Raw genomic sequence first — 56,501 nt, 5'->3', positions numbered from 1 at the left:
GCCGTACTCGCGATAACCGAGCGAACGGAAGTCGTCGCGGCCGACCCACACGGTGGTGGCATAGGGGCCGCCGAAGCCGGAGAACCAGGCGTCGCGGTGATCGTTGGTGGAGCCGGTCTTGCCGCCCACGTCCTCGCGGCCCAGCACCTTGGCCGCGGTACCGGTGCCGCGCTGGACCACGTCACGCATCATCGAGACCAACTGGTAGGCGGTGCGCTCGTCGATGGCGCGCGGGGCGATCCTGGTCTCCGCCGTCGCCACCGGCGCAGTTTCCGCCGCTGCCGGTGCAGCGTTGGCGGCCGGGGCGGGCGGCGTGGCCGGCGCCTGTGCACCGAAGTTGAAGCCATCCACCACCTGGCTCACCGGTGCCGCGGTGCCGCCCTGTGTGGCGCAGGTGCGGCAGGCGACGGCCGGCACTTCCTTGAAGATGACCGTGCCGTCGCGGTCCTTGACCTCATCCACGATCCAGGTGTCCACGCGCGAGCCGCCATTGGCGAATACCGCATAGCCACGCGCCACCGACAGCGGCGTCAGCGACGCGGTGCCCAGCGACATCGACAGGTTGGGCGGCAGCTCGGCCTCCTGGAACCCGAACTGGCTGATGTACTTGCGTGCAAAATCCACGCCGATGGCATCCAGCAGGCGCACCGACACCAGATTGCGCGACTGCACCAGCGCCTCGCGCAGCCGCATCGGACCACGGAAGCCGCCCCCGTCGTTCTGCGGCGACCAGGTCTTGCCGCGGCGGTCGCGGAACACCACTGGCGCATCCAGCACGATCGAGGCCGGGTTGAAGCCTTTCTCGAAGGCGGCGGCATACACGAACGGCTTGAAGCTGGAGCCCGGCTGGCGGCGTGCCTGGGTGGCGCGGTTGAACTTGTTGCCGGCAAAGCTGAAACCGCCGACCAGCGCGCGCAGTGCGCCGCTGTTGGCATCCAGCGACACCAGTGCCGCCTGGCCACGCGGCAGCTGGTCGACGATCCACTCGCCGTCCTTTTCACCGGCGCGGATGCGGGTCAGGTCGCCGCGGGTCAGCAGCTTGGCCGCGGTCTTGCCGGTCCAGCGGCTGGCCGAGGCGGGCAGGGTGAGTTCGGTCTTGTCGTGCTGCACGACGGTGATGCCGCCATCGGGATTGGTGCGCGCCACGATCACCGGGCGTAGCCCGCCCTGGGTGAACACCCCGGACAGGTGCTTGGCCAGCGCAGCGGCATCCGCATCGGCTGCGACATCGAAATGCTGCTCCACGCCGTGCCAGCCATGGCGGTGGTCGTACAGCCGCAGGCCTTCGGCAACCGCCGCATCGGCGCCGGTCTGCAGGGTGGAATCGATGGTGGTGGTGACGTGGTAGCCCTTGTTGAGCACGTCGCCGCCGTACTTGGCGATCATCTCCTGCCGCACCAGCTCGGCCACGTACGGGGCGTAGACCTCCACCGGCGGCTCATGCGGCTTGGCATGCATCGGCACCGCCTTGGCGGCATCGGCTTCGGCCTGGCTGACGAAGCCCAGGTCGGCCATGCGCTGCAGCACATAATAGTCGCGGCGTTCGCGCGCGCGTTCGGGGTTGCTGATCGGGTTGCCGCTGGACGGGAACTTGGGGATGCCGGCCAGCGAGGCCATCTCGTCCAGGCTCAGCTCCCCCAGCTTCTTGCCGTAGTAGTACTCGGCTGCGGCACCGACGCCATAGGCGCGATTGCCGAAGAAGCTCTTGTTGAGATACAGCTCGAAGATCTCGTCCTTGCTCAGCTCGCTTTCGATCTTGCGCGCCAGCAGGATCTCGGCCAGCTTGCGGGTGTAGCTGTACTCGGAGCTCAGGAAGAATTGCCGCGCTACCTGTTGGGTGATAGTGGAGCCGCCGGGCACCCGCTTGGCATCGGTGGTGGCCAGCAGCCACACCGCGCGGCCGATGCCCTTGTAGTCCACGCCCCCATGCTCATAGAAACGCGCGTCCTCGGTCGCCAGGAAGGCCTGCTTCAGGCGCAGCGGCACCTCCTTCATCTGGATCGGGTAGCGCCGGGTCTCGCCATAGACGGCCATCAGGCGGCCCTCGCTGGAATAGATGTACATCGGCTCCTGAAGTTCGACCTGCTTGAGCGACTGTACGTCCGGCAACTTCGAGGAAATGGCGTAATACAGGCCGCCAGCGGCAATGGCGCCGAGCAGTGCGAGCACAACGAGCGTGGCCAGGATCCAGCCCAGCCAACGGCGAATACGGGGCATGTAAGAGAGATTCCGATTGCAGATTTCTTGGTCACAGAGTATAGATGACGCCGAGTTTGGCTGGGGCCGAACTCTGGGGATCGCAGAAGACAGCACTGGGGTCACGGTCGCGGGGTCATTGCCTTGCGCGTGAAGGGCTTGTCAACTGTTAAAATTTGATTATTAATACGAGGGCGCAGAGTGCGTCCAAGTGCCCATCGGCAGGGGAGTTACCGTGGGGCTTCTACCCAAGAGTCAGTCGCCACTGATTGGTGTCGACATTAGTTCCACTGCGGTCAAGCTCTTGCAGCTGTCGCGCAGCGGGAATCGTTTTCGCGTGGAACACTACGCGGTGGAACCGTTGCCGCCGAACGCGGTGGTGGAAAAGAACATCGTCGAAGTGGAGGCGGTGGGCGAAGCCATTCGTCGCGCCATCAACCGTTCCGGCAGCAAGGCCAAGAACGCGGCGGCTGCGGTGGCCGGGTCGGCGGTGATCACCAAGCTGATCCCGATGCCGGCCGACCTGGACGACAGCGATCTGGAGGCCCAGGTCGAACTGGAAGCCACCAACTACATTCCGTACCCGATCGAGGAAGTGAATCTCGATTTCGAGGTGCTCGGCCCGATGCCCAACAGCCCGGACATGGTCCAGGTGCTGCTGGCCGCCTCGCGCTCGGAGAACGTGGAGCTGCGCCAGTCGGCGCTGGAGCTGGGCGGTCTGACCGCCAAGGTGATGGACGTGGAGGCCTTCGCGGTCGAAAACGCCTTTGCCCTGGTGGCCAGCGAACTGCCGGTGGCCGCCGATGCGGTGGTCGCGCTGGTGGACATCGGCGCCACCATGACCACGCTGAGCGTGCTGCGCTCCGGCCGTAGCCTGTATAGCCGCGAGCAAGTGTTCGGCGGCAAGCAGCTCACCGACGAAGTGATGCGCCGCTACGGCCTGACCTACGAAGAGGCCGGCCTGGCCAAGCGCCAGGGTGGGTTGCCGGAAAGCTACGAGGTGGAAGTGCTGGAGCCGTTCAAGGAGGCGACGGTGCAGCAGATCAGCCGCCTGTTGCAGTTCTTCTACGCCGGCAGCGAATTCAATCGCGTGGACTGCATCGTGCTGGCCGGCGGTTGCGCCGCGTTGGCGCGGTTGCCGGAAATGGTCGAGGAACAGCTGGGCGTGACCACCGTGGTGGCCAACCCGCTCGCACAGATGACGCTGGGTCCGAAGGTCCAGGCCCACGCGCTGGCGCTGGATGCGCCTGCCCTGATGATCGCCACCGGCCTGGCCCTGAGGAGCTTCGACTGATGGCAAGAATCAACCTACTGCCCTGGCGCGCCGAGCGCCGGAAGGCGCGCGAGCGTGAGTTCTATTCGATGCTGGGCTTCGCCGCGTTGGGCGGCGTGCTGTTGTCGGCCTTGATCTGGTTCTACTACGACGCGCAGATCAGCGGCCAGACCGAGCGCAATGCGTTCCTGACCACCGAGATCGAAAAGGTCAAGGCGCAGAACGAAGAGATCAAGGAACTCGACAAGAAGAAGGACCGCCTGCTAGCCCGCAAGAAGGTCATCGAAGAACTGCAGGCCAATCGCTCGCAGATGGTGCACCTGTTCGATTCGTTGGTGCGCACCATTCCCGATGGCGTGGCGCTGACCAACATCAAGCAGGACGGCGACATCCTGACCCTGGAAGGCCGTTCGCAATCCAATGCGCGCGTCAGTGCGTACATGCGCAACCTGGAAAGCTCGGGCTGGATGACCAATCCGGACCTGTCGATCATCGAGGCCAAGAGCCAGGACAAGGCCGCGGGTCAGCCCGTCGCCTCGTCGATGGATACCAAGACGCTGCCGTATGTCTTCACGTTGAAGGTCAAACTCGCCAACCCGAACGAAACCGATAAGAACGGGACGGCTCCGGTCGACGGCCAGGCACCGGGTGCGACGCCGGCGGGCACGGCGCCGGCTGGCGCACCGGCACCGGCCACGCCGGCACCCGCGCAAGCGACTCGGCCGCAGGAGGGGGCGGCGTCATGAGTAAGAAATCATTCAAGCTCAGCGATCTGGATTTCAACAACATCGGCGGCTGGCCGCAGCAGGCACGCATCGTGTTCTGCGTGGTCGTGGGCCTGTTCATCATGGTGCTGGCCTGGTTCCTGCTGATCAGCGGCAAGCGCGACGAACTGGAAGGGCTGGAAGGCACCGAATCCCAGCTGCGTACCGAGTTCGAGACCCAGCAGGGCCGTGCGGTCAATCTGGAGCCGCTCAAGCAGCAGCTCGCGCAGATGGAGCAGGTGTTGCAGCAGATGCTGCGCCAGCTGCCCAGCAAGACCGAAATGCCCGACCTGATCATCGACATCTCGCAGACCGCGTTGTCCAGCGGCCTGTCCAACGAGTTGTTCCAGCCGGGTCCGGAATCGCCGAAGGAGTTCTACGCCGAGAAGCCGATCGCCCTGCGCATGGTGGGTAGTTATCACCAGTTCGGCGCCTTCGTCAGCGGTGTGGCCTCGCTGCCGCGCGTGGTGATCCTGACCATGCACGACATCAACCTCAAGCCCAAGGACGCCAAGGCCGGCATCACGCCACGCGGCGCGCTGGAACTGTCCGGCACGGTCAAGACCTATCGTTATCTGGACGATGAGGAAATGGCCGAGCAGGAGAAGGCGGCCGCCGACGCTGCGAAGAAGGGCGGCCAATGACCATGAAATTGCTCAAGATCCTGTCCTGCGTGGCGCTAATTGCTGTATTGCCGGCCTGTAGCCGCGGCATTACCAGTACCCCGGGCGACGCACCGAATCTGGAAGCCTGGGTGGCCGAAGTGCGTGCGCGTCCTGCGCCGCCGCTGGAGCCGTTGCCGGTGATGCAGCAGTTCGAGACGTTCGAATACGCAGCGCAGACGATGCGCGACCCGTTCAGCGATGCCTGGGTCAGCGCGGAAGGCGGCAATGGCACCCGACCGGATCCGAACCGGCGCAAGGAGCCGTTGGAGGCCTTCCCGCTCGACGCCCTCGACATGGTGGGGACCATCGGGGGTGGGTCGGGTCTGATCGCACTGGTCATGGCGCCCGACAAGGTGACCTACCGGGTGCGAGCGGGTGTGTATCTGGGACAGAGCGATGGCCGGGTGACCGGGGTCTACGAAGACCGCATCGAGCTGATTGAACTTGTGCCGGACGGTGCGGGTGGATGGCTTGAACGGCCGGCCGCACTCGCATTGGATGATCAATAAAGTGATAGGGGATAGCACGATGACGTTTTCCAATGCCCAGCGTCTGCGTCCGGTTCGACGCCACGCGATGCTCCAGGCCTGCGCGTTGGGGTTCGCGCTGGCGCTGGCCAGTGGCAGCTCGTTCGCGGCTGCCGCGCTGACTTCGCCTGCGCAGGATCCGGCCAAGACCGCTCCGGCGAGCCTGGCGGTGTCCAAGATCGATTTCAAACGCGGCGACGACGGCGCAGGCCGGTTGATCCTGAAGTTCGACGGCCAGGGCGCCAGCCCCGACCTGCGGACCCAGGGCGACAACGTGCTGGTGGACATCAGCAACGCCAAGTTGCCGCCGGAGTTGCAGCGCCCGCTCAACGTCACCGACTTCGCCACGCCGGTGCAGCGTGTGGAGGTCAAACCGTCCGGCTCCGGCTCGCAGCTGGTGCTGTCGACCAAGGGGGCCTTCGACTCGCTGGCCTACCAGACCGGCAACGAATACGTGGTCGAGATCACCCCGCGCAAGGGCCAGCCGGCCGTGGGCGGTGTGAGCCCGGCGGCGGTGACCCAGGCCGCCGCGCAGATCGCGGCGCGTGGCTACAGCGGCCGCCCGGTGACGTTCAACTTCCAGGACGTGCCGGTGCGCACCGTGCTGCAGCTGATCGCCGAAGAGTCCAACCTCAACATCGTCGCCTCCGACACCGTGCAGGGCAATGTCACGCTGCGCCTGATGAACGTGCCGTGGGATCAGGCGCTGGACATCGTGCTGCGTGCCAAGGGCCTGGACAAGCGTCGCGACGGCGGCGTGGTGTGGGTCGCTCCGCAGCCGGAGCTGGCCAAGTTCGAACAGGATAAAGAAGACGCCCGTATCGCGATCGAGAATCGCGAGGACCTGATCACCGATTACGTGCAGATCAATTACCACAATGCGGCGGTGATCTTCAAAGCGCTGACCGAGGCCAAGGGGATTGGTGGCGGTGGTGGCGGCGGGCAAGGCGGTGGCGGTGGCGGTGGCGGCGGTGCGGGCCAGCAGGACAATGGTTTCCTGTCTCCGCGTGGCCGTCTGGTGGCCGACGAGCGCACTAACACCCTGATGATCAGTGATATCCCGAAGAAGGTCGCGCAGATGCGCGAGCTGATCTCGCACATCGACCGTCCGGTGGACCAGGTGTTGATCGAAAGCCGAATTGTCATTGCGACCGATACATTTGCGCGTGATTTGGGTGCGCGTTTCGGCATCACTGGCGCAACCGGACGTGGGATTTTGAGCGGGGCGCTGGAGAGTAACGTCAACTTCCAGAACACTTCAGCGCAACGAGCTAACGAAATCGCTAATACCGGTACCAGTACAACGCTGGCTTCGCATTTGTTCCCTTCGGGGTTGAATGTCGATTTGGGGGCTAGTGGCTTTACCAATAGCAGAGCGGCCGGCTTGGCGTATACCTTGCTTGGATCCAATTTCAACCTCGACATTGAGCTATCGGCAATGCAAGAGGAGGGGCGAGGTGAGGTCGTCTCAAATCCGCGGATCGTGACGGCCAATCAGCGTGAGGGTGTCATCAAGCAAGGTCGGGAGATTGGGTATGTGACAATCAGTGGTGGTGGTGCGGCAGGTTCCGCCGCGCAGGCGAATGTGCAGTTCAAGGAAGTTCTGCTTGAATTGAAGGTCACGCCCACTATTACAAATGACAGTCGTGTTTTCTTGAACATGAATGTAAAGAAGGACGAGGTTGCACGATTTATTAATTTGCCACTGTATGGAACTGTGCCTGAAATTAATCGCCGCGAAGTCAATACCGCTGTGCTTGTCGGTGATGGCGAGACGGTGGTGATCGGCGGTGTCTACGAATTCAATGATCGCGAAAGCGTGGCCAAGGTTCCGTTCTTGGGCGACATTCCCTTCCTCGGCAATCTGTTCAAAAAGCGTGGGCGCAGCAAGGAGAAGGCTGAATTGCTGGTCTTCGTGACGCCGAAGGTGTTGCGTGTTGCTGGTGCTGCTAAATAAATAGTCCTGAATGTTATGGGCAGTAATTTGATTCATATTTCATAAAAGAGGTGTTTTTTTGTGAAAACATTCTTTAGTGTAAAAAATTATTTAGTTGCAGTAATAGTTTTAAGTGCATTTTCTACATTTGGCGTTTTTGCACAAACTGTTGTTTGCAGTAATGACGCTATACCTGCCGGATACGTAAAGACGGCTTTGACTAATCGGCCTGCTTGTAATAGCGGGCAAGGTTGGCAGATTGAGTTGCCGTATGAAAGCCAACTTGTATGTAGAAGCTCTCCCGTGCCATCTCCGTATGTCGTGGTCCCTTTTGGTGATAACAACACAACCGCCTGTGGCGAGGTAAGGTTGCGGATCGGCAAAGCTCGCGAAAATCTTCAAATATGTGCTGGATCGCCTATCCCCAGCGGCTATGTCATTACTAATATAGATTCAACTCCCCGGGGGTGCCTGGCTGGGCAGTACTACATAAGGCAAGCAACTAACGGCATATTGGCGTGCGGTAATAGCCCTGTGCCCCCGGGTTATGTCTTTACATGGAACGGCCAATCTTCCGTGTGCGGAAATACTTATGGGCAACGCCGTTTCGAAATCGCTCGCAATGGTATGTTAGTTTGTGCCGATTCATCTATTCCTGACGGATATGTAGTAACGCAAGCCTATGATAACAATGGGCAGACGTGTACTTTTGGTCAGCGTTACATTCAACTCCCCACTCAGGGAATCGCTGTTTGCCCAATTTCTCCAATTCCAGCAGGATGGCGTAGTAGTGGTTCGGTAAGCACGAATTCTTGCGGAAGCAATTTTCCACAGGCATTGATCCTTACTCGCAACTAACTTTTTGCGACCGAGGCCTATGTTGGCCTCGGTCTTTTGTACGTGAAGCATGAAATTCATCTCAGACGTATTGCATTTGAGATTTTGCATCTCGGACTGAACGCCAGCCGCCGGCGAATGAACCAAACACGTTCGGAACGGTCACACTGGACCTATGAACGCACCGCCACTGCTCCCCACCGAAGCCGTTGCCGCGCCCGCCGAGGACCGGCTGCATCGTCAATTCACCTCCCTGCGCGAGTCGCTGGCGCAGCGTATCGTCGGCCAGTCGGCGCTGGTCGAGCGATTGCTGATCGCCTTGCTGGCTGACGGCCATCTGCTGGTCGAGGGCGCGCCCGGGTTGGCCAAGACCACGGCGATTCGTGCGCTGGCCTCGCGGCTGGAAGCGGACTTCGCGCGGGTGCAGTTCACCCCGGATCTGCTGCCGGCCGATCTGACCGGCACCGAGATCTGGCGGCCGCAGGATAGCCGCTTCGAGTTCATGCCCGGGCCGATCTTCCACCCGATTCTGCTGGCCGACGAAATCAACCGCGCCCCCGCCAAGGTGCAGTCTGCGTTGCTGGAGGCCATGGGTGAGCGCCAAGTCACGGTCGGCCGGCACACCTATGCGTTGCCGCAGCTGTTCCTGGTGATGGCGACGCAGAACCCGATCGAGCAGGAAGGTACGTTCCCGTTGCCCGAGGCGCAACTGGATCGCTTCCTGATGCATGTGCGCATTGGTTATCCGCAGGCCGATGCCGAAGCGGAGATCCTGCGCCTGGCCCGTGAGGCGGCCCGCGATACGCTAGAAAAGCACGAGACCGTGCCCGACAAGATTCCGTTGGAGGATGTCTTCGCCGCGCGCCGTGTGGTGCTGGATGTGCATCTGGCGCCGCAACTGGAACGGTATCTGATCGAGATCGTGCTCGCCTCGCGCGATGCGCAGCGCTACGACCCTGCATTGGGGCGGCGGATCGCGTGGGGCGCCAGTCCGCGTGGCTCGATCGCGCTGGAGCGCTGCGCGCGCGCGCGCGCATGGCTGGCCGGGCGCGACTACGTCACGCCTGACGATATCCGCGCCATCGCTCCGGATGTGCTGCGCCATCGCGTGTTGCCCAGTTACGAGGCGACTGCCGAAGGCTGGGATGGCGAGCGTCTGGTGGCCGCCTTGCTGGAAAAGATCCCGCTGCCCTGATCGGCTAGCGCGTTGCCGAGGTATGCCGTCCTCCCGCCCGACTCCGATGTCTTCGATGCCGTCTCCGCCCCCCGTACATCCCGCCTCGTCCGTTGCCGGCGACGGCCTGCGCCCGAGTCTTGCGGAGCTGATCGCATTGCGGGGCACCGCGCTGCATCGCGGGCAACCCGGACGCGGCCGGCATGGCCTGGTGGGTCCGGTGCCGGCCGCCACCCGTGGGCGCGGAATGGAGTACGCCGAGTCGCGTGACTATGTGGCCGGCGATGACGCACGGCATATCGACTGGCGTGTCACCGCCCGCACCGGGCGCGCGCATACCAAGTTGTTCCAGGCCGAGCGCGAGCGCTTGAGCCTGATCGTGGCCGACACCTCGCCTGCGCTCTTCTTCGGTACGCGGGTGCGCTACAAGTCGGTACAGGCAGCGCGCGCCGGAGCAGTGGCGGCGTGGCTGGCACAGCGACAGGGCGACCGCATCGCCGCCTTGCGCGGTACCTCCAGCGAAGCGCTGATCGCGCCGCGGTCGGGGCAGCGTGGCGTGTTGCCGGTGCTGGATGCCCTGGCGCGCTGGTACGCCCAGCCACCGTCCGGCGATGCCGGGCTGGAGGTCGCGCTGGACCATGCCGCTCGCCTGCTGCGTCCCGGTGCACGGCTGACCGTACTGGCCGATGCGCGCAGTGCCAGCGCGATTTCCGCGACCCGGTGGTCCGGCCTGGCGCTGCATCACGAGGTGGTGGTGATCGTGCCGGTCGATCCGCTGGAGCTGTCGCCACCGGCGCGCGCGCTGAGTTTCGATGTGCGCGGCGAACGCGTTGCGGTGGACCTGGCCAGCCAGTCCGCGCGCGCGCGCTGGCAGGCCGAATTCGTGGCGCCACTGGAACACCTGGCCGCGATGCTGCAGGCACGCGGCGTGCGCCTGCATCGCCTGTCCACCGACGATGCCAGCGATGCCTGGCTCGGTGGCGGCGCACCCGTGCGGGACGCATGACGATGGCACCGCAAGCGCTCCCGTTGCGCGATGTGCACCTGCCGCCGTCGCCGGGCTGGTGGCCGCTGGCGCCGGGCTGGTGGTTGGTCGTCGCGGGTGTCGCGCTGGTGGTGGCCGGTGCATGGTTCTGGTGGTGGCGCCGTCGCCGCCAGCAACGCCGCTGGTTGGCGGCGTTCGATACCGAGCTGCAACGCGCGGCGACGCCGGCGCAGCGCCTGGCAACGCTGTCGGCGTTGTTGCGACGTGCGGCACGCACGGTGGATGCGACCGCCGACCGCCTGCAGGGCGAGGCATGGCTGCAGTTCCTGGACGGCCGCAAGAGCAAGGCGCAAGCGTTCTCGCAGGGGCCAGGGCGCGCGGTGCTCGAAGGTGGATTTCAGCGCACCCCGGCAGTGGCGGATATCGATGCCGTACAGGCGCTGGCGCGGCAGCGGTTCCTGGCGCTGATGCGGGGCCGGCGATGAGCTGGTTGCAATGGTCGCAATGGCAGGACGCGTTGGCGCATTGCGCATGGCCATGGGCGTGGTGGCTGATGCCGCTGCCGCTGCTGATGTGGTTCTGGCCGCGCCGCGCCGCCGATGCGGCGGCATTGCGCGTGCCGTATGCCGATCAACTGCACGCGGTCGCGCAGGCGCAGCGTGTGCCCGCGCTACGGATGCCGCGCTGGCTGGCCTGGCTGGGCTGGTTCCTGCTATGCGCGGCACTGGCGCGCCCGCAGCAATTGGGCGAGGTCATCCAGCCGCCGCGTGAGGCGCGCCAGATGATGCTGGCGGTGGACCTGTCCGGCAGCATGAGCGAACCGGACATGGTGCTGGGCGGCAATGTGGTGGACCGCCTGACCGCGGCCAAGGCGGTGTTGTCGGATTTCCTGGATCGCCGCGACGGTGATCGGGTCGGCCTGCTGGTGTTCGGACAGCGCGCCTATGCGCTCACCCCGCTGACCGCGGACCTGACGTCCGTGCGCGATCAACTGGCCGACAGCGTGGTGGGGCTGGCCGGGCGCGAGACCGCCATCGGCGATGCCATTGCACTGTCGGTCAAGCGGCTGCGCGAACAGGATCGGGGCCAGCGCGTGGTGGTGCTGCTTACCGATGGTGTCAACACTGCCGGCGTATTGAATCCCCTGAAGGCAGCCGAACTCGCCAAGGCCGAAGGGGTGCGCGTGCACACGATCGCCTTTGGCGGCAGCGGCGGCTATTCGTTGTTCGGGGTGCCGATCCCGGCCAGCGGCAACGACGATATCGATGAGGAGGGGCTGCGCAAGATCGCCGAGCAGACTGGCGGGCGCTTCTTCCGCGCACGCGATACCGCAGAGCTGGCCGGCATCTACGCCGAGCTCGATCGCCTGGAGCCGGTGAAGGCGCTGGGCCCGTCGGTGCAACCGCGCGTGGAGCGGTACTACTGGCCACTGGGTGCGGCCTTGATGGTGGCGTTGCTGGCGTTCGTGTTGCCGCGGAGATGGCAGTGACTGGGCTGACCGGGCTGCTCGCCGCGTTGCATCTCTTGCGTCCGGACTGGCTGTGGGCGCTGCTGGCGATCGTGCCGGCGGCGGTGCTGTGGCAACTGCGCCGCCGCAGCGCCAACGCCTGGCGGCAGAGCGTGGACGCGCATCTATTGCCGGGTTTGCTGGTCGCCGGTGGCCGACGCGGGTGGCTGGGCTTCGTGCTGGCCGCCGTGACCTACACGCTTGCGGTGGTGGCGATGGGCGGGCCCAGCTGGCGGCAGACCGAGCGCCCGACCTTTCACTCGAGCATGCCCCTGGTGGTGGTGCTGGATCTGTCCTCCAGCAGCAATGCAACCGATCTGCCGCCATCGCGCCTGCTGCAGGCGCGCGCGAAGCTGGCCACGCTGCTGCGCAAGCGCGTCGGCGGCGACGTTGCGCTGCTGGTGTATGCCGGCGAAAGCTTTACCGTCGCCCCGTTGACCGAAGACGCCAGCAATGTGGCCCTGTTTCTGGACGCGCTCTCGCCATCGGTGATGCCGGTGGATGGCAAACGCGCCGACCGCGCCATCGATGCGGCGACTCGCCTGCTGCAACAGGCTGGTTTCAAGCAGGGCGAGATCCTGCTGCTGAGCGATAGCGCGGACGGCTCGGCAGAAAGTGCGGCGCGCACGGCGCGTGCGCGAGGCTTCCGCGTGTCGGCCCTGGGCGTGGGCAGTACGCGCGGCGCTGCCTATCGCACTGCAAGTGGCGAGATCGCGCAGGCACGGCTGGACGAACCCGCCCTGCGCGATCTGGCCGGTCAGGGGGGCGGGCGCTATGCGCGTATCACGCCCGATGACGCGGATCTGCAGGCGCTGGGCGTGCTTGATCCCGCGCAACAGTCGTTGGCCGAAGAGGCCGCCGACGCCAACGGCGGCAAGACCTGGCTGGACGAAGGCTATTGGCTGGTACTGCCGGTGATGGTGCTGGCATTGCTGGCATTCCGTCGGCGTGCGGTGGTGGCATTGCTGGCGCTGGTGTGCGTCCTGCCGCTGGCCCAGCCCGCACGGGCAGCCGATGGCACGCTGTGGCAACGCGCCGACCAGGTACAGCAGCAACGCCTGGATGCTGGCGTGCAGGCCTACCGGCGCGGTGATTTCGCCGCTGCGCAAAAAGCCTTCGAACGCGTGCCGACCGACGAAGGTTTCTACAATCTCGGTAATGCACTGGCGCGGCAGGGCCGCTACGACGAGGCGATTGCAGCCTACGATCGCGCGCTCAAGCAGCATCCGAACCAGGCCGATGCCATCGCCAATCGCGCTGCGGTCGATGCGGCGCGCAAGCGGCAGCAGGGCAACAAGGACGGGCAGGGCAAGTCCAAGGATCAGAATCGCTCCGGGCAGGACAAGGCTGGCCGGAACCAGCAGAACACTCAGGGCGCGGGCCAGAACGGACAGCAGCCGCAGGACGGGCAAGGCAAGCAGGAGGGCAAGGATCCATCATCTGCCACGCCTGAGTCGCAGGATGGAAAGACGCAGGCCCCGCAGTCCAGCGATGGCAAGGGCGAGCCGAACAAGCAGGACGCACCACCGCAGTCGGCCGACGCCAAGGCGCAACAACAGGCCGACGAAGCGCAGCGCCGCAAGATGCAGCAGGCCATGGCGCAGGCCGGCGACAAGGGCGCCGATGCCAAGGGCAAGGCGGAAGCGGCAGTGGCGGACGAAACGCCGGAACAACGCGAACAGCGCCAGGCGGTGGATGCATGGTTGCGGCGGGTACCGGACGATCCGGGCAGCCTGCTGCGGACCAAATTCAGGCTGGAATACGAACGCAGGCAACGGGACGGACGATGATCGGCACATACCACTTGCGCCGCGTGGCGATCGGCATGCTGAGCAGCGCCGCGCTGGTGTTCTGCGCACCGGCGGGTGCGGTGACGCGCGCCTGGCTGGACCGCGACAGCGTCAATAGCGGTGATGCGGTGACGTTGAACATCGAAACCGATCAGCGCGGTGTCGATCCGGACTACTCGCCGTTGCGCAACGACTTCGCACTGGGTGCCAAGAGCGCCAACCAGCAGATGCAGGTGGCCAACGGCGGGGTGACGGTCCGCGCGTTGTTCGGCGTGGTGCTGACGCCGCGCAAGAGCGGTGAGGTGATCGTGCCGGCGATTCGCGTCGGCGGTGAGCGCACCGAGCCGCTGCGGCTGCAGGTGGTGGGCTCGGCAAACGATGCCGCAGACAGCGGCGCCGGTGCCGCGAACGGGCCCAGTGCGGCGCAGGGCAACGAAGAGGCCTTCGTCCAGACCCAGGTAGACGACCCGCAGCCCTTCGTGCAGCAAAGCGTGGGCGTGGTGGTGCGCCTGTATTTCGCCAACCAGCTGGCCTCCGGCGAGCTGGATCTGGAAGCGCCCGATGGTGCGTCGTTGCAACGCGTTGGCGATGACGTCAGTTCGGTCAAGCTGGTCAACGGGCGTCACTACAACGTGGTGGAGCGGCGCTATCTGCTGGTGCCCGAGCGCAGCGGGCGTCTGCTGCTGCCGTCGGCGCGCTTCACCGGCCGCTCCGTGGGCGGTTTCTTCGACGATTACTTCGGCCGCGGCACTGGCGAGCTGAGCGCGCGCAGCGCCAGCATTCCGTTGCAGGTGCGGGCGCAGCCGGCCAACGCACCGCAACCGTGGTTGCCGCTGCGCAGCCTGCAGTTGCGGTATACAGCCACCCCGCAGCGCGCCACTGCCGGCGAGGCCGCGCAGTTTGTGGTGGAAGCCAGTGCACGTGGCGCCACTCAGGCGCAGTTCCCCGAGCTGCCCACGCCGAGCGTGCCGGATGCGCAGGTGTTCGCCGAACCGCCGCAATACGAAGAACGGTTTGTGGACGGCTCGCCGCAGTTGCGACTGACCCGGCGCTATTCGATCGTGCCCAACCGCGCCGGCCCGCTGGTCGTGCCCGGCCTGCAGGTGGCGTGGTGGGATGTGGGTGCGGCTGCTGCAAAGACGGCAACCGTGCCGGACCTGACGCTGGACGTCGCGGCGGGCAGCGGTGCGTTCGCGGTGCCGGCGCCTGCACCTGAGCCGGCTACGGGTCCGGCCGCCGCTGGCCCTGCACCTGCAGCGGCCACCGGCGCACTGACGGTGCAGCCGCCGCCGCAGGGGCGGCCCTGGGGGTGGATCGCCGCAGCGGCAGGCTTCGCGCTGCTGTGGGTGCTCACGCTGGCATGGGTGCTGCTGCGCCGACGTGGCGCATCGCGCACGGCGTCCGGCACCCACGGCGCAGAGATCGTCATGCCGGGCCGGCGCGCCACGCACGGCGTAGCCGAGTTACGCCGCGCGCTGGATGCCGACGGGATGGACGAGGTGGCAACCGTGCTCTGCGGCATGGCCGGTGTGGCTGATATCGACAGCGTGCTGGCCGCCCTGGCCGATCCCGCCCAGCGCGCAGCCGTAGCGCGGATGCAACGTGCGCGCTGGGGCGGCGACGGCGATGTGGCCGGCGCCCGCGCTGCGTTGCGCGAGGCGTTCTCCAAGGGGCCGCGTTGGCGCAATGCCAGCGCGGCAGAGCCGGACGTGTTGGCGCCGTTGTATCCGCCAGCGCCCTGATCGGCGGCTGGACGATTGCCATCGCCGTCCAGCTTTCTGGATCTTGCGCAGGCACGAGGTCTTGAGGGACGCGCGCAATGACGGGGTGCCGATCCTGGCAGTTATTGAGGGGGAATAGGCGTTTCGAGTGACGCGACACCATCGACGATGACGATGTGTGCAATACAACATCCGTCTCGTCGCGCTTTTGCTTGTTGATACGCCTCGGAGTGGTAACACGCTTGCGCCGTGGTGAAATCTTCGAACTCGATGACGACGTGCCGCTGTGACTCCTGACCCTCCAGCGTGACCGATGGTCCGCCGCGCGCCAGGAATTTGGCTCCGTACTGGGCAAAGGCGGCCGGCGCCAAACTCATGTAGTTCTGGTAGTTGTGCGGATCCAGAATGGTGACGTGGGCAATCCAGTAGGCGGCCATCAGCGTGGTTCTCCCTCAAGAAGGGTGTATGCGATGGCTTGGGCTTCCCTGATGTGTTCGGCCACCCGGTCGCGCGCAGCGGCGTCATCGCGCTGTACACAAATTGCCTCGCAGATCGCGCGAATTCGCTCGAATCCGGTTTTCTCTCGTGCCTTGTGGGTCATCGTCATCGCACGCAGGCGACTGATACGGCCATTGAGGCGCTGGACAATCTCCCATGCGATAGGGTTGTTGCCTACCCGAAAGATGGTTTCGTACAAGGCAGACGACGCTTCGAGCACGTTTGCGATTTTGGGTGAATCGTACGACAGCCGGAGCCGTTCACACGCCTGCATGATCTCACTGGCCGATTCATCGGTGAGGTTTCGCACGCAGTCGGCTACGGCCGCCTGCTCCATCACCATGCGAATCCGGTAGACCTGGTTGGCCACATTCCAGTTGAGCACTGCGACGATCGGGCCTTTTTGAGGACGTACCTCGACCAGCCCTTCGGCCTGCAGGTAGCGGATCACCTCCCGCACCACGGAACGGCTGACACCCAGCTGTTCGCACAAGGTGCGTTCAACCAGCCGTGCACCCGACGGGAAATAGCCCGTGATGATCGCGTTGCGCAATTTCTCCTGGCATTTCTCCCGAAGTGTCACCGGGGTGTGGTCGATTCTCAGATTCATGATGGTTGGCGCTTCCCCTCAGCTGGCCGTCGCGCATGTCGGGCCGATCTCGTCGCATTCCAGCGTCTTCGCTATTCAAACACGAATGCTGAATAGCAGGCCTGGAAGACCCTGTCTATTCCGTACGCAGCAGATCGAAAATGAATACGAATAATGGTCTTGCAAGCCGTTTTCCGGGCATGCTACCGTCCTTGCCGTTGGTATACCAACATACGGTACTCCAAAAGATGTCGCTGCTCTGTACACCGGGAAGTCCTCTATGAGCCTGATACGAAAAACCGTTCTCCATATCGAAACCGTCCACGTCGACGGTGGTCGCGTGGCAGCCAAGCCGCTCACGCTGATTGCCGCCGCAGCGGTGATCCAGAATCCGTGGGCGGGCCGCGGCTACGTGGAAGATCTTTCGCCGGAGATCAGGGCGCTGGGGCCGCAGCTGAGTCACCACCTCACGGACCTGATCCTGGGCGAGCTCGGCTCCGGCGATGCGGTGGAGGCCTTCGGCAAGAGCGCGGTGGTCGGCTTGAGCGGTGAACTGGAACATGCCTCGGCGCTCATCCACACGCTGCATTTCGGCAACATCTATCGCAACGCGGTCAAGGCAAAGTCCTACCTGGCCTTCACCAACACGCGCGGCCCGGCCAACAGCCCGATCGTGTTGCCGATGATGGACAAGAACGATGAAGGTCGCCGTTCGCACTACCTCACGGTGCAGTTTGCGATTTCCGATGCGCCGGCCGCCGACGAACTGGTGATCGTGCTGGGTGCAGCAACCACCGGCCGTCCGCACCATCGCATCGGCGACCGTTATCAGGATCTCAAAGAGCTTGGCCATGACCTCTCGAATCCTGCCGCTGTCTGACGGCCGGCAGGTCCATTATCTGGAGCAGGGGAGAGGGGAGCCCCTGGTCCTGATCCACGGCGTGGGCATGCAGGCCGCCGCATGGGGGCCGCAGATCGCCCGCTTTGCCGGCACGTTCCGGGTCGTCGCGGTGGACATGCCCGGCCATGGCCAAAGCAGCCTGATGCCTGGCGAACCGGCACTGACCGACTACGTGTCCTGGATGTCGGCGTTCATCAGCGCACTGGACCTGGGCCCGGTGAATCTGGCCGGACATTCGATGGGTGCGCTGATCGCCGCAGGCGTGGCGATCGAGCGACCAGATCTGGTCAAGCGCCTGGCAGTCATCAACGGTGTCCACCTACGGACCGAGGCGGCCCGTGCGGCGGTGATCGCTCGCTCCAACGAGCTTGTCAGTGGCCGCCTGGACGTCGATACCCCGTTGCAACGCTGGTTCTGCGAAGAATCCACCGACGCTTCGCTGGTCGAGGATGTGCGCAGCTGGCTGGAAAACGTGGACATGCAAGGGTATGCCGCCGCTTACCGGGCATTCGCGCGTGGCGATGCCAGCTACGCAAACCGCTGGAATGAAGTGACCTGCCCTGCCTTGGTGCTGACCGGCGCCGACGATGGCAATTCCACACCCGCCATGGCCGAAACGATGGCCCGGCTGGCGCGCAATGCCAAGGCCGTGGTCATTCCCGAAGAACGCCACATGGTCAATCTGACCGCACCGACCAAAGTCAACGCTGCAATGGCCGAATGGCTGGAGACCACGACGCGCTGACCACCGGATACACCACTTGAGCCATCGGTTGGAGGGAACATATGGTCATCAATCCAAAAGAACTGAGGGATGCCTTCGGTTCGTTCATGACTGGCGTCACCATCGTGACGACAGTGACCGCCGACGGGGAGCCGATCGGCTTTACCGCCAATTCGTTCAGTTCGGTCTCGTTGGATCCGCCACTGTTGCTGGTCAGCATCGCCCGCACGTCAGGCAACTTCGACAACTTCAACGGCGCGCAGCGCTTTGCGGTGAACATCCTGGCCGAGGCGCAGACCGAGGCGTCAAACACGTTTGCGCGCCGTCACCCGGACCGCTTCGCTTCGGTTGCCTGGTCCAGCAGCGCCCGCGGCAACCCAGTGCTCAAGGATGTCAGCGCCTGGTTCGATTGCACCATGCACAAGGTGGTGGAGGCTGGCGACCACGCCATCCTGATTGGTCTGGTGGAAGATTTCCATGCCGCTGGCCTGCCAGGGCTGGGTTACTACCGCGGCGGCTATTTCACCCCGGCCAAGATCGCCAGCGAAGTCATCGCCGACGCCAAGATGCTGATCAGCGCAATCGTCGCGCACGAAAATCGCGTGTTGCTGGTGGCCGCGCCGTCGGGGGGCTACACGTTGCCGACCGTCGCAACCGGCAACGAAGGAGCCGATGCGGCGCTGGAGCGCATCTTTGCCCGCTACCAGCGCGGGGCCTCGGCCAACTTCGTCTACTCGGTCTACACCGATACCCGGACGCAGCAACAGTTCGTGGCGTTCTTGTGCAGTACCCCTCACGCAAGCGCCACCGACGGCATCTACGTCGAACTCAAGGACGTTCCGGGGCTGGACATTCCAGATGCAGCGATCAAAAGCATGCTGCAACGCTATTGCCGGGAACGCGAGCTGAAAACCTGCGGCACCTACTACGGCGACCATACCCACGGGGTGGTCAAAGAACTGATTGGAAAGGAGAGTTGAGATGCGGTTTTCCTTGTTCATCCATATGGAGCGGGTTTCGGACCAGCAAGCCCAGCAGCAGCTGTACGACGAGATGATTACGTTGTGCACGATCGCTGACGAGGGTGGCATGCATGCCATCTGGACCGGCGAGCACCACGGCATGAACTTCACCATCGCCCCGAACCCACTGCTCAACCTCGCCGATCTTTCCAACAAGACCAAGAACGTACGTCTGGGCACAGGCACTGTGGTGGCCCCGTTCTGGCATCCGATCAAACTGGCCGGCGAAGCGGCCATGACCGACATCATTTCCAATGGCCGGCTGGATCTGGGCATTGCGCGCGGCGCGTACTCGTTCGAGTACGAGCGTCTGATGCCGGGAATGGACGCCTGGGCTGCCGGCCAGCGCTTGCGCGAGCTGATTCCCGCCATCAAGGGGCTGTGGAAGGGCGATTACACCCACGACGGCGAGTTCTGGCAGTTTCCCAGGACGACCTCGGCTCCGTTACCCGTGCAACAGCCACATCCGCCGATCTGGGTAGCCGCGCGCGACCCCAACAGTCATGAATTCGCCGTTCAAAACGGCTGTAATGTGCAGGTCACTCCGCTCCACTTCGGTGACGAGGAAGTGGAAAAGCTGATCGGCCACTTCAATGCGGCCTGTGCCAAATTCGCTGAGGTGCCGCGCCCGAAGATCATGCTGCTGCGCCACACTTACGTGGCGGACTCAGAGGCCGATGCACAACTGGCCGCCGATGAGATCAACGTGTTCTACAACTACTTCGGCGCGTGGTTCATGAACAAGCGCGAGATCAGCCAGGGCTTGATCGCTCCGCTGAGCGAGGAAGAGATCGCCGCCCATCCGATGTACTCGGCCCAGGCCATGCGTCGCAACAACGTCATCGGCGAGCCTGCCGAGGTGATTGCTCGCCTCAAGGCGTATGAGGCGATGGGCTTTGACGAATACGCGTTCTGGATCGACACCGGCATGAGCTTTGAACGCAAGAAAGCCTCGCTGTTGCGAATGATCCATGACGTGATGCCTGCCTTCCAGGATTGACCATGACCCGTCCATTCGAACTCTACATCGATGGTCGCTTCGAGGCCGGGGCGGCCACGTTCGACAGTGTGGACCCGGCCACGGGCGAACCTTGGGCCAGTATGCCCGAGGCGCGTCGGGAGCAGGTGGAGCGTGCCGTCGAGGCCGCCGACCGCGCCCTGCATGCGCCAGCCTGGGCCGGCCTGACCGCCTCCCAGCGCGGCAAGCTGCTGTACCGGCTGGCAGACCTGCTGGAGAAGGAGGCATCGGAGCTGGCCGCGATCGAAACTCGCGACACCGGCAAAATCATCCGCGAAACCCGCGGCCAGATTGCCTACATCGCCGAGTACTACCGCTACTACGCCGGCATCGCCGACAAGATCGAAGGCAGCGTCGTGCCAGTGGACAAGCCGGACATGCAGGTCTGGCTGAATCGCGTGCCGATCGGCGTGGTGGCTGCCATCGTGCCATGGAACAGCCAGCTGTTCCTTTCGGCAGTGAAGCTGGGTCCGGCACTGGCCGCCGGCTGCACGGTGGTGCTGAAAGCCTCGGAAGACGCGCCGGCCCCGCTACTGGCCTTCGCGCGGTTGCTGCATGCCGCCGGTTTTCCACCGGGCGTGGTGAATGTGATCACCGGCTTCGGTCCGGAATGCGGCGCGGTACTCAGCGCGCATCCCAAGGTGGCCCAGATCGCTTTTACCGGCGGCCCGGCAACGGCACGGCATGTCGTGGGCAACAGCCAGAACAACCTGGCCCGTGTTTCGCTGGAGCTGGGTGGCAAGTCGCCGTTCGTGGTGTTCGAGGATGCCGATCTGGAAAGTGCGGTGAACGCGCAGTTGGCGGCGATTTTCGCGGCCAGCGGGCAGAGCTGCGTGGCCGGTTCCCGGCTGCTCGTCCATGCCGACATCAAGAACGCCTTCCTGGCCAAACTGCTGGAGAAAGTGGCGGCGATCACCATCGGCGCCCCCAGCGACGCCGACACCGAGTTCGGCCCGCTATGCACTGCGCGCCAGTTGCAGCACATCGAACAGGTGCTTGCCTCCTCCCTGCAGCAGGGGGCCAGGCTGCTATGCGGTGGCACCCGCCTCGAACGTCCGGGCCATTACTTCCCGCCCACCATTGTTGATTGTAGCCACACCCCACAGGCAGACAGCATCACCACCGAGCTGTTCGGCCCCGTGCTGTCGATCGATGTCTTCAGCAGCGAGGAGGAAGCAGTGTCCAAGGCCAACGGCACCTCGTTCGGATTGGCCGCTGGCATCTTCACCCGCGAGCTGAGCCGCGCCCACCGCCTGAGCCGTTCGATCCAAGCCGGCGTGGTCTGGATCAATACGTACCGCGCGATCTCTCCGCTGGCCCCATTCGGCGGCTTCGGGCTCTCCGGTCACGGCCGGGAGGGGGGCGCGGCGGCAGCCCTGGAATACACCACCACCAAGACGGTGTGGCTACGCACTTCCGAGACGCCCATGGATGACCCCTTCGTGATGCGCTAGGGCGCTGTGCTCTTCCGCATTGGCGACATTCCAACGCGTTACCCGCCGGCACTGCCCGCCTCCCCCTCGATGGGCGTTGCAGTGCTCCCAAACTGATGACTGAATCGGTCCACATCCGCGCAGAGTGCCTGCGGGTGGCGTGGTCGATCCTGCCCAAGGATCAACGAACATGAGCATCGCAGACAAGCAAGACGGCGTTTTCGCCATCGAGGGTCACTCCATCGGCTATATCCCGGACCAGCAGCGCCACGGGAATCCACGTGACCTGTTCACCCTCTGGTTCTGTACCAGCATCGCGCCGTTGGCGGTAATCACCGGAGCGATGTCCATCCTGACCTTCAAGTTGGACGTGGTCAGCGCGATCACCGCCATCGTGGCCGGGCACCTGTTCGGTGCCATCGTCCTGGCGCTGGCATCGGCACAAGGGCCGCTGGCTGGCATTCCGCAGATGATCCAGAGCCGCGCACAGTTCGGTCGCTTCGGTTCGTTGCTGGTGGTGGGCTTCACCACGCTCATCTACCTGGGCTACTTCATCTCCAACATCATCCTGTCCGGCAAGACGCTGCACACGGTGATCCCCGCCATACCCGTGCCGTTGGCGACCGTGCTAGGAGCGGCCCTGGCGACCGTCATCGGTATCATTGGCTACACCTTCATTCACAGCTTCAACCGGATCGGCATCTGGTTCATGGGCGGGGCGCTGCTCATCGGCCTGGCCATCATGGTGCCCAACCTCAGTGCCGATACGCTGAGTCAAGGCGGCTTCACGCCAGCCGGCTGGTTTTCCATGTTCGGCATCGGCTGCGTGTGGCAGATCAGTTTCTCTCCCTACACCTCGGATTATTCGCGCGCATTGCCGCGCAGTGTGGGCGTGTTCAAGCCCTTCATCTACACCTATCTTGGCGCATCGCTTGGCCCCATCCTGGCCTTCGCCTTCGGCATGTTGGCGGTCAGCGGCGGTGGTCAGACCGACGCCATGGAGGCCGTGCGCATCCATACCGGCGGGTTCGGCTACGCGCTGATGATCCTGTTCCTGGTCAACATCATCGGCCACAACGCAATGAACCTGTATGGCGCGGTGCTGTCCTGCGTGACTTCACTGCAGACCTTCTCGCCCATGTGGACGCCGGGGAGTCTGGCGCGGATCACGCTGTCGTGCGTGCTGCTGGCCGTGTCCACGATGGGTGCGTTGTGGGCATCGTCCAACTTCATCGAGATCTTCATCAACGCCGTGTTCGCGCTGCTGTTCATCCTCGCCCCGTGGGTGTCGATCAACTTGCTGGACTTCTACGTGGTCAACCGTGGCCAGTACGACATCGCCTCGATCTTTGCGCGTGACGGCGGTCGTTACGGCCTGTTCAACGGCAAGGCGATGACGGCCTATGTCATCGGTACGCTGGTGCAGGTTCCTTTCATCAGCAACACCTTCTTCCAGGGACCGTGGGCCAGCCTGTTCGGTGGGGTGGACGTTTCCTGGATCGTCGGCCTGATCGTCAGCGCGATCTGCTATGCGCTGCTCGTGGTGCGCAGTCCACGCCACGCCAACATTCCTGTCAACTGAGCGCTGCACGCGCACTGTCACGCACGCTGTGGCTTTGCCCATTCTACGAGGTCGCAATGGACGTTCAATCGTTCGCCCTGTTCCACCAGAAGGCCCTGATCGCCGGTACATGGTGCGCCGCCGACGATGGCCAGACCGACGACATTTTCAACCCCGCCACCCAATGCGTCATCGGCACGGTACCGCGCATGGCTGGTGAGGAGACCCGGCGTGCCATTGCACTGGCGCAAGCGCAGTGGCCGCAATGGCGCAGCCGCACGGCGCAGGAGCGTTCGGACATCCTCAAGCGTTGGTTACAGCTGATGATCGATCATGCCGACGAACTAGCGGCTATTCTCACACTGGAACAGGGCAAGCCGCGTGCCGAGGCGCGTGCCGAGGTCGTGTATGCGGCCAGTTTCGTGGAATGGTTTGCCGAAGAAGCCAAACGCGTCTACGGCGACATCATTCCCAGTCCGCATGGCGACGCACGCATCATGGTGACCAAGCAGCCCATCGGCGTAGTCGCAGCGGTCACGCCGTGGAATTTCCCCGCCGCGATGATTACCCGCAAGCTGGCTCCGGCACTCGCGGCTGGGTGCCCCTGCATCGTCAAGCCTGCGGCTGAAACACCGTACACCGCGCTGGCGCTGGCCGACCTGGCCCTGCAGGCGGGAGTGCCGCCGGCGATGCTCAGCGTGGTGACCGGCAACGCGCAAGCCATCGGCGAAGCGTTCTTTGAAAGCACCGAGGTGCGCAAGTTCACCTTCACCGGCTCCACTCCCATTGGGCGTCTGTTGTATGGCAAGGCCGCGAAGACCATCAAGAAGGTTTCGCTGGAGTTGGGTGGCAATGCGCCCTTCATCGTGTTCGACGATGCGGACATCCCGGCTGCCGTAGATGGCGCCATGCTGGCCAAGTTTCGCAATGCTGGCCAGACCTGCGTCTGCGTGAATCGCTTCCTGGTGCAGGATGCCGTCTACGACGTCTTTTTAAGCGCGCTCAAGGCGCGCATCACCATGCTCAAGGTTGGCTCCGGTGAGGATGCCGACACCGACGTGGGCCCACTGATCAATCCGGCAGCAGTGGCCAAGGTGCAGTCGCATGTGGATGACGCGCTGGCCAAGGGCGGGCGGCTACTTGCGGGCGGGCACATCTTGCCGGCCGGTGAATGTTTCTACGCGCCGACCCTGATTGCCGACGCGGTCTCGGACATGCAGGTAGCCCGTGATGAAACCTTCGGGCCGCTGGCGGCGGTCTTCCGCTTCCACACTGAAAGCGAGGCCGTGGCACTGGCCAACGATACCGATTCAGGTTTGGCCGCCTACTGCTATACCCGCGATCTGGCCCGGGCCTGGCGCATGAGTGAGCAACTGGACTACGGCATGGTTGGCATCAACCGTGCCGCCATCTCCAACGAGGTCGCGCCGTTCGGCGGCATCAAGCAGTCCGGCCTGGGCCGCGAAGGATCAAAGTACGGTATCGAAGACTTCCTGGACATCAAGTACACCATCTTCGGAGGCATGACACCATGAGCGACGCACGATTTGAGAAAGGCCTGCAGATTCGACGTGAAGTGCTTGGCGATGCTTATGTGGATCGCGCGTTGGCACAGGCCGATGCCTTCAGCCAGCCGCTGCAGGAATTGGTCACGGAATATTGCTGGGGCACGGTGTGGGCGCGCAGCGATCTGGCCCGCTCCGAGCGGAGTCTGATCAACCTGGCGATGATTTCCGCCTTGAACCGGCCGCACGAGCTGAAGATCCACGTGCAAGGCGCGCTGCGCAATGGTGTCCCCCGCGAAAAAATCCGTGAAGCGCTGCTGCAGGTGGCGGTCTACTGCGGCGTGCCGGCGGCCGTGGATAGCTTCCGCATCGCCCGGGAAGCGATCGCCGAGTTCGATACGGCTGACCCGGCGTAAACGCGGCATTCCGTCATGCAGTGGCCTTGCCGCCGTGAAGGGCGGAAGGGCTGCGGTTGCCTTCCGTCTGCGCACATGTCCGGGGATCTCAACATGGCCATTGCTCATCGTTTTGCTTTGCCCTCCCGCCTGCCATTACGCCTGTACGCGAATGCCTTGGCACTGGCTTTGGTGTGTTCTGCCCGCGTGCAAGCGCAGACAGTGGAACATGCGACTCCAGCGACCGTGGCGCCGGCCGGCTGGACGGCCGGTGCGGTGTTGCGCGCACGTTGGGACGTGCGTTTCAACGATGTCGGCGGTGGCGGCCAACGGCGGACCTCCGATCATCTTTCGTTCGACACCTTCATCCTGAAAGCCGACTTCGACGGCCGCGATTATTTTGCGTCAGCGCAGTACCGCTTCTATGGCGGAAGCTTTCTGTATCCAACCGCCTCCGGATATCGCAACTATCCAGGCGAGGTGGGTTTCCCACTGCAGGCGTATGCCGGGCGCCGGCTTGCCAATGGCGATCGCATCGCGGTAGGCCTGCAGCCGGTGGTACTGGACGATCAGTACTGGGGTGCGCAGGTGTTGGGTAGCATTGGATTCGTGATCGGTCTTGAAGAAGTGTATGCCCCGGGCATCACCTACAAGCACGACGGGCCAGGATATCGCCTGTCCACCGGCTACTACCCGATCTCAACGCCGGACGGCAAGGGTCTCAGCCGCGATGGTGCCCGCTACTCCACCACGTTCGTGCAGGCCGACGGTTACGTACCCGATGGGACGAGTACCTCCGAACGCGATCTGCTGGCCGCCACCTACGATTGGGATGTAGCCAGCTATCGCGATGCGAAACTCACTGCCTCAGTGTCCGGCCTGCACTCCCGGCTGGTGGACGAAAGCGGACTCGTCGGTCATCGCGATGGTGAGCGTTTGGCGTATGCGGCCAGTCTCAAGCTGGTGGCCGCTTCCTGGACAGCGAAGTTGCTTGCGGCACGCCAGCAAATCAATCTGGCGGGAGTGCGGAACCCTGACGTTGTCACCGTCGGTGGCTTCGATGCGTCGTACAACATCGCAACCCGCGGTACCGTGGTGTTTGCGGAAGTTGGCATGCCGGTCACCCTGGGGAGCGAATCATTCAACACGTACGCCAGCTATTCACGCTTCTTCAAAGACCGGGCCGCATTCCAGGACAGCGAGCGCTTGACGCTGGGAGTCGCCTGGAAGCGCGCTGCGTTGCAGATTTCCACCGAGCTGCTGATTGGGCGCAACGATCCCTTCGTCGGTGCCGGCCAATACCTCGGCGGTGCAGCGCAAGGCGGCGACGGACAGATCAAGACATCCATTTTCTCGGTCATTGGCTATCACTTCTAGAACGGCCAACACCCCTGCCGCGCCGCCAGGCAGGCGTGGCCGGTGTCCGGAATCGGCATCGACCATTGGTCTGCTGCAATCCTGCGCGCCATCCAGGCTAGCAGATGACTGCCTGCGATCAGAGGCCGACGCTATGGCTCGCGTGGCGGTCTACGCCAGGTCGAACCAACCAGGCAGCACGGTAGCTGCTGGTCTGTGTCGTCATCCAGGCCCACGCGTGGTCGCACCGATGGCATTTGTTAAGCTCCGGTCTTTGTGTTCACCCTAAGGCCGACCAGATGACTGCATCCCCAGCCGCACGCCGCCCGGGCCTGCCCCTGCATTGGAAGATGGGTATTGGCTTTGCCGTGGGCCTGGTACTGGGTCTGGCCGTCTACTATCTGGCCGGCAGCGATGCCGACGGGGTGCGCCTGGCGACCAAATACGTGACTACGCCGTTCTCGCAGATCTTCCTCAATCTGATCTTCATGCTGATCGTGCCGCTGCTGTTTTCGGCACTGGTGATGGGCATCTCCGACATGGGCGACATCCGCGCGCTGGGCCGCGTGGGCTGGCGCACCCTGGGCTACACCGTCGTGCTGTCCGGCATTGCAGTGCTGCTCGGTCTGGTGCTGGTCAATGTGCTCAAGCCCGGTGCGGGCGTGGACCCGCAGCTGGCCAATCAGCTGATCCAGGAAAACGCCGAACGCACCCGCGAGATCATCTCCAGCTCCGGCACCCAGCCGCAGGGCATGGACATGCTGCTGTCGATCGTGCCCAGCAACGTGATTGCCGCCGCGTCCAGCAATGGCGCGATCCTGTCGCTGATGTTCTTTGCGGTGATGTTCGGCGTGGGCATGGTGCTGACCGCCGAGGAAAAGGTGGCCACGCTCAAGCGCGCCATCGAGGGCATCTTCGAAATCTCGATGACCCTGATCGGCCTGGTGATCCGATTAGCGCCGTATGCGGTGGCCTGCTTCATGTTCAACCTGGCCGCGTTGTTCGGCTTCGATCTGGTGATCCGCCTGGGCGCCTACGTGGGCGTGGTCGTGCTGGCGTTGGGGCTGCACATGGTGGTGAGCTACGGGCTGGCGGTGAAGTTCGCCGGGCGCTCGCCGCTGGGGTTCTTCAAGCAGACGCAGGAAGCCACGTTGATGGCGTTCTCCACTGCGTCCAGCAACGCGACCCTGCCCACCGCCCTGCGCGTGGCCGACGAGATGGGCCTGCCGCCGCGGGTGTCGCGCTTCGTGCTGACGGTGGGCGCCACCGCCAACCAGAACGGCACCGCACTGTTCGAAGGCGTGACGGTGATCTTCCTGGCGCAGTTCTTCAACGTGGACTTGAGCCTCGGCCAGCAATTCATGGTGATGCTGGTCTGCATCCTGGGTGGGATCGGCACCGCCGGCGTGCCGTCCGGCTCGCTGCCGGTGGTGGCGCTGATCTGCGCGATGGTGGGGGTCAACCCGGTCGGCATCGGCATGATCCTGGGCGTCAACCACTTCCTGGACATGTGCCGCACGGCGTTGAACGTGACCGGGGATCTGGCGCTGACGACCTTGGTGGCCAAGGGCGAGGAATAGGGAATCGGGAGTGGGGAATGGGTAAAGCGGGCTGGTGCGGGCCCGGGGTGTGACGGTGAGCTTCACGTATGGCTAAGGTGATTAGGCGCGCGTGTGATTGCATGACCAATTGGCAATACTGCATCCGACTCTCCATGCCCGATTCCCCTAACGCGCTGTGTGGGAGAATAGGGGCCTCCGCTTCCAGCGGTGTTCCCCTCCGCTTCCATAGACGCCCATGACCCAGCCCACCCGCCGCCAGCTGGCCAACGCCATCCGTTTTCTTGCCGCAGATGCGGTCGAAGCCGCCAAGTCCGGCCACCCCGGCATGCCCATGGGCATGGCCGATATCGCCGAAGTGCTGTGGAACGACTTCTACCGGCACAACCCGAATAACCCGCAGTGGTTCAACCGCGACCGTTTCGTGCTGTCCAACGGGCATGGGTCGATGCTGCAGTACGCGTTGCTGCACCTGTCCGGCTACGACCTGCCGATCGAACAGCTCAAGCAGTTCCGCCAGCTGCACAGCAAGACCGCCGGCCACCCGGAGCGCAGTGAGACCCCCGGCGTGGAGACCACCACCGGCCCGCTCGGCCAGGGTTTCGCCAACGCCGTCGGTTTCGCGCTGGCAGAGAAGTTGCTGGCGCAGCGCTACAACCGCCCGGAGCTGGAAATCGTCGATCACCGCACCTGGGTGTTCATGGGCGACGGCTGCCTGATGGAAGGCATCTCGCACGAAGCCGCATCGCTGGCCGGCACCTGGGGCCTGGGCAAGCTGGTCGCGTTCTGGGACAACAACCAGATCTCCATCGACGGCAATACGGCCGGCTGGTTCAGCGACGACACCCCGGCGCGTTTCGAAGCCTATGGTTGGCACGTGGTCCGTGACGTGGATGGGCACAACGCCGAGAAGATCAAGGCCGCCATCGAGGCGGCGCTGGACAACAGCGACAAGCCCACCCTGATCTGCTGCCGCACCAAGATCGGTTTCGGTGCGCCGACCAAGGCCGGCAAGGAATCCTCGCACGGCGCACCGCTGGGCAAGAACGAGCTGGAAGGCGCGCGCAAGGCACTGGAATGGCCGTACGGCCCGTTCGAGATTCCCGAAGAGATCTACGCCGGCTGGCGCGCAGGCGGCACCGGCACGCTGCGCCAGGCCGAGTGGGAACAGCTGTTCGACAAGTACGCCAGGCAGTACGCCAGCGAGGCCGATGAGCTGACCCGCCGCTCGCACGGCGAGCTGCCGGCCGACTTCATCGCCCAGGCCGATGCCTACATCGCCAAGGCGCAGGAAGATGGCCAGACCATCGCCTCGCGCAAGGCTTCGCAGCTGGCGATCGAAGCGTTCGCGCCGCTGCTGCCGGAACTGATCGGCGGCTCGGCGGATCTGGCGCATTCCAACCTGACCTTGTGGAAGGCCAGCAAGTCGGTGGCCACCGACGACCCGGACGCCAACTACGTGTATTACGGCGTGCGCGAGTTCGGCATGACCGCCATTGCCAATGGTCTCGCGCTGCATGGCGGCTTCATTCCGTTCGACGCCACCTTCCTGGTGTTCAGCGACTACGCACGCAATGGCGTGCGCATGAGCGCGCTGAACCCGGCGCATGCCATCCACGTGTACACGCATGACTCGATCGGCCTGGGCGAAGACGGCCCGACCCATCAGCCGGTGGAACACCTGGCCTCGCTGCGCTACATCCCCAACAACGATGTGTGGCGCCCGGGCGATGCGGTGGAATCGGCAGTGAGCTGGAAGGCGGCCATTACCCGCAAGGACGGCCCGAGCTGCCTGATCTTCAGCCGCCAGAACCTGCAGCATCAGCCGCGCAGCGTCGAGCAGATCAAGTTGATCGAACGCGGTGGCTACGTGTTGGCCGATGCCGAAGGCGGTACGCCGGACGTGATCCTGATCGCCACCGGCTCGGAAGTCGGGCTGGCAGTGGAAGCCAAGCCGACCCTGGATGCGGCTGGGCTGAAGACTCGCGTTGTTTCGATGCCGTCGACCGATGTGTTCGATCGCCAGGACGCCGCGTACCGTGAGTCGGTGCTGCCGAACGCCGTGCGCAAGCGCGTGGCGGTGGAAGCGGGCGTGACCGGCTTCTGGCGCAAGTACGTGGGCCTGGATGGCGATGTGGTCGGCATCGACACCTTCGGCGCCTCGGCACCGGCCGATCAACTGTATGCCTACTTCAAGATCACTGCAGAACACGTGGTGGAAGCAGCAAAGGCGCTGTAACGGCGGTGCGTTGCTTTGGACAAAAAACGCTGGCGAAAGCTGGCGTTTTTTTTATGGTGGTTGCATGCCGCATCGTGCGTTTGGCATGCGCGATGTCACGGACCGGGTGCGAGGTGTGGTCCTGGCGATGATCCCGGTGCGCGGTAGCGGCAGCAATTCTTTCACTGCCCCGCGCAGTACTGCGGCGCGTTGAAGTGGTGCTGGTGCACGGGCGGCGCCGCAATGTAGATCATGCCTGGCGGCGCGGAGGGCATGGAGGCAGGTGCTGGCGGCAAAGTTCATCTTGACCGGAGTGGGGGCCTGGCCTTTTGCGGGTCGTCGTAACTTGCCGGTGATGTCGCCGTTGCTTTCAGGAGAGTCTTCAAGCCCGGAATGCACTCGTGTGTCTTGCCACATGCGCCAGCGCACCCCAGGCGATTGCCCAACCTGGGCCGCTGGCGGCGATCAACACCTCGGTCGCGTCCGCTTAGTTGGATCTCGTTACGGCCTGACCCTATGCCGCCTGTTTAAAATGTGAATCATTCCCATTAAAATGGTGCGCTGCCACGGTTGCGTGGCGCGTCCTCCCTCTTTATTCGCCGTCCGGCGCTGCCGTGATGGATGCCCTCGACTGTCCGTGCCGGAGCTGTGATGAATCGTCCTACCGTAATGCGTCTCCTTCCCACTACGCTGCGCCCGCGCGCGCTGTCGCATGCGGTGTTCGCCGCGCTGTGCACCTTGACAGCAGGACAGGCGCTGGCCGAAACGCCGGCCGGCGACGCGGAGGTCACCACCCTGGATCGGCTGAATGTGCAGGGCGAGCAGGTCAAGGGTTACACGGTGGAAAAGACCACCGCCGGCACGCGCATGAACCTGTCGCTGCGCGAGATTCCGCAGTCGGTCACGGTGGTCACGCGCGAGCGCATGGACGACCAGAACCTGCAGAGCATCACCGACGTGCTCAACAACGTCTCCGGTATTTCGGTCGCGCAGAGCGACAGCGAGCGGCTGGAGTTCTATGCGCGTGGTTTCTACATCGACAACTACCAGTTCGACGGCATTCCGGCGTACATGGAGCAGGCCTGGAGCTACGGCGATTCGGCGCTGGACGTGGCGTTGTACGACCGCGTGGAAGTGGTGCGTGGCGCGACCGGTCTGTTGACCGGTTCGGGCAACCCGTCGGCCTCGATCAATCTGGTGCGCAAGCATGCGGTGAGCCGCGACTTCATCGGCACCGTGTCGGTGGGTGGTGGCGACTTCAACAAGACCCGCAGCGTGGCCGATGTCACCGTGCCGCTGAGCCCTGAAGGCACCGTGCGCGCACGTGTGGTCGGTGTGTATCAGGACGGCGAATCGGAGATGGATCGCTACAACCTGCGCAAGAAGATCGGCTCGGCAATCATCGATGCCGACCTCACCGACAGCACCTTGCTGAGCGTGGGTTACGAATACCAGAAGAAGGAATCGGATGATGTCACCTGGGGTGGCTTCCCGCTGTTCTATAGCGATGGCACCCGCACCAACTACGATCGTTCGTTCAACCCGGCCGCCGATTGGACGTTCTGGGATACGCGTCTGCAGCGCACCTTCGCCAGCCTGCAACAGAGCTTCGACAGCGGTTGGACCCTCAAGGCCAACGTGAGCCACGAGAAGACCGAAGCGGCCAATCACCTGTTCTATCCGTACTACACGATCTTCGGCTTCGACCGCGCCACCGGCGGCGGCGTGGTGCCGTATTCGGGCAACTACCAGACCGAGCGCAAGGCCGATGGTGCCGATGTCTATGCGGAAGGTCCGTTCCAGCTGTTCGGCCGCGAGCATCAGGTGGTGGCCGGCGCCAGCTACAACCGCCGCGAGTACGTCAATAACGGCACCTTCGATTTCCCGGCGCCGCTGGACAGCTACCTCGGCTGGACCGGTGCCTACCCGGAGCCCAACTGGAGCCCGCGCACGGTGCAGAGCACCGGCACCATCAAGCAGAAGGCCGCCTACGTTGCTGCACGCTTCTCGCTGGCCGATCCGCTGAAGTTGCTGGTGGGCGCGCGCTATACCGATTGGCAGATCGATGGCGGCAACTTCGATGCGGCGCAGGGGCTAGCGCCGTTCTCCGACAGCCAGACCGAAGTGACCCCGTACGCCGGTCTGGTCTACGCCATCAACGACGTGTGGTCGACCTACGTCAGCTACACCGAAATCTTCAATCCGCAGACCTTGCGCGATGCCAACGGCGGCTACCTGGATCCGTTGAGCGGAAAGGGCTACGAGGCCGGCGTCAAGGCCGCGTGGTTCGACGATCAGCTCAATGCCTCGCTCGCTCTGTTCCGCATCGAGCAGGACAACCTGGGCGTGGCCACTGGCGGCTTTGTGCCGGGCAGCAGCGAGTCTGCGTTCGTGGCAGCCAACGGTGTGGTCAGCGAAGGCTTCGATTTCGAAGTATCCGGGCGCCTGACCCAGGGCTGGAATGCCACCTTCGGTGCGTCGCACTACACCGCGCGCGACGACAGCGGCACCTCGATCAACACGCATCTGCCGCGCACCACCCTAAAGCTGTTCAATAGCTACACCCCGCAAGGTGCGTGGAGCGACCTGACCGTGGGTGGCGGCGTCAACTGGCAGAACCGCTCCTACTACGTGGACCCGGTGTACGGCACCTTCCAGCAGGGTGCCTATGCACTGGTCAGCGCATTCGCACGCTATCGCCTGTCGCCGCAGTTCTCGGTGCAGCTCAATGTCGACAACCTGCTCGACAAGCGCTACTACTCGCAGTTCAACGGCGGCTATGGTGCCTGGGGCGCGTCGCGCAACGGCATGCTGACCTTCAACTATTCGTTCTGAGCGAGCGCGGCATCGGGCGTTGCTGACGCTCGGTCCGGTTGAAACATGGCGCAGGCACTTTGTGAAAGGTGCCTGCGCTTTTATGTAGGGCTGGGCTGCCGCGGCTTGCAGACGTCATGCAACGAGTGCGGGTCTGGCAGTTGCACACTTCTGGTCGGGCAGGCATTGGGCGTCTGTGACAGTCAGTGCGCGGCCACCATGGGCGCAGGCATCCTGCGAACGATGTCTGTGCCGTTTGGGTGTCCCGGGTTTGCGGCTTGCACAGTGCGCAGCGCGCCTGCCAGACGCACGTCCAACAAGCACGGCGTCCGGCGAATGCAGAGGCGTTGCGCACCGAAAAGCGTACGGCGTGGTCGGGGACACGGCAGTGCGGTGTGGGACGCATGGCCGTCAACAACGCAACAACTGCGATGCGAGAACTGCCCTGCCACCTTCACTCGCATGATGCCGTCGGCCATGGTGCAGCAGGCTCTGCCTAGACGCATGCTGTTCAAGCAACCAGAGGCTGCAGATGCGGTGCCATCATCTGCGCAACCCCAGTCCATGAGCGCCACTGTGCATCGCATGGAGGAGCGCTGTGGCTGCGTGCACGCCACGCGAAGTGGTTGGATCGCCATGCAATGGCACAGCAGTGTCACCGTTTCGGCATCGGCATCGGCACCGATCTCGTCGGCAGGCGTGCGCACTCCCCAGTGGCGTGCAGGCAGCGGCTTACTGCAGCGGCTGGTCGCCATGCAGGACGGGATAGGGATTGAAGGCGTCTCCCTTCCACCACTGCTTCTCCGGTCCAAGGCGGTGGATTTCGAAATGCAGATGCGGCGCGGCCGGATTCGCATTGCCGGTGCTGCCGACGTAGCCGATAACCTGGCCGCGTTTGATCCATTGCTTCTCCGCGAGGCCGTCGGCGTACCGCTGCAGGTGCGCATAGTAATAGCAATACATGCCACCCGGCTCGAACTGATACACGGTCAAGCCGCCACGTTCGCTGTCGAACAGCTTCTCGACCGTGCCGTCGGCGACGGCGAGCACAGGTGTGCCAGCGGGCGCGAGGATATCGATGGCATCGTGCACGCGGCCCTCGCTGCGTGCGTCGGTGAAGGTGTCCTGCAGTTGGTTTTTGGCGACACCTTGCACCGGGATCAGCAGGCCGGCACTGGTGTCCGAACCCTCAGCGCCCGCTGATGCAGCAGAGGCCACTGCTGAAGCGTTGGACATTTGGGACGCCGGTGCCGTGGTCGCAGCGGCGGGATCGGCGGGCCGCGCAGCTGCAACCACAGGGGCAGAGGACGCCGCACCTTGCATGCGGGTGGACGCTGAGGCCGCGGCGGGCGATGCACTTGCGGCAGGCGGCACCTTTGCCTCCGGTGCATGACGTTCCAGCCACCAATAGCCGCCTGCACCGATCGCCATACCCGCCATCAGGATCATCAGCAGTTTCATGCTTACTCCTGCATCACCACCGGAATCGATGGGCCGACCACGCTGGCCAGGTTCACCACATCCCAGTTGGTCAGGCGCACGCAGCCGTGCGATTCGGTCTTGCCCACATGGCCGGGCTCCGGCGTGCCGTGCAGGCCGTAATGCGGCTTGGACAGATCGATCCACACGCGGCCTACCGGATTGTTGGGGCCCGACGGAAGCGTGGCTTTCTTATCACCCTTCTTCGCATCCCAGAACAATTTGGGGTTGTATTTGAACACCGGGTCGCGCGAGATGCCGAGGATCTTCCAGCGCCCGATCGGCAGCGGGTCGTGCTTGCTGCCGGAGGACACCGGAAATTGCGCATACACCTTGTCGCCGGCATCGAACAGGCGCAGCGTCGAGTCGGATTTATCGACCACCAGCTTGGCCGGCTTGGCGAGCGGTGCAACGCCATCGATGTTGGGTACCTGGATCACGCCACCGGCCTTGCCCAGATCCACACGGGGATTGAGTTGGCGCAGCAACGCGGGATCGGCGTGGAAGCGTTCGCCCAGCGCCTCATCGACCGAAGCGTAGCCCAGCGCGGGCAGCTTGGCCTGCTCGGCCGGACCTTTGGGAATCGGCTGGAATGGTCCTGCCACGTCGGCCTCGGTGAGGGTGTATTGCACCAGCGCCGGCGTGGTGTCTGCCTGCAATGCCTGCCAGGTTGCGTCATCGAGCTCCCCGGTCACCTTGATGTCGTGCGCTGCCTGAAACCCGGACACCGCACGTTTCTGGTTGGATCCGAGTTCGCCATCGATCTGGCCGGGCGAGAAATGCGCGCGGTCGAGCAGCACCTGTGCGTGCAGGTCCGAACGCGGGCCGGTTGCGACATCCTTCGCCGCAGGCGTTGCGGTAGCTGCAGGTGCAGGTGCAGGTGCAGGTGCAGGTGCAGGTGCAGGTGTAGCCTGCGAGGCTTGCGCCCTTAAGGGCAACCAAGCGCCAAGCGCCAGGGCGAGCAAGCAGACACGAGCGTAGGAGCGTGGTGGCATAAGCGGGTCCGGAGAAGGCATGGGCGCACCTTGCCGCAGCCGCGTGCGTTTGCTGCGTGAAATGACTGCACGCGGGCTGACTGGAGACACCGCGCATCGACGGCATGGCGAGGATGCGATCACATTGCCTCGACTCGCGTTGCCTCGCTGCTTCCTTCATCTGTCATGCCGCTGGAAGATGCAGGTGTTGCCATGTGCGATCTGACCAACCGGCGTGCAGCTTTCGGCATCATGGCGAACGTGCAATCGCACCGCTCGCAGCCACGCAGCGGACGGTTCACCGCATAGGCGAGCAGCGCTGCCCCGCCACAGCCCTGATGGCCGGATTGCCAGCAGTTCCGCTGCACCGTTAAAGCGGTTGTTACTGCTTTGACGTTTTGCGCAAGGCATGCACAAGCAGCCGTCTTTGCAGGCGCTCGCCGAGGCTGCGCGGCGCATCCAGCGCCATGCGCTCCAAACATGCCGCCTCATCGGCCTGCAACGCTCCGCGCGCGAGCACGGCCCGCGCCGCGGTTGCAGCCTTGCTGCCAGGAGTGGCCGTCGCAGCTTTGAGCCAGGTCAAGCCACGCAGTAAATGCTGTTCGACCTCGGTGAAATCGCTGCCCAGCGGGTAGTCGGGCAGGCTGCCGTCGCGGCGAAACGGAGCCAATGCCTGCTCCAGGACGTCGGGCGTGTTGCGTTGCGCGCGTGCAGGCAGTTTCGGGGTGGCCCGCAGCTTGCGTGAGCGCGCTGCCTGCGTCAGCAGCGCGTCCTGAAAGCGCGCATCGCAAATGCTGGCCATCTCCGCCACGCATTCCTGATCGGTCTTGTGGCGCAGGTCGGCGATGCCGTATTCGGTGATATAGAGATCGCGCAGGTGGCGCGGGATGGTGGTGTGGCCGTAATTCCAACGCACATTGCTGGCCGCCCGCGAATCGGCGTCGCGGGTGGCGCGCAGCATCAGCATGCTGCGCGCCTGCGGCAACGCATGCGCCATCGCAACGAAGTTGTACTGGCCACCGACACCGGACACCACGCGGCCATCCTCCAGGCCATCGGAGACCGCCGCACCCAGCGCGGTGGCCATCATGCAGGAGTTGAAGAAACGCGCATCGTGCCGTTGCAGGCGTTCCAGCGCTTCGTTGCCACCATAGAGCTGATTGATCTCGCTGATGCGGCGCATGCCGATGGCATCGCGGGTCTGTTGGTCGAGTGTGCGCAACCACTGGTAGAAGTCTGGCGAGCCGAGATAGAACGCGCCATGCAGGAATTCGCCTTCGCGTGCCAGGCGTGCCTGGTCGTCGGTATCGGCACTGCCATCAGCAATGCGTTGCATCAGCGGCAGGTCGTCGTGCACCTTGCGGCGGATCACGCCACTGTCCACCAACTGTTTGAAACCTTCGTTGAGCATCTCGCTGCAGCCATACAGGCCGATCGCGAAGGGCTCCAGCCCGCCGCTGGCCTGCACGGCCGGATGCGTTGCAAGTTCGGGGTCCAGTGCCTGCAGCACGTGGCGATAGGTAGCGTTATCGGTGTGGCGCAGAACCAGTGCATGGCTGAGGGCGTCGGCCAGCGTGCCGATGCCGATCTGCAAGGTGCCGCCATCGCGCACCAGGGTGCTTGCGTACAGCCCGATGGCGTAATCGACGCTGCTCACCGGCTGCCGCGGCAAGCCGAACAGGCGCGGCGAGGGGCCGGGCAGGTCGATGACCATATCGAAGAACGCCGCGTCTACCGCAGCGGTGCCGCCGATCCAGGGCAATTGCGGGTCGACCTCGGCCACCAGCAACGGGCGTGGCAGCCCCAGCGACTGCACCGCGTCCAGGGTGTCCTGGGTGATGTCGTTATTGCACGAAAACGACAGCCGGGTACCGCCAGGTTCGCGTGCCACCTTCTGCACGATCAGATTCGGCGCCCGCTGCGCCACTGCCGCCGCCGCGTGCGTGTAGTTCAGGCTGGTGTAATCGGCCTGCGCCTGCGTCGACTGCAACAGGCCGCCGGATTGCATGTAGAACTCTTCCACCTGGATATGCGCAGGCAGGACGTCGCGTAGCATGGCATCGACATACGCAAGTCGCGGGAAGTCCTCGCCGAAGTGGCGCGCGATGAAGGGCGCCGCAAAGCGTGCCTGCAGTCCCGCGCCCGGGCCGGGTGGATTGAGCGAGAGCGCGGTGTAGATTGCCAACGGCCGCGATGGTGCGTCCTTGATGCGCGCATACAACGCGTTTAACAGCCGGTGCGGCTTGCCGATGCCCAGTGGCGCGCCAACGCGCAGTGGGCCATCGACACGCTGCACGATCCAGTCCAGCGCAGAGTCCAGGTCGGTGAGGTGGTCGGTCATCCGTGCAGGGTAGCCGAGCGTTGGTCGCGAGGGAGTAGGCCCAAGGCCTCGCACCAGCGCCGCAGCAGCCGGGAATCAACCGGGAGACTTGAGACTGACTGCATTTACGAGCGTAATCGTGAAAAATTACGGGTGTAAACGGATGCCGATCAGCGACGCCGAAGCCGTGGTGATGCAGGTACTCTGGGACGTCGCGCCGCGCACGGCCGAGGAGGTGGTGGCAGCGCTGTCGCAGACCGACTGGGCCGAGCCCACCATCAAGACCCTGCTCAATCGCCTGCTCACCAAAGGCGCGATCGCCGCCCGGGAGGACGGGCGCAAATACCTGTACACGCCGGTGCTGCAGTGCGACCAGTGGGTGCAGCAACAGAGCGAGGGCCTGCTGCAACGCCTGTTCGGTGGCCGGGTTGCACCACTGGTGGCCCACTTCAGTGAGCGCGGGCAACTCAGTGCATCGGATGTGGCCGACCTGAAGCGCCTGCTCGAGGAGCTGGATGATGAGCCCTGATGCCATGGTGCTACGGACCACGCTCTACACCAGCGCCGCGGTGCTGGCCTGCCTGCTGCTGCGGGGACGCTTGCGTCTTTGGTTGGGCCCGTCGGCTGCTTATGCGATCTGGGCCAGCGTGCCGCTTGCCTTGCTGGCTGCACTGCTGCCTGGCCCGCCCATCGATATGGTGCCGCTGCCCGGATCGGCATTGGTGACGCTGCCGTTTGCACCGGGCAGCGTCAGCAGTCGCAGCAACTGGCATGAAGCATTGGGTGTTGCGTGGTCGGCTGGCGTATTGCTGACGGCCCTTCAGGTGTGGCGCAGCCAACGGCGTTTCGTGCGCAGCCTCGGGCCGCTGCGTGCACTGGGCAACACGCTGTGGGTCGCAACGCATGATGTGGGTCTGCCGGCGTCGTTGGGTGTTCGGCGTCCACGCATCGTGCTGCCACCGGACTTCACCACCCGCTATGGCGCCGACGAGCGCACGTTGATCCTGGCGCACGAACAGCAGCATCTGCATCGCGGCGATCTGTGGGCCAATGCCTTGGCGATCGCGCTGCTATGCCTCGGGTGGTTCAATCCGCTGCTGTACCTGGGGACGCGCGCGTTTCGTCTGGATCAGGAACTGGCCTGCGATGCCGCGGTGATGGCACTGCATCCCGGCAAGCGCCGCAGCTATGCCACGGCCATGCTCAAATGCCAGCTTGGCAGCGCCTGGACGCCACTGGCCTGCCATTGGGCAGCGACGCATCCGGTGACCCAGCGGCTCACCGCGTTGCGGATGCCCGCAATCGCCGTGCAGCACGCGCGCAGGAACGCGCGTGTGGTCATGCTGCTGGCGGCCATCGCCAGCCTCGCCTGTTGGGTGATCCGGCCGGCGCGTCTGCACGCCATGCCGGTTGCCGGCAACCCGGTGGATTTCAGCACGATGCAGCCGCCCAGGTATCCGGCTGCGGCAGTCGCTGGGCGTCTTGCCGGCCTGGTGGAGCTGCAGATCCAGGTGAGCCCGAGTGGGGCACCCGAACGCATCGCCATTGTGCAGAGCCAGCCGGCCGGGGTATTCGATCAATCCGTACTCGAGGCCGCACGCGGCTGGCGCTTCAGGCCTGCCTCCGTCGATGGCAGCGCGGTGACCTCGACGATACGCGTACCGGTGCGCTTCGAACCGGATCCGCTGGAAGACGCTTCCGGCATTGCCCGGGCTACCGACGGTCCGAATGATCCTGCGCAGCTTGAGCACAGGACCGGATGTCCGGCGCCGGGGTGCACTGCGCAGGAGATGCGGTGATGCGGCGCATGTTGGTCTATGCAGGCGGTGTCCTGGCGCTAGTCCTGAGCGGCTGCGCGACCCGGCCAGTGATGGAGCAGGAGCGCAGTCGACGCGAGGGTTCGGTCGATCAACGCATGTTGCCGCTGCAGCCGGGTGCTGGTGGCGCGGCCGCGATACAGGCCTATACGCTGTCGTCCACACAACGCTTTCGCATGCCACGCGCCGTGCGCAGCGATGCACCGGCACTGCCGCCGGAGTCGCCGCGGCAGACCCTGGCGCCGACCACGGTCTGCGTGCAGGTGATCCTCACGGCCGACGGCGCGGTGCAGCGCGTGGACCCCTTGTCCGATCGCGATGAGTGCGGCGCCGGGCTGCTGCCCGAGCATGCCGATCTGCTGCAGGCCGTGCGCGCCGCGGTCATGCAATGGCAGTTCGTGCCGGCAGCGATGTGCACCTACGCGCCCGGCGCAATACCTCCGGCAAACCTGGACGACTGCACCGGCGCCGCGCATGTGGAGCCTGTGCCGGTGACCTTGCCGTTTGCCTTCACCTTCGAGGTGCGGCAAGGCAAGGCGAGTGTGCGCTCCGATCAGGCGGCACGCTGAGTGAGGCATGCGGATGCCGGTCTCAGCGTGCCTGGTCCGATGTCTGGCTAGGGCGGGATCGCGCGCCGTGCCGGGCATGGTGCGTCCACCGAGGTGGTGTGCCTGGATGACGCAACGAGCGTGCAGCGCGCGCCGTACACCAAGCGCAGAACGCGACGGCAGACATGGGGAAAGTGGAATGACCGATCCGTTTCGCGTCGACCGATCCGCAAATGCCAGCTGTGCGGCCGCTTGCGCCGGTGCTTCCATCAGCTCAACACATGCACGCTATCGGCAATGCGCTGTACTTCGTCCGGGTTATGGCTGACGTAGAGCATCGGCAGACGGATTTCATCGCGCACGCGCTGCAGGTACGGGATCAATTCTTCGCGGCGCGCCTGATCCAGCGCCGACAGCGGCTCATCGAACAACAGGATGGCCGGCTGCGACAGCAGCGCGCGGCCGATCGCCACCCGCTGCGCCTCGCCGCCGGATAGATTGCGCGGCCGGCGCTGCAACAGCGGTGCGATGCCGAGCAAGGCCACCACATCGTGAAAGCCGAATGTCGCCGCACCGCGCGCATGCCGGCCATAGCGCAGGTTGTGCCGCACATCCAGATGCGGGAACAGCCGCGCATCCTGGAAAACGTAGCCGATCCGGCGCTTGTGCGTGGGCAGGTCCACACGCTGCTGGTGGTCGTACAGGCAGCGCCCATCGATGCGGATATGGCCTGCATCCGGCTGGACCAGGCCGGCGATGGCATTGAGCACCGTGGTTTTGCCCGCGCCGGACGGCCCCACCAGTGCCACGACGCGTGCCGCGTCCTGGATGCAGAGGTGTCGCTGGAAATTGCCACGGCGCAGATGCAGGTCCAGATCCAGCATCAGCCGTCCTCGCGCGGATGTTGCCGGCGCACCAGCCATTCGGAAAGCAGCAATGCCACCAGCGAGATTGCCAGTGCCACCGCCGCCAGTCGCCATACGCCCGATTCCATTCCCGGCACCTGCATCAGGCCGTAAATGGCCGACGACAAGGTCTGGGTTTCGCCCGGGATATTCGACACGAAGGTGATGGTGGCGCCGAACTCGCCCAGTGCCTTGGCGAACGCCAGCACCATGCCGGCCACCAGGCCAGGCCAGGCCAGGGGCAGGGTGATGCTGAAGAACCCCCGCCACGGTCCGGCACCGAGCGTGGCGGCCGCCGCTTCCAGGCGGCGGTCGGTGGCTTCGATCGACAGCCGGATCGCACGCACCATCAGCGGGAATCCCATTACCGCACAGGCCAATGCCGCGCCGGTCCAGCGGAAGGCAAACTGCACGCCGAGGTGCTCCAGCAGCCAGCTGCCGATCACCCCCTGGGTGCCCAGGGTCACCAGCAACGCATAGCCGGTCACCACCGGCGGCATCACCAGGGGCAGATGCACCACCGCATCCAGCAGCGCCTTGCCCGGGAAGCGCCGGCGCGCCAGCAGCCAGCCGCAGGCGATGCCCAGCGGCAGGCTGGCCACTGCCGCCACCAGTGCAACCTTCAGGCTCAGGCCGATGGCGATCAGCTCCTGCGGGGTGAACATCGACAAGCGCTGCGCCTCAATCCTGCAGCGAGAAGCCACGACGGGTGAAGATCGCCTTGGCCGGCGCGCTGCGCAGCCATGTGACGAAGGCGGTGGCGGCGGGGTTGCGGCTGTTCTTCAAGGCGGCGACCGGATAGACGATGGGCGCATGACTGTCGGCGGGGAAGGTGGCCACGACGCGCACCTTGGCGTCGGCGCGTGCATCCGAGCCATACACGATGCCCAGCGGCGCCTCGCCACGCGATACCAGCATCAGCGCTGCACGCACGCTCTCCGACTCGGCCAGGCGTGCCTGCACGCTGTCCCACTGGCCAAGCTTGCGCAGCGCCGCCGCGGCGTATTTGCCGGCCGGCACGCTATTGGTCTGGCCAACCGCCAGGCGGCCGCTCTCGCCCAAGACCTTGGCGATGCTGCCCGGTGTACGCGGATCCACCTGCACCTTGCTGGCCGCTGGCGCGATCAGCACCAGGGTGTTGCCGAGCAGCTGCTGGCGGTGTGCCGGCTCCACCAGGTTGCGCTGCTGCAGATAGTCCATCCATTCCAGATCGGCCGAAAAGAACACATCGGCCGGGGCGCCTTGCTCGATCTGGCGCGCCAGCGCAGAGCTTGCGGCATACGACACGCGCACCGGCGTGCCGGTGGCCTTTTCGTACGCGGCAGCGGCGTCGTCCATCGACTCCTTCAGGCTGGCGGCCGCGAACACGGTCACCGGCGCGATTTGCGCGCAGGCCAGCACGGGCAGGGCAAGCATCAGCACGCACAGGGCGCGCTGCCAGAAACCGATCATGCGCATGGGACGTTCCAAACAGGTGGCGGGCACCGATCATAACGGCTGCGCCGTGATCGGCGTGGCGACCGCCAGCGGGGGTTACGGAATTCCATCCCCGCAACGCCCCGCCTGCAGGTTGGCCTGTAGCGCGGGGCCGATCAGCCTGGGCTCCGGCAGGGTGGCGTCGCGTGCCTGCCGCTGCGCCACGAACGCTTCGATGTCCACCCCGTCGCGCACGTGGATATTGCTGCGCCGCTGTTCGCCGATGCTGGTCTGGTGCGCCACCGGCCGCCCGCCTGGGCCGTAGTCGTGGCAGATGAACACATGGGTGGCATCCGGCAGCGCGTACAGGCGCTGGATCGAGGCATACAGCTGCCGCGCATCGCCGCCAGGGAAGTCGCAGCGGGCAGTGCCCGCGTCGGGCATGAACAGCGAGTCGCCGGGGAACAGCGCATCGCCGATCAGGTACGCAACGCTGTCGCTGGTGTGGCCGGGTACGGCGATGACCCGCGCCTGGATGCCGCCGAGCAGGAAGCGTTCGTCATCGGCGAACAGATGATCGAACTGCGAGCCGTCGGCGCGAAAGTCCTGCGGCAACGCGTAGCGCGGTGCGAGCGTCTGCTGCACCTGGGTAATGCCGGCGCCGATGGCGACGCGTGCCTGCGGCCAATGCTGCTTGAGCCACTGCGCGGCAGACAGATGGTCGGCATGCGCATGGGTTTCCAGCAGCCACTGCAGCTGCCATCCGCGCTGCCGGATGGCATCGACGATGGTCTGCGCGGTCTGCATGCCGATGGCGCCGCTGTCCGCTGCATAGTCCAGTGCCGGGTCGATCACCGCCGCCGCGCCGGACGCCGCATCGGCCACCACATAGGTGAAGGTGTTGCTGTCGGCATGGAAGAACGCAAGCACCTCCGGCTGCATCGGTGTCTCCACGTCAGGGCGCGGCCAGTGCCGCGTTGAGCACGGCGGCCAGCCGGTCGCCGGCGATACGCAGCTGCGCTTCGGCGATCGGGCGATAGGTGGCCATGTAGCCCTCCGGCAACACATGCGACGTCGGGTATGTGCCCGGGGCGATGGCGATCTTGCAGGACGCCTGTGCCCACGCCGCTGCCGGCGGTGGCAGTACCGGCGATACCGCGGCAGCGGCCGGCAAGGCCAGCAGACGCTGCAGGTAGGCCTCGTCGCTGAGGTGGCGGTCGTTGAGCATGCCGCTATCCCACAGCGCATGCAGGTTGCTGCCCCTGCCATCGACCTGCAGCTGGAAATCGTTGCCGCCCTTGTCGTGCGCATAGCCGGTGTGCATGGGTTGATGGATGTCGCCAACGAAGTGCACCACGAACTTCAATGCCTGGCGGCGCACCTCCAGCGGCTGGCTGCGGTCGGCCAGCAGTGCGGTCTGCCGATCAAGCGCGGCAATCACGCAGTTGCCATCCGGACAGTCGCGTGGCGGCTCGTAGCCGCAGTCGTGTTCGCCCAGGTTGACGTAGTGCCACGGCCCGGAGCGCTTGCCCAGATCCGGATCGTGTTCGCGCAACTCGTCGGCCCAGCTGGCGACGCCATGCAGCGTCGGGTCCGGCTCGCCGGCCAGCAACTGCGCCACCTGCGCGCGCGCGCGCGGGTTCAGCTCGGTTTCTGCAACGCGCGCCACCAGGCGGTGGCCTTGTGCGCCCCAGGCAAAGACAGTGATTGGCTGGATCGCTGCGGTCAGCGCCGCGGCAAGGGCGAAACGGGACAGGGAAAGGATTTTCATCCCCGGATTGTACGCAAGCAGTGCGGGCGGTTATGTGGCTGCCGCCGACACCTTGCCGTCGCCTGCTGGCACGGCAGCGGCAGCGCGATCAGTAATAGACCAGGTACGAGATGCCGTAGGTCAGCGGATCAATCCGCGCCTTGCCCAGCCGCGTGCCGTTGAAGTCGACGTTGCTGCGCGAATCGGTCCAGCGCGCGTCCACACGCAAGCCGCTGCGGTCGTTGAAGATGAAATCCACACCGACGTGCGCGGTGGCGCCAACCGAGTCCCCAACGCGCAGATCGCCGTTGCCGAGCGCCGGTTCGGTGTCTTCGCCAAGCAGCATGCTGTAGTTGATGCCCACGCCCACGAACGGCGACACCGTGCCGTAGCCATTGATGTGGTACTGCAGCAGGACGCTGGGCGGCACCGACCAGTAGCTGCCAACCTTGCCGACGCCTGCCAGTTCAAGGTCGTGCCTGCCAGCGACCGCGGCGTTTACCTCGATGCCCAGGTTGTTGCGGATGAAGTATTCGTAGGTGAACGAGAGCGTCGGCGCGCCCTTGATCTTGGCGGGTGTGCCGGCGAGGGTGCCGCTGTCGGACTTCGGCGACACATAGCCTGCACCGTAGCCGGTCGTCCAATGGCCAGCCGACTGGGCAAGGGCGGGTGTGGCCGAAGCGGCCAAAGCGATGGCGAGGGCGGTGCGGATGAACATGCTCATGGGATCCCCGGTAGGTCGGACAGGCGCTCGACGCGATCGACCTGTCCGCAACTCCGGCGGTGGATGCACGTCCCTGGGCGTCAAGTGTGCCAGAGATGCACCGCGCTTGCTGCTGCCGCTCAGAATCTGTGCACGTAAGCTGCGCCGTAGACCAGCGGGTCGATATTGACCGTGCCGATGCGGGAGTCATTCAAGTGGGCATCGGTGTCGATATCGATCCAGCGCAGGTTGACGCGCAGGGCGCCGCGTTCGCTGAGCTTGAAGTCCAGGCCCGCGTGCAGGGCAAGACCCCAGGAGTCGTCCAGTTCCAGTTTGCTGCCGGCGAGGGCACCACGGGTATCGGTGCTGAAGAAGTGCGTGTAGTTGATGCCTGCACCGAGGAAGGGCGACACGCGGCCCTGGCTGTTGAAGTGGTACTGCAGCGACACTACCGGCGGCAGGTGCTTGGTGCTGCCGACGCGTCCCACTCCGCGCAGCGCGATGTCGTGCTCGAACGGCAGCGCAGCCAGAACCTCGATGCCCAGATTGTCGGCAATGAAATATTCGGCGGTGAAGGTCGGCTTGATGTCCTTGCCGACCTCCGCTTCGAGCGTACCGCCGACCAGGCGGCCATTATCGGACTTGGGAGCGACCTGGTGGGCACCGACGGCAACGGTCCAGTCGCCTTTGGATTGAGCCAGTGCGGGGACGCTGGCAACGGTGGCGGCCAGGCCGGCGAGCAGAAGGGTAAAGCGCATGCGCATGGAAGCTCTCGTTGTGTGCAGGGGATGGGCGAAGTCTTGGGGGTTTGTCCTGGCATTGCCTTGATCCTGATCAAACCAGGGGAGGGCGCCGGTGCTGCGGGTCATCACGATGCGGCTAATGCTGCAGCGGCAGCGCTGTGGTGCAGTGGCCGCAACGCCGCCTGGCGCGTACCGATTGCAAGCGTGTATCGCCTTTGGCGTCCGGCGCGTTGCCGGCGACGCCACTGGCGGGAGGGGAGGTGTCCCGGCAGTGCGGTGGGCAAGCGCGCAGGCCGTGAGCAGCGCGCTGTGCTGCAAGGGCGCTTACTTGGCCTTGGCGACCGTCGGCGCGTCCACTTCCGGCATCGCCGAGCTGTGGTGGTTGATGATCAGCCACTTGCCGTCGCGCTTTTCGTACACGAAGGTGTAGCGCGCCTGCACATCGCTCTGCTTGCCGTTCTTGTCGGTCAGGGTGAAGGTGTAGACACCGGCATCCACTGCGCTGTCGTCATCGAGCACGCGCACGGTGCGGTAATTGATCACGCCCTTGGGCTTCTTGGTCAGGAACATCTCGAAGTAGTTTTCGATCTGCGAACGCGAGGCGCGCACCTCGTTGGACACCGTCGGCAGCAGCACGCCATCGGGTGCATACAGCTCGGCCACCTTGTGCGGGTTGCCCGTGGCCAGCGCCGCGTTCCAGGTGTCGAACAGCGCGGCGACTTCGCGCGCTTCGCCATCGGCCGGCAGCGACGCCTTGTCGGTGTAGTGCATGACGCCGCCGGCCAGCGCCGGGGTGGCAGCCAGAGCCAACGTCAGAGAGAACAGGATGCGACGCATGGGGAATCTCCGTGTGATTGATGGGTGCCTCAGCAGGCAGGGTCAGTATCGAAATCCACGGGGTGCCGAAACGCTGCTGGTCGGCATATGCATGAATACGCTTTTCGGCGTAGCTTTTTTAATTATAAGTAATTGGAAAATAAAGAATATTTAAGTCGTGGATTGCAATTGGCGAGTGCGCTGGTGTTTCGATAACGGGTAAGGTTGGCAGGGGCTGCCTGGCCACAAGCCGCGCAACGGCAGGCGCAGGTCGGCCCCGGATGCCGGTGCCGATTCCGTCGGGCGAAACAGCCGAGGCGTCAGCTGGCGGCTACCAGGTGTGCGGTCAGGTGTCCGTCATCGCTCCGATCCGGCGCGATCCCCATCCCCGCCCACCGCGTGCGCGCGCACCAGCACGGCCGTACCAGAAGGACGCTGTTAGAATGACAGCCCCTTTCCATCCGCCGCGCTGTCGCGGCCGCAGGAGCTAGTGAACATGGCAATCAAGGTTGGCATCAACGGATTCGGTCGCATCGGACGCAACGTGCTGCGCTCTGCGGTGCAGAACTTCGCCAATGACATCGAGATCGTGGCCATCAATGACCTGCTGGAGCCCGACTACCTGGCCTACATGCTGCAGTACGACTCGGTGCACGGCCGCTTCAAGGCCGAGGTGTCGGTCGACGGCAACACGCTGATCGTCAACGGCAAGAAGATCCGTCTGACCCAGGAACGCGACCCGGCCAACCTCAAGTGGGATGCCGTGGGCGCCGATGTGGTGATCGAATCCACCGGCCTGTTCCTGACCAAGGAAACCGCGCAGAAGCATCTCGATGCCGGTGCCAAGAAGGTGATCCTGTCGGCCCCGTCCAAGGACGACACCCCGATGTTCGTCTACGGCGTCAACGACAAGACCTACAAGGGCGAAGCGATCGTCTCCAACGCCTCGTGCACCACCAACTGCCTGGCGCCGCTGGCCAAGGTCATCAATGACAAGTGGGGCATCAAGCGCGGCCTGATGACCACCGTGCATGCGGCCACCGCCACCCAGAAGACCGTGGACGGCCCATCCAACAAGGATTGGCGCGGCGGCCGCGGCATCCTGGAGAACATCATTCCGTCCTCCACCGGTGCGGCCAAGGCCGTGGGCGTGGTCATTCCCGAGCTCAACAAGAAGCTGACCGGCATGAGCTTCCGCGTGCCGACCTCGGACGTGTCGGTGGTCGACTTGACGGTCGAACTGGAAAAGCCGGCCACCTACGCCGAGATCTGCGCCGAAGTGAAGGCCCAGAGCGAAGGCGCCCTGAAGGGCGTGCTGGGTTACACCGAAGACAAGGTGGTAGCCACCGACTTCCGCGGCGAGACCTGCACTTCGGTGTTCGACGCCGATGCCGGCATCGCGCTGGATTCCACCTTCGTCAAGCTGGTGTCCTGGTACGACAATGAGTGGGGCTACTCCAACAAGTGCCTGGAAATGGTGCGGGTTGTGGCCAAGTAATAGACTTTTTGGCATGAAATAAAAAAGCGCCCTCGGGCGCTTTTTTATTTCCCAAGACTATCTCTGGCAGGCGCCTATTCCGCAGTGATGCGCATATCTTCGCCCTTGCCGGTGACCGCGACCCGGCTACCGACGGCCAGGCCGGAGACTTCGGCGCTCGGCTTTGTCACGACGACCTGCGACTTGTTGTCGAAACGGATCTTCAGCATGTAGTGCGAGGCGACTCCGTTGCCGATGGCCCTGTCGCCCACCTGGGTGCCGGCGTACGTGCCTGCCGCTGCTCCGGCTTCTGCGCCAACTGCGCTATTGGCCTTGAGGCCTAGAAAGCTGCCCGCAATGCCACCAAAGTTGGAGGCTGCGTTCTTGAGCCTCTTGTTGCGCTCCGGAACATTTTCCCCTTTGTTTTCGATGGGTTCCAGCGCCGCAATGGTCCCATGTCGTGCCGATTCGGCCATGGCCGGCACGACGAGCATCGGCGGTCTCAACTTGCAAGTGCAACACGTGAGTTGAATTGAGCGATCTCTTCTTCCAGCGCCTGGTTCGGCGTCTTCCAGCCAAGCGTCTGCCGTGGCCGGGCGTTCATCAGGTCGGCGACGTTGTTGAGATACTCCTGGCTCGCCTTGGACAAGTCCGCGCCTTTTGGCATGAACTGGCGCAGCAGGCCGTTGGTGTTCTCATTGCTGCCGCGCTGCCAGGGCGCATGTGGATCGGCGAACCAAAGATCGACCTGATTAGCCCCGACTCTCAGCCATGAAAATTGCTCGCTGCACGTAAAACCTGCTCTGGGCATGGTGTGGATTGCATCATGGCCGTGGCAAGTCGTGGCAGCATNAAAACCGGCTCTGGGCATGGTGTGGATTGCATCATGGCCGTGGCAAGTCGTGGCAGCATCTCGCGCAAGCGGAATCGACGATTAAAACGATAGGCCGCTTCTCCCAGGTAACGCCTTGCGTATTTGCCTTGCGCGATGGCGTGATACACGCCACTGATGGCGCGTTTGAGATTGCCCAGCACCACGTTGAGCCAACGTGCACCGGCCGTTTCGGTCGCGGCACGACCACCGCCAGTGTCCAGCGTGGTGTGCGCGTGGCCGGCGTCTTCTAGCCGGCGGAAGCAGGCCAGCCCATCGGTGTAGACCTCGCATTCGGGCGCCAAGCGACGGGCAATCCAGTCCTGCAGCGAGGTGTTGTCGAAGCTGCGCACCGGCTCGATCACCACAAAGCGCGGCGCGGTGAAGGTGGCATCGGTCTGCACCGCAATCAGGAACGCTTGTTTGTTCTCCGATCCGCGTCCGGCCTTGCCACCGTTACGCTCGCCGCCGAGATAGGCATCGTCGATCTGCACGAAACCCGCCAGTTTCCGCATGGATTCGCGCTCGGCCATAACCTGCATGATCTTGTGTTTCATCCGCCAGGCCGTCTTGTAGTTGACGCCCAGATGCCGCATCAACTCCAGCGCGGCCATGTTGGTTTTGGTCGAGGTCAGCAGGTGCAACGCCAGCATCCAGGTGCGCAGCGGCAGCTTGGTGCCTTCGAACATCGTGCCTGCAATCAGGCTGGTCTGATGCCGGCACGCGCTGCATTGGTAGTAGATCGCAGCACCCCGCTTGAAACGCGAGCGCACGCGTCCGGCACAAACAGGGCAACGAAAGCCTTGCGGCCAGCGCCACTTGTAAAGCGCGCGATAGCACTTGGCTTCGGTGCCGTAGGACGCGAAGAACTCAGGCATCGACAATCCCGCTTGGAACTGCACGGCATTGATACTCATCACGCCACCTCGTTGGCTTCAGGTGACAGCAGCATCCACCCAGCGCGGCGCAGATCCTGCGACAGGCGGCTGATGGTCAGGGCTAATCAGGNGCACGGCATTGATACTCATCACGCCACCTCGTTGGCTTCAGGTGACAGCAGCATCCACCCAGCGCGGCGCAGATCCTGCGACAGGCGGCTGATGGTCAGGGCTAATCAGGAAGGTGAAAGGCGTGCCGCTGAAGGCCAAAATGGGCGTGGTCAAGACCTATCCCACCGCGGTATGGCTGGATCGTATCGCCGCGATCAGTGGCGGCTCGCAGAACGCCGGGCGGCTGGGGCTGCGCGGCCACCTGGATGCCGCATTGGCGCAGAAAAAGGCCAATACGCCGATTACCGCCAGTTTCGTCATCTACGATCTGCCGGGCCGCGATTGCCATGCGTTGGCGTCCAACGGCGAGCTGCCGCTGACGCCGGCAGCGCTGGAGCGCTACAAGAAAGAATATATCGATGTGATTGCCGGGATCTTCGCCGATCCAAAGTACAAGGATATTCGCATCGTCAACGTGATCGAGCCGGACAGCCTGCCGAACCTGGTCACCAATTTGAATGACATGCGCTGCGCCCTGGCCAGTTCCACCGGCATTTACGAAGAGGGCATCAAGTACGCCCTCAATAAGCTGCATGCCATCCCCAATACCTACAATTATCTGGATATCGGTCACTCCGGGTGGTTGGGTTGGGACAGCAATCGCGGCCCATCGATTTCGCTGTATACCCGGGTCGTGCAGGGAACCAATTCCGGGTTGGCGAGCGTGGACGGGTTTGTCACCAATACCGCCAATACCACGCCGTTGAACGAGCCGAATCTTCCCAATCCCGAGCTGAGCATCAACGGGCAGCCGATCAAGTCGTCGAAATACTACGAATGGAATCCGTATTTCGACGAAACCGACTTTACCCAGGTGCTGTATAACGGCTTTGTCAGTGCAGGCTGGCCGAGCACGATCGGGTTTATTGTCGATACGGGCCGCAATGGCTGGGGTGGACCCAATCGCCCGATCGGTGCGTCCGGCAGCGATATCAATACCTATGTGAACTCTGGTCGTATCGACCGCCGCTTCCATCGCGGCAACTGGTGCAATCAAAAGGGTGCGGGGATCGGCGAATTGCCGACCGCGGCGCCGGGCCCGCATCTGGATGCCTATGCCTGGGTCAAGCCGCCGGGCGAATCCGACGGGTCCAGCTCCCTCATTCCGAACAATGAGGGCAAGGGCTTCGACCGGATGTGCGATCCCACCTACACTACGGCCGACGGCGTGTTGAGCGGAGCGTTCCCGGGCGCGCCTATTTCCGGCGCCTGGTTCCACAACCAGTTCGTCGAGCTGGTGAACAATGCGTACCCGGCGATTGCCACGGCCAGTGCCGCAGCCGTCGCGTCGACGACGCCACGCGTGGCACCGGATGCCACCCGTGGCCTCACCGCGATGGGCGGCGATGCCCGGGTCCGCCTCAGCTGGTCGCCGGTGGCAGGGGCGACTAGCTACACCGTGCAGCGGCGTGCCGGCAGCACGGGAACCTTCGTGACCGTCGACGCCAATGTGGCCTCTGCGTCCTACCTCGATCAGTCGGTCACCAATGGGTCCAGCTACGACTACGTGGTGAGCGCAAACGGCGTGGCAGGAACGAGCGCACCATCGGCGGTCGTGCGCGCGCGGCCAGGCAAGTGATGAGCTCGCAGGGTACCAGTACGGTGGTGCCCTGCGGCGGTGGCGGCTGGGCTGGCTGCGTGTCGGCCTGGTCGTTACCGTGTCGTTGATGCGCCATTCCATGGCGGCCACCTGGCCGCCATGGATGCGATGCAAGCGTGCGAGTACCAGCACTTGGTTCTTTGACGGCGTGTTCTGCCTGCGCAGCGCTCATCCCTGCAGCGGGATCTCAACGCGATACCACACGCGCTTGCCTGTCGACAAGCAGCGCGCTGAACTGGCGTACGCATTGCACGACCTAAGGTCGATCTTCGCCGGCGGCACCAGGCCCCGGAATCGCCCTTACCCAGCAGACGGCCCCGCCGTCGAGCCGCGCTTGACCACGGTGTACTTCATCACCTGATGCACGCCGGCGGCGGCATCGCCCTTGCGCCGTTGTCGAATGGCGTCTGCAAGCAACGACACAGCCGCCCGCCCCATTGCGGCCACCGGTTGATGCACGGTGGTGAGTTCGGGCCAGATGGTGGTGGCCACCGCGTATCGTCGAACCCGGCCACCGAGACGTCCTCGGGCACGCGTAATCCCAATCTGTGCGCAACGGCCGTGTAGGCGGCCATATCGTCGTTGCTGCAGAAGATCGCGGTCGGCGGTTGCGGGCGGGCGAGCAGGCCGAAGCGATAGTGATCTGTCGCAAGTCCCACGCCTGGCGACGGAGGATCATGGCCAGGCGGCTGAGGCTATGCAACTTGGCGTTGACGGAAGAGGCGGAGGTACTGACTTCTGGCAAGTGCCACCATTTCTGCGGGCTTTAGAGTCTCGCCTACAGATGAGCCCTGCAGATAATCGCACTGCATACTACGCATGCGTATTAGGTCTTCCTGAGTGTCGATTCCTTGGGCGATGACTTGCAGGCCCAGGGTGTGGGCAAGAGAGATCAGGTTATCGAGCATGACGTGTGTCGTCTTGAGTTCGCGTGCACGCTTGGTAATCAATGAGCCAATCGTCATGGCGCTGAACGGCGCGGATTTTGCAAGGTTCAATAACTCATGTGGTGTGCAGAGTTTATCGACGATGCAGTCGATGCCATTTGCGCGCAAATGCGCCACCGCAGCTTCCATGGTCCTTTGTTCGTCATGATCTGAAAGGTCGATCTTGAATGCGATCTGCCTGCAGGAAATGCCATCTTGCTGAATGCGTTTTATGAGGCTGTCAGCCCATTCGAGCGACGTGATGTGTCTGCCGGAAATGTTAATTATCAGTTGGAATGCACCGTAGCCGTCGATCTCTCGCATGATGCCGGCAGCTGAATTAAGCATGATATTGGTTAGTTTAGCTTCGAGATCGTGATCTTCCAGAATTTTAAAGAAATATTTATCTTTACGATCAATGTCGCTAAGTAATAGGTGTGGCCATTGCACCTTCATCTCGGCGCCAGCAAGTAAGCCCGAATCTGCGAAACGATATGGCTGGCATTTGATGGCTATGTCGCCAGCACGATGCGCGAGAAGGTCGCTCAGTTCGTTGAGTGCCGGAAAGTTGCTGTTTTTAACTTCAGAAGAGTGGTGACTCGTCTGTAGCATCAGATCGGCTATTTCGAAGGCCTGGACTGGATCATAAGAGAATTCAATCCTGATGCAGCGCCTGGTTCGTTCATTGCAGTATTTGCGAATCGAGTCTTTTATCTTTTGCTCTAAGATGCCGACAAAGAGGATGTTCCCTACAAAGTTGGTCTCTGCGATCATGTCCAAGAGCTGTGTTGGCGCTACGTCAAGAAACTGGGTTGATATAATTAAAAGATCGTATCGTTTATAGCCAAGTGCCGTCTTCAGGCTCGATCCCGAGTTGGCCACGACGACTGAGCATATGCCAAGGTTGTGTAGCGTTTCCCTGATGTGGCGGGTCTGCTGTTCGCTGCTGGATGCAATGAGGATATGGTCGAATCGAAGCAATTTATACTACTCCCGGCGGCATTGGTTTAGTAGTAAGGAGAGAGAGGAGGCTCAGTGGCGTTGATTATCAAGCACGTCATCTTCACTGCGAATCAGGGCTTGCTGAATTCCCCATGGGCCGATGCCTAAAAATTGCTCAAGAAGCACAGCTGGCGGTCTCAACTTGCAAGTGCAACACGTGAGTTGAATTGAGCGATCTCTTCTTCCAGCGCCTGGTTCGGCGTCTTCCAGCCAAGCGTCTGCCGTGGCCGGGCGTTCANGCCCGAATATGGCGCTCGGCGGCATCACACCAGCGATGAAGTTGGCGATGGCCGCTTAGCTCCACTTCTGGCGACCGCTAGAAGTGGGGGGATTACCTTGGCCAACGCCTTCAACGCGGCTGGCCGCCCACGGCGGTAGACCTTGGGCGCGCGCACGTAGTTGGCCTGCAGCACCTCGAACACGGTCACGCCCAGCGCCAGCGGTTCCCCGCGCTGGCCGGTCAAGGAGTAACGGACGGAGACAGCCATCCCAGCAATGCGGATCCGGTCCGTGCTACCTAGTCGTTGGCTTGAACCCGCCACCTTTCGTTGGCTTGATTACGAGGAGAACTGATGATGTCCATGTCAATGCGTCAATGTGCTGCCTGCGTTGTGCTGCTCGGAAGTTGCATCTCGCTCGCCCAGGCAGCGCCAACCTGCAACAACCCGGTAGGCGAATGGAAAAACCAGCTGGGTTCCACACTCACGATCACCGCCGTACAGACCTCCGGTCAGCTCTCGGGTACGTACATCTCGCCTTCCGGCACCACTGGTTCGGTGTATCCGCTGGTTGGCTGGTTTGCCAACCCGGTTGCTGGGTCGACGGCATCGAGCAAACTGCCCGCCATCACTTTTTCGGTGCAGTGGGGCAACTACGGCAGCATGACTGCCTGGACCGGTACCTGTGATGCGTCTGGCGGCGTGCCGGCCATCACCACAGTCTGGCACTTGGTACGGACCGGCTCCCAGTATTCGTGGGACCACATGCTGACCAACAGCGATGTTTTCGTCCCCAAATGACAGGGGGGGTCTTCCGCACATGGGGCTAGCTAGCCTGGAGCCTGAATCGCTTGTTGATGTTTGCGTCATTTGTAGTTGACGGGAGCGTCAGGAGTGGCCAAGATAGCGCCACTGCCCTTGAGCAGTTACAGGCTCTCCCGACCCGGTGTATAGGGGGAGCTGGCCACCTTCTAAAGAAGGTCCCACCCAGAGTGGGGTTAAGAGACTCCGGCCCGCACTACCATGCTGTTAACAAAAAGCCTGCTCACGCGGGCTTTTTGCTGTCTGCTCACTTTGTGTTGACCAAGACGTCTATCAGCTTTGTAGCAGCCGAGCGCGCAATTTGCTCGTCCATGTCTAGACGGACATAAGCGCTTTCAACAACGAGCAACAAGAAATTTCGTCTGCGCGACACGCGAAACCAAATGGAGTAATGCCCTTCGGGTGTGACGCGCTTCACGGCGAAATGATTGTGATGCCGTGTTGGATAGACATTGCGTTGATCTAGGGCGGCGATTAATCGCGGCAACTCCTTACTGTCTTCGTAGCGTTTCGGGCAGAACACCCTGAGGTCGTCTTCGCGCTCGGCCCAGGTGTAAAGATGATCCAGGTTGTAGTCCGGAACCTTGGCGACGCCGTTGCTAAAGCAATGGTGGGAATATTCAACGCGCACCCTGAAATCCCGGGCGGCCCTTCCCGGATGCCCAGGTGCTGGGGGCCGCGCCGGCGCGTGGAATGAAACGAATACGGGATGAAGGTGTTTTAGCGTGTAACGAACACGATCCTGGACATGGTCTGCCCATACTCTGGTTGTGCTGCGGGTCGGCATTGCTGGGACATCTCATAAAACGGAAAAATCCTACGTGAAGCCATGCTCATCGTCGCGTGGCCTGGACTGGCTCCCAGCATACAGCCCGCTGAATCCTCGGCTGAGGACGGAGGATGTCGAAGGCCGCTACTCGCTCAGCGTTCCGGTATTTCGGCGGTTCCGGCTTACAACCCCAATATGGTCAATTCGCATGCCCTTGAGCGCAGTGAGCGGCCCACACACGCTTGACGGTAGTGACACTCGCGCCTGCCAGGCGCGCAGTGTTGGCGATGGTCTCCCCACGACCGCGCAACGCGACGATGCGAGCGTGTATGGCCTGATCGGCCGGGCGGCCACAGTACTTGCCGCTGGCCTTGGCCAACTCGATGCCCTGGCGTTGCCGCTCGCGTCGATCTTCGTAATCGTCGCGAGCTATCTGCAGGGCGATGCGTAACAACATGTCCTGCATAGATTCGAGTACGACCTTGGCAACGCCTTTCGCTTCTGCAGCGACGTCTGATAGGTCCACGACACCCGGCACTGCCAAACGCGCTCCCTTGGCGCGGATCGAGGCAACCAGACGCTCGGCGTCGGCCAGCGGCAAGCGGCTGATGCGGTCGATCTTCTCTGCGATGACCACTTCGCCCGGCTGCAGGTCTTCGATCATGCGCAACAACTCAGGACGATCCGGACGCGCGCCGGATGCTGTCTCGCGATAGACGCCGGCGACGTAGTAGCCCGCCGCTTTTGCTTCCTTGATGATCCGCTCCTGCCGTTCCAGATCCTGGCCATCGGTGCTCACCCGCATGTAAAGCCGGGCGACCAAATAGAACGGCGCAGCCTGCAGAGTGCGTCCCTTCGCCATCAGTTCGTTTCGCTCCGCACAATCGGTTCAACATCCGGGACCAACAGGTCCGGCCATACCTGCCAACGCAGTTCAGGTCTCAGCTGCCAGGGCTCAGTCTGCTTCGCGACTACAACCATCCCAGGGGTGCCCGCCGGAACATCAAGCCGCACGAGTCCAGAAAGGCCGCCCTGCTCCCGCCAGAGTCCGGGCAGAACCTGGGGCACCGATTCCTCCTGCTTGCCTTGCTTCGTCATAGGCCCTCCATAGATCATTTGGGTATACCTAAACGTACCATCAATTTTACGGGTGGCCCAATATTTTTTTATGGACTTAAACGGACCACCTAAAATGGGCCAGCCTAAATGGACCATTCATCCGATAGGGAGGTCTCCGGGGCGGCGCTGCGCGCCGGCCGTGGACAAGCCGGGGACGGCCTGGCGGCGGCGCCATCAAAAGCGGGTTTGCAGGGCAGGGGGAGGGCGGC

Annotated in this window: 49 protein-coding genes and 3 pseudogenes (1 of these 52 cut by a window edge); 30 read left to right on the top strand and 22 right to left on the bottom strand. The window is 63.8% G+C overall.

Going from position 1 to position 56,501, the window contains the following annotated elements; genetic code table 11:
• A protein-coding gene (locus XCSCFBP4642_RS0115090) for a penicillin-binding protein 1A (protein ID WP_033898425.1) crosses the window boundary here: on the bottom strand, positions 1-2,217 show its 5' portion. It extends 210 nt beyond the left edge of the window; the window shows 2,217 of its 2,427 coding nt (coding positions 1-2,217); its start codon is at positions 2,215-2,217; its stop codon lies off the left edge, out of view.
• Positions 2,218-2,431: 214 nt separating this feature from the next.
• On the opposite strand from XCSCFBP4642_RS0115090, the gene XCSCFBP4642_RS0115085 reads away from it, so the two are divergent.
• From XCSCFBP4642_RS0115085 to XCSCFBP4642_RS0115035, 12 genes are all read left to right on the top strand, one after another.
• Positions 2,432-3,490 carry a pilus assembly protein PilM gene (locus XCSCFBP4642_RS0115085; RefSeq protein ID WP_011348458.1) on the top strand — a complete coding sequence of 353 codons (1,059 nt, stop codon included), beginning with the start codon at positions 2,432-2,434 and terminating at the stop codon, positions 3,488-3,490.
• Positions 3,490-4,215: a PilN domain-containing protein gene (locus tag XCSCFBP4642_RS0115080; RefSeq protein ID WP_029220528.1), complete on the top strand. Its 726-nt coding sequence runs from the start codon at positions 3,490-3,492 to the stop codon at positions 4,213-4,215. The genes XCSCFBP4642_RS0115085 and XCSCFBP4642_RS0115080 overlap by 1 nt, the downstream gene beginning before the upstream one ends.
• On the top strand, positions 4,212-4,877 hold the full coding sequence (locus XCSCFBP4642_RS0115075) for a type IV pilus inner membrane component PilO (RefSeq protein ID WP_029220527.1): 666 nt from the start codon (positions 4,212-4,214) through the stop codon (positions 4,875-4,877). The genes XCSCFBP4642_RS0115080 and XCSCFBP4642_RS0115075 overlap by 4 nt, the downstream gene beginning before the upstream one ends.
• A complete protein-coding gene (locus XCSCFBP4642_RS0115070) occupies positions 4,874-5,407 on the top strand; it encodes a pilus assembly protein PilP (protein ID WP_029220526.1) in 534 nt (177 codons plus the stop codon). The genes XCSCFBP4642_RS0115075 and XCSCFBP4642_RS0115070 overlap by 4 nt, the downstream gene beginning before the upstream one ends.
• A gap of 19 nt (positions 5,408-5,426) precedes the next feature.
• Positions 5,427-7,382: a type IV pilus secretin PilQ gene (locus XCSCFBP4642_RS0115065; protein ID WP_029220525.1), complete on the top strand. Its 1,956-nt coding sequence runs from the start codon at positions 5,427-5,429 to the stop codon at positions 7,380-7,382.
• Between the two features lie 60 nt (positions 7,383-7,442).
• Positions 7,443-8,219 (top strand): hypothetical protein, encoded by a 777-nt coding sequence (locus XCSCFBP4642_RS27240; RefSeq protein WP_228325647.1) that lies wholly within the window; start codon positions 7,443-7,445, stop codon positions 8,217-8,219.
• Between the two features lie 154 nt (positions 8,220-8,373).
• A complete protein-coding gene (locus tag XCSCFBP4642_RS0115060) occupies positions 8,374-9,393 on the top strand; it encodes an AAA family ATPase (protein WP_029220524.1) in 1,020 nt (339 codons plus the stop codon).
• Between the two features lie 22 nt (positions 9,394-9,415).
• Positions 9,416-10,378, top strand: a complete 963-nt coding sequence (locus XCSCFBP4642_RS0115055) for a DUF58 domain-containing protein (RefSeq protein WP_029220523.1) — start codon at positions 9,416-9,418, stop codon at positions 10,376-10,378.
• A 2-nt stretch (positions 10,379-10,380) separates the two neighbouring features.
• Positions 10,381-10,842 (top strand): DUF4381 domain-containing protein, encoded by a 462-nt coding sequence (locus XCSCFBP4642_RS0115050; RefSeq protein ID WP_029220522.1) that lies wholly within the window; start codon positions 10,381-10,383, stop codon positions 10,840-10,842.
• Positions 10,839-11,846 (top strand): vWA domain-containing protein, encoded by a 1,008-nt coding sequence (locus tag XCSCFBP4642_RS0115045; RefSeq protein ID WP_029220521.1) that lies wholly within the window; start codon positions 10,839-10,841, stop codon positions 11,844-11,846. The genes XCSCFBP4642_RS0115050 and XCSCFBP4642_RS0115045 overlap by 4 nt, the downstream gene beginning before the upstream one ends.
• Entirely contained in the window at positions 11,837-13,654 is a 1,818-nt protein-coding gene (locus XCSCFBP4642_RS0115040) for a tetratricopeptide repeat protein (protein ID WP_029220520.1), read from the top strand. Before XCSCFBP4642_RS0115045 ends, XCSCFBP4642_RS0115040 begins: the two co-directional genes overlap by 10 nt.
• Complete coding sequence (locus tag XCSCFBP4642_RS0115035) at positions 13,651-15,396, top strand: BatD family protein (protein WP_029220519.1); 1,746 nt, start codon at positions 13,651-13,653, stop codon at positions 15,394-15,396. Before XCSCFBP4642_RS0115040 ends, XCSCFBP4642_RS0115035 begins: the two co-directional genes overlap by 4 nt.
• 101 nt (positions 15,397-15,497) lie before the next feature.
• Here the strand turns inward: XCSCFBP4642_RS0115035 and XCSCFBP4642_RS0115030 are convergent, their stop codons facing one another.
• Together XCSCFBP4642_RS0115030 and XCSCFBP4642_RS0115025 are read right to left on the bottom strand one after the other, a co-directional pair.
• Positions 15,498-15,812, bottom strand: coding sequence for a DUF1330 domain-containing protein (locus tag XCSCFBP4642_RS0115030; protein ID WP_029220518.1), 315 nt, complete (start codon positions 15,810-15,812; stop codon positions 15,498-15,500).
• Positions 15,812-16,483 carry a GntR family transcriptional regulator gene (locus XCSCFBP4642_RS0115025; RefSeq protein ID WP_029220517.1) on the bottom strand — a complete coding sequence of 224 codons (672 nt, stop codon included), beginning with the start codon at positions 16,481-16,483 and terminating at the stop codon, positions 15,812-15,814. The genes XCSCFBP4642_RS0115030 and XCSCFBP4642_RS0115025 overlap by 1 nt, the downstream gene beginning before the upstream one ends.
• A 259-nt stretch (positions 16,484-16,742) precedes the next feature.
• Here XCSCFBP4642_RS0115025 and XCSCFBP4642_RS0115020 point away from each other — a divergent pair, with 259 nt between their 5' ends.
• The 12 genes from XCSCFBP4642_RS0115020 (at position 16,743) to fhuE (ending at position 32,989) form a co-directional block, all read left to right on the top strand.
• Positions 16,743-17,342 (top strand): amino acid synthesis family protein, encoded by a 600-nt coding sequence (locus tag XCSCFBP4642_RS0115020; RefSeq protein ID WP_029220516.1) that lies wholly within the window; start codon positions 16,743-16,745, stop codon positions 17,340-17,342.
• Complete coding sequence (locus XCSCFBP4642_RS0115015) at positions 17,314-18,108, top strand: alpha/beta fold hydrolase (protein WP_029220515.1); 795 nt, start codon at positions 17,314-17,316, stop codon at positions 18,106-18,108. The genes XCSCFBP4642_RS0115020 and XCSCFBP4642_RS0115015 overlap by 29 nt, the downstream gene beginning before the upstream one ends.
• Before the next feature lie 41 nt (positions 18,109-18,149).
• Entirely contained in the window at positions 18,150-19,067 is a 918-nt protein-coding gene (locus XCSCFBP4642_RS24950; protein ID WP_033898421.1) for a flavin reductase family protein, read from the top strand.
• A gap of 1 nt (position 19,068) precedes the next feature.
• Positions 19,069-20,109 (top strand): LLM class flavin-dependent oxidoreductase, encoded by a 1,041-nt coding sequence (locus XCSCFBP4642_RS0115005; protein WP_029220514.1) that lies wholly within the window; start codon positions 19,069-19,071, stop codon positions 20,107-20,109.
• Positions 20,110-20,111: 2 nt separating this feature from the next.
• Positions 20,112-21,581, top strand: coding sequence for an aldehyde dehydrogenase (locus tag XCSCFBP4642_RS0115000; protein WP_029220513.1), 1,470 nt, complete (start codon positions 20,112-20,114; stop codon positions 21,579-21,581).
• A 169-nt stretch (positions 21,582-21,750) separates the two neighbouring features.
• The gene (locus XCSCFBP4642_RS24945; protein WP_033898418.1) at positions 21,751-23,142 is read left to right on the top strand and encodes a purine-cytosine permease family protein; all 1,392 of its coding nucleotides are present in this window, start codon (positions 21,751-21,753) and stop codon (positions 23,140-23,142) included.
• Positions 23,143-23,198: 56 nt separating this feature from the next.
• Positions 23,199-24,656, top strand: a complete 1,458-nt coding sequence (locus tag XCSCFBP4642_RS0114990) for an NAD-dependent succinate-semialdehyde dehydrogenase (protein WP_029220512.1) — start codon at positions 23,199-23,201, stop codon at positions 24,654-24,656.
• Positions 24,653-25,042: a 4-carboxymuconolactone decarboxylase gene (pcaC, locus tag XCSCFBP4642_RS0114985; RefSeq protein ID WP_029220511.1), complete on the top strand. Its 390-nt coding sequence runs from the start codon at positions 24,653-24,655 to the stop codon at positions 25,040-25,042. Before XCSCFBP4642_RS0114990 ends, pcaC begins: the two co-directional genes overlap by 4 nt.
• Positions 25,043-25,228: 186 nt before the next feature.
• On the top strand, positions 25,229-26,398 hold the full coding sequence (locus tag XCSCFBP4642_RS0114980) for a hypothetical protein (protein ID WP_152527280.1): 1,170 nt from the start codon (positions 25,229-25,231) through the stop codon (positions 26,396-26,398).
• Positions 26,399-26,676: 278 nt separating this feature from the next.
• Positions 26,677-27,957 (top strand): dicarboxylate/amino acid:cation symporter, encoded by a 1,281-nt coding sequence (locus tag XCSCFBP4642_RS0114975; protein ID WP_029220509.1) that lies wholly within the window; start codon positions 26,677-26,679, stop codon positions 27,955-27,957.
• A 217-nt stretch (positions 27,958-28,174) separates the two neighbouring features.
• The gene (gene tkt, locus XCSCFBP4642_RS0114970; RefSeq protein ID WP_029220508.1) at positions 28,175-30,175 is read left to right on the top strand and encodes a transketolase; all 2,001 of its coding nucleotides are present in this window, start codon (positions 28,175-28,177) and stop codon (positions 30,173-30,175) included.
• A 630-nt stretch (positions 30,176-30,805) separates the two neighbouring features.
• Positions 30,806-32,989, top strand: coding sequence for a ferric-rhodotorulic acid/ferric-coprogen receptor FhuE (fhuE, locus tag XCSCFBP4642_RS0114960; RefSeq protein WP_029220507.1), 2,184 nt, complete (start codon positions 30,806-30,808; stop codon positions 32,987-32,989).
• A gap of 711 nt (positions 32,990-33,700) precedes the next feature.
• Here fhuE and XCSCFBP4642_RS0114955 read toward each other — a convergent pair.
• The 3 genes from XCSCFBP4642_RS0114955 to XCSCFBP4642_RS0114940 form a co-directional block, all read right to left on the bottom strand.
• On the bottom strand, positions 33,701-34,429 hold the full coding sequence (locus XCSCFBP4642_RS0114955; protein WP_029220506.1) for a M23 family metallopeptidase: 729 nt from the start codon (positions 34,427-34,429) through the stop codon (positions 33,701-33,703).
• 2 nt (positions 34,430-34,431) lie between these two features.
• Positions 34,432-35,442, bottom strand: a complete 1,011-nt coding sequence (locus XCSCFBP4642_RS0114950) for a L,D-transpeptidase family protein (protein WP_029220505.1) — start codon at positions 35,440-35,442, stop codon at positions 34,432-34,434.
• A 361-nt stretch (positions 35,443-35,803) separates the two neighbouring features.
• On the bottom strand, positions 35,804-37,762 hold the full coding sequence (locus XCSCFBP4642_RS0114940; protein WP_029220504.1) for an acetyl-CoA hydrolase/transferase C-terminal domain-containing protein: 1,959 nt from the start codon (positions 37,760-37,762) through the stop codon (positions 35,804-35,806).
• Positions 37,763-37,904: 142 nt separating this feature from the next.
• Here XCSCFBP4642_RS0114940 and XCSCFBP4642_RS0114935 point away from each other — a divergent pair, with 142 nt between their 5' ends.
• The 3 genes from XCSCFBP4642_RS0114935 to XCSCFBP4642_RS0114925 are packed head-to-tail and all read left to right on the top strand — an operon-like array spanning position 37,905 to position 40,127.
• On the top strand, positions 37,905-38,270 hold the full coding sequence (locus XCSCFBP4642_RS0114935; protein WP_029220503.1) for a BlaI/MecI/CopY family transcriptional regulator: 366 nt from the start codon (positions 37,905-37,907) through the stop codon (positions 38,268-38,270).
• On the top strand, positions 38,260-39,540 hold the full coding sequence (locus tag XCSCFBP4642_RS0114930; protein WP_053329574.1) for a TonB family protein: 1,281 nt from the start codon (positions 38,260-38,262) through the stop codon (positions 39,538-39,540). Before XCSCFBP4642_RS0114935 ends, XCSCFBP4642_RS0114930 begins: the two co-directional genes overlap by 11 nt.
• On the top strand, positions 39,540-40,127 hold the full coding sequence (locus XCSCFBP4642_RS0114925; protein WP_029220501.1) for a hypothetical protein: 588 nt from the start codon (positions 39,540-39,542) through the stop codon (positions 40,125-40,127). Before XCSCFBP4642_RS0114930 ends, XCSCFBP4642_RS0114925 begins: the two co-directional genes overlap by 1 nt.
• A gap of 248 nt (positions 40,128-40,375) precedes the next feature.
• On the opposite strand, the gene modC is transcribed toward XCSCFBP4642_RS0114925, so the two are convergent.
• The 8 genes from modC to XCSCFBP4642_RS0114885 form a co-directional block, all read right to left on the bottom strand.
• Positions 40,376-40,990: a molybdenum ABC transporter ATP-binding protein gene (gene modC, locus XCSCFBP4642_RS0114920; RefSeq protein ID WP_029220500.1), complete on the bottom strand. Its 615-nt coding sequence runs from the start codon at positions 40,988-40,990 to the stop codon at positions 40,376-40,378.
• Positions 40,990-41,676 carry a molybdate ABC transporter permease subunit gene (gene modB / locus XCSCFBP4642_RS0114915; RefSeq protein ID WP_029220499.1) on the bottom strand — a complete coding sequence of 229 codons (687 nt, stop codon included), beginning with the start codon at positions 41,674-41,676 and terminating at the stop codon, positions 40,990-40,992. Before modB ends, modC begins: the two co-directional genes overlap by 1 nt.
• Positions 41,677-41,692: 16 nt before the next feature.
• Positions 41,693-42,469 carry a molybdate ABC transporter substrate-binding protein gene (gene modA, locus XCSCFBP4642_RS0114910; protein WP_029220498.1) on the bottom strand — a complete coding sequence of 259 codons (777 nt, stop codon included), beginning with the start codon at positions 42,467-42,469 and terminating at the stop codon, positions 41,693-41,695.
• Between the two features lie 75 nt (positions 42,470-42,544).
• Entirely contained in the window at positions 42,545-43,369 is an 825-nt protein-coding gene (locus XCSCFBP4642_RS0114905) for an MBL fold metallo-hydrolase (protein WP_029220497.1), read from the bottom strand.
• Between the two features lie 13 nt (positions 43,370-43,382).
• Positions 43,383-44,219 carry a S1/P1 nuclease gene (locus tag XCSCFBP4642_RS0114900; protein ID WP_425480197.1) on the bottom strand — a complete coding sequence of 279 codons (837 nt, stop codon included), beginning with the start codon at positions 44,217-44,219 and terminating at the stop codon, positions 43,383-43,385.
• A gap of 67 nt (positions 44,220-44,286) precedes the next feature.
• Positions 44,287-44,901: an OmpW/AlkL family protein gene (locus XCSCFBP4642_RS0114895; RefSeq protein WP_029220495.1), complete on the bottom strand. Its 615-nt coding sequence runs from the start codon at positions 44,899-44,901 to the stop codon at positions 44,287-44,289.
• Between the two features lie 119 nt (positions 44,902-45,020).
• Positions 45,021-45,644, bottom strand: a complete 624-nt coding sequence (locus tag XCSCFBP4642_RS0114890; RefSeq protein WP_029220494.1) for an OmpW/AlkL family protein — start codon at positions 45,642-45,644, stop codon at positions 45,021-45,023.
• A gap of 303 nt (positions 45,645-45,947) precedes the next feature.
• Positions 45,948-46,460, bottom strand: coding sequence for an SgcJ/EcaC family oxidoreductase (locus XCSCFBP4642_RS0114885; protein WP_029220493.1), 513 nt, complete (start codon positions 46,458-46,460; stop codon positions 45,948-45,950).
• Between the two features lie 475 nt (positions 46,461-46,935).
• Here XCSCFBP4642_RS0114885 and gap point away from each other — a divergent pair, with 475 nt between their 5' ends.
• Entirely contained in the window at positions 46,936-47,937 is a 1,002-nt protein-coding gene (gene gap / locus XCSCFBP4642_RS0114880; protein WP_029220492.1) for a type I glyceraldehyde-3-phosphate dehydrogenase, read from the top strand.
• A 74-nt stretch (positions 47,938-48,011) separates the two neighbouring features.
• Here gap and XCSCFBP4642_RS0114875 read toward each other — a convergent pair whose 3' ends face one another.
• The 3 genes and pseudogenes from XCSCFBP4642_RS0114875 to XCSCFBP4642_RS0114865 form a co-directional block, all read right to left on the bottom strand.
• A complete protein-coding gene (locus tag XCSCFBP4642_RS0114875) occupies positions 48,012-48,410 on the bottom strand; it encodes a hypothetical protein (RefSeq protein ID WP_029220491.1) in 399 nt (132 codons plus the stop codon).
• An 8-nt stretch (positions 48,411-48,418) separates the two neighbouring features.
• Positions 48,419-48,664 (bottom strand): annotated as a pseudogene (locus XCSCFBP4642_RS28675) (IS30 family transposase); the annotation flags it as partial.
• Between the two features lie 17 nt (positions 48,665-48,681).
• Positions 48,682-49,704, bottom strand: coding sequence for an IS1595 family transposase (locus tag XCSCFBP4642_RS0114865; protein WP_029218604.1), 1,023 nt, complete (start codon positions 49,702-49,704; stop codon positions 48,682-48,684).
• 196 nt (positions 49,705-49,900) lie between these two features.
• Here XCSCFBP4642_RS0114865 and XCSCFBP4642_RS0114860 point away from each other — a divergent pair.
• A pseudogene (locus XCSCFBP4642_RS0114860) lies at positions 49,901-51,415 on the top strand (glycoside hydrolase family 6 protein); the annotation flags it as partial.
• A gap of 321 nt (positions 51,416-51,736) precedes the next feature.
• Here XCSCFBP4642_RS0114860 and XCSCFBP4642_RS27230 read toward each other — a convergent pair.
• From XCSCFBP4642_RS27230 to XCSCFBP4642_RS24935, 3 genes and pseudogenes are all read right to left on the bottom strand, one after another.
• Positions 51,737-52,062, bottom strand: a pseudogene (locus XCSCFBP4642_RS27230) (substrate-binding domain-containing protein); the annotation flags it as partial.
• A 69-nt stretch (positions 52,063-52,131) separates the two neighbouring features.
• Positions 52,132-53,343, bottom strand: a complete 1,212-nt coding sequence (locus XCSCFBP4642_RS0114850; RefSeq protein ID WP_029220487.1) for an EAL domain-containing protein — start codon at positions 53,341-53,343, stop codon at positions 52,132-52,134.
• A gap of 284 nt (positions 53,344-53,627) precedes the next feature.
• The gene (locus XCSCFBP4642_RS24935; protein ID WP_033898409.1) at positions 53,628-53,852 is read right to left on the bottom strand and encodes a hypothetical protein; all 225 of its coding nucleotides are present in this window, start codon (positions 53,850-53,852) and stop codon (positions 53,628-53,630) included.
• Positions 53,853-53,936: 84 nt separating this feature from the next.
• Here XCSCFBP4642_RS24935 and XCSCFBP4642_RS0114845 point away from each other — a divergent pair, with 84 nt between their 5' ends.
• Entirely contained in the window at positions 53,937-54,383 is a 447-nt protein-coding gene (locus XCSCFBP4642_RS0114845) for an avidin/streptavidin family protein (RefSeq protein ID WP_029220486.1), read from the top strand.
• Positions 54,384-54,651: 268 nt separating this feature from the next.
• Here the strand turns inward: XCSCFBP4642_RS0114845 and XCSCFBP4642_RS0114840 are convergent, their stop codons facing one another.
• Both XCSCFBP4642_RS0114840 and XCSCFBP4642_RS0114835 read right to left on the bottom strand, forming a co-directional pair.
• Positions 54,652-55,035, bottom strand: a complete 384-nt coding sequence (locus XCSCFBP4642_RS0114840; RefSeq protein ID WP_029220485.1) for a hypothetical protein — start codon at positions 55,033-55,035, stop codon at positions 54,652-54,654.
• A 337-nt stretch (positions 55,036-55,372) separates the two neighbouring features.
• Positions 55,373-56,035 carry a recombinase family protein gene (locus XCSCFBP4642_RS0114835; RefSeq protein ID WP_029220484.1) on the bottom strand — a complete coding sequence of 221 codons (663 nt, stop codon included), beginning with the start codon at positions 56,033-56,035 and terminating at the stop codon, positions 55,373-55,375.
• Positions 56,036-56,501 lie beyond the last annotated feature (466 nt).

The organism is Xanthomonas cassavae CFBP 4642 (assembly GCF_000454545.1).
Lineage (GTDB): Bacteria > Pseudomonadota > Gammaproteobacteria > Xanthomonadales > Xanthomonadaceae > Xanthomonas > Xanthomonas cassavae.
The sequence above is the reverse complement of the archived record's forward strand: the minus strand, read 5'-3'. Positions and strand labels throughout refer to the sequence as shown.

Coding starts and splice junctions, on each gene's coding strand:
- XCSCFBP4642_RS0115080 (WP_029220528.1), top strand. CDS start 3,490: ATGGCAAGAATCAACCTACTGCCCTGGCGCGCCGAGCGCCGGAAGGCG.
- XCSCFBP4642_RS0115075 (WP_029220527.1), top strand. CDS start 4,212: ATGAGTAAGAAATCATTCAAGCTCAGCGATCTGGATTTCAACAACATC.
- XCSCFBP4642_RS0115070 (WP_029220526.1), top strand. CDS start 4,874: ATGACCATGAAATTGCTCAAGATCCTGTCCTGCGTGGCGCTAATTGCT.
- XCSCFBP4642_RS0115065 (WP_029220525.1), top strand. CDS start 5,427: ATGACGTTTTCCAATGCCCAGCGTCTGCGTCCGGTTCGACGCCACGCG.
- XCSCFBP4642_RS0115060 (WP_029220524.1), top strand. CDS start 8,374: ATGAACGCACCGCCACTGCTCCCCACCGAAGCCGTTGCCGCGCCCGCC.
- XCSCFBP4642_RS0115055 (WP_029220523.1), top strand. CDS start 9,416: ATGCCGTCCTCCCGCCCGACTCCGATGTCTTCGATGCCGTCTCCGCCC.
- XCSCFBP4642_RS0115050 (WP_029220522.1), top strand. CDS start 10,381: ATGGCACCGCAAGCGCTCCCGTTGCGCGATGTGCACCTGCCGCCGTCG.
- XCSCFBP4642_RS0115045 (WP_029220521.1), top strand. CDS start 10,839: ATGAGCTGGTTGCAATGGTCGCAATGGCAGGACGCGTTGGCGCATTGC.
- XCSCFBP4642_RS0115040 (WP_029220520.1), top strand. CDS start 11,837: ATGGCAGTGACTGGGCTGACCGGGCTGCTCGCCGCGTTGCATCTCTTG.
- XCSCFBP4642_RS0115035 (WP_029220519.1), top strand. CDS start 13,651: ATGATCGGCACATACCACTTGCGCCGCGTGGCGATCGGCATGCTGAGC.
- XCSCFBP4642_RS0115030 (WP_029220518.1), bottom strand. CDS start 15,812: ATGGCCGCCTACTGGATTGCCCACGTCACCATTCTGGATCCGCACAAC.
- XCSCFBP4642_RS0115025 (WP_029220517.1), bottom strand. CDS start 16,483: ATGAATCTGAGAATCGACCACACCCCGGTGACACTTCGGGAGAAATGC.
- XCSCFBP4642_RS0115020 (WP_029220516.1), top strand. CDS start 16,743: ATGAGCCTGATACGAAAAACCGTTCTCCATATCGAAACCGTCCACGTC.
- XCSCFBP4642_RS0115015 (WP_029220515.1), top strand. CDS start 17,314: ATGACCTCTCGAATCCTGCCGCTGTCTGACGGCCGGCAGGTCCATTAT.
- XCSCFBP4642_RS24950 (WP_033898421.1), top strand. CDS start 18,150: ATGGTCATCAATCCAAAAGAACTGAGGGATGCCTTCGGTTCGTTCATG.
- XCSCFBP4642_RS0115005 (WP_029220514.1), top strand. CDS start 19,069: ATGCGGTTTTCCTTGTTCATCCATATGGAGCGGGTTTCGGACCAGCAA.
- XCSCFBP4642_RS0115000 (WP_029220513.1), top strand. CDS start 20,112: ATGACCCGTCCATTCGAACTCTACATCGATGGTCGCTTCGAGGCCGGG.
- XCSCFBP4642_RS24945 (WP_033898418.1), top strand. CDS start 21,751: ATGAGCATCGCAGACAAGCAAGACGGCGTTTTCGCCATCGAGGGTCAC.
- XCSCFBP4642_RS0114990 (WP_029220512.1), top strand. CDS start 23,199: ATGGACGTTCAATCGTTCGCCCTGTTCCACCAGAAGGCCCTGATCGCC.
- pcaC (WP_029220511.1), top strand. CDS start 24,653: ATGAGCGACGCACGATTTGAGAAAGGCCTGCAGATTCGACGTGAAGTG.
- XCSCFBP4642_RS0114975 (WP_029220509.1), top strand. CDS start 26,677: ATGACTGCATCCCCAGCCGCACGCCGCCCGGGCCTGCCCCTGCATTGG.
- tkt (WP_029220508.1), top strand. CDS start 28,175: ATGACCCAGCCCACCCGCCGCCAGCTGGCCAACGCCATCCGTTTTCTT.
- fhuE (WP_029220507.1), top strand. CDS start 30,806: ATGAATCGTCCTACCGTAATGCGTCTCCTTCCCACTACGCTGCGCCCG.
- XCSCFBP4642_RS0114955 (WP_029220506.1), bottom strand. CDS start 34,429: ATGAAACTGCTGATGATCCTGATGGCGGGTATGGCGATCGGTGCAGGC.
- XCSCFBP4642_RS0114950 (WP_029220505.1), bottom strand. CDS start 35,442: ATGCCACCACGCTCCTACGCTCGTGTCTGCTTGCTCGCCCTGGCGCTT.
- XCSCFBP4642_RS0114940 (WP_029220504.1), bottom strand. CDS start 37,762: ATGACCGACCACCTCACCGACCTGGACTCTGCGCTGGACTGGATCGTG.
- XCSCFBP4642_RS0114935 (WP_029220503.1), top strand. CDS start 37,905: ATGCCGATCAGCGACGCCGAAGCCGTGGTGATGCAGGTACTCTGGGAC.
- XCSCFBP4642_RS0114930 (WP_053329574.1), top strand. CDS start 38,260: ATGAGCCCTGATGCCATGGTGCTACGGACCACGCTCTACACCAGCGCC.
- XCSCFBP4642_RS0114925 (WP_029220501.1), top strand. CDS start 39,540: ATGCGGCGCATGTTGGTCTATGCAGGCGGTGTCCTGGCGCTAGTCCTG.
- modC (WP_029220500.1), bottom strand. CDS start 40,990: ATGCTGGATCTGGACCTGCATCTGCGCCGTGGCAATTTCCAGCGACAC.
- modB (WP_029220499.1), bottom strand. CDS start 41,676: ATGTTCACCCCGCAGGAGCTGATCGCCATCGGCCTGAGCCTGAAGGTT.
- modA (WP_029220498.1), bottom strand. CDS start 42,469: ATGCGCATGATCGGTTTCTGGCAGCGCGCCCTGTGCGTGCTGATGCTT.
- XCSCFBP4642_RS0114905 (WP_029220497.1), bottom strand. CDS start 43,369: ATGCAGCCGGAGGTGCTTGCGTTCTTCCATGCCGACAGCAACACCTTC.
- XCSCFBP4642_RS0114895 (WP_029220495.1), bottom strand. CDS start 44,901: ATGAGCATGTTCATCCGCACCGCCCTCGCCATCGCTTTGGCCGCTTCG.
- XCSCFBP4642_RS0114890 (WP_029220494.1), bottom strand. CDS start 45,644: ATGCGCATGCGCTTTACCCTTCTGCTCGCCGGCCTGGCCGCCACCGTT.
- XCSCFBP4642_RS0114885 (WP_029220493.1), bottom strand. CDS start 46,460: ATGCGTCGCATCCTGTTCTCTCTGACGTTGGCTCTGGCTGCCACCCCG.
- gap (WP_029220492.1), top strand. CDS start 46,936: ATGGCAATCAAGGTTGGCATCAACGGATTCGGTCGCATCGGACGCAAC.
- XCSCFBP4642_RS0114875 (WP_029220491.1), bottom strand. CDS start 48,410: ATGCTCGTCGTGCCGGCCATGGCCGAATCGGCACGACATGGGACCATT.
- XCSCFBP4642_RS24935 (WP_033898409.1), bottom strand. CDS start 53,852: ATGGCTGTCTCCGTCCGTTACTCCTTGACCGGCCAGCGCGGGGAACCG.
- XCSCFBP4642_RS0114845 (WP_029220486.1), top strand. CDS start 53,937: ATGATGTCCATGTCAATGCGTCAATGTGCTGCCTGCGTTGTGCTGCTC.
- XCSCFBP4642_RS0114835 (WP_029220484.1), bottom strand. CDS start 56,035: ATGGCGAAGGGACGCACTCTGCAGGCTGCGCCGTTCTATTTGGTCGCC.